The 56,613-nt window shown below is 71.2% G+C and carries 53 protein-coding genes (2 of these 53 cut by a window edge); 26 read left to right on the top strand and 27 right to left on the bottom strand.

Going from position 1 to position 56,613, the window contains the following annotated elements; genetic code table 11:
* A protein-coding gene (locus AMK10_RS33105; protein WP_073752772.1) for a discoidin domain-containing protein crosses the window boundary here: on the top strand, positions 1-926 show its 3' portion. Its footprint begins 841 nt before the window's first position; only the last 926 of its 1,767 coding nucleotides appear in the window; its start codon lies off the left edge, out of view; its stop codon occupies positions 924-926.
* A 135-nt stretch (positions 927-1,061) separates the two neighbouring features.
* On the opposite strand, the gene AMK10_RS33100 is transcribed toward AMK10_RS33105, so the two are convergent.
* The 6 genes from AMK10_RS33100 to AMK10_RS33075 all read right to left on the bottom strand — a co-directional run bounded on the left by AMK10_RS33100 (position 1,062) and on the right by AMK10_RS33075 (position 8,293).
* Positions 1,062-3,068, bottom strand: a complete 2,007-nt coding sequence (locus tag AMK10_RS33100; RefSeq protein WP_073752770.1) for a hypothetical protein — start codon at positions 3,066-3,068, stop codon at positions 1,062-1,064.
* Between the two features lie 135 nt (positions 3,069-3,203).
* Positions 3,204-3,584 (bottom strand): hypothetical protein, encoded by a 381-nt coding sequence (locus tag AMK10_RS33095; RefSeq protein WP_073752767.1) that lies wholly within the window; start codon positions 3,582-3,584, stop codon positions 3,204-3,206.
* Between the two features lie 133 nt (positions 3,585-3,717).
* Entirely contained in the window at positions 3,718-5,076 is a 1,359-nt protein-coding gene (locus AMK10_RS33090; RefSeq protein ID WP_073752765.1) for a GH1 family beta-glucosidase, read from the bottom strand.
* A gap of 20 nt (positions 5,077-5,096) precedes the next feature.
* Entirely contained in the window at positions 5,097-5,936 is an 840-nt protein-coding gene (locus tag AMK10_RS33085; protein ID WP_073752763.1) for a carbohydrate ABC transporter permease, read from the bottom strand.
* 22 nt (positions 5,937-5,958) lie between these two features.
* Complete coding sequence (locus tag AMK10_RS33080; RefSeq protein WP_073752761.1) at positions 5,959-6,969, bottom strand: carbohydrate ABC transporter permease; 1,011 nt, start codon at positions 6,967-6,969, stop codon at positions 5,959-5,961.
* A gap of 10 nt (positions 6,970-6,979) precedes the next feature.
* The gene (locus AMK10_RS33075; protein WP_073752759.1) at positions 6,980-8,293 is read right to left on the bottom strand and encodes an ABC transporter substrate-binding protein; all 1,314 of its coding nucleotides are present in this window, start codon (positions 8,291-8,293) and stop codon (positions 6,980-6,982) included.
* 142 nt (positions 8,294-8,435) lie between these two features.
* Here AMK10_RS33075 and AMK10_RS33070 point away from each other — a divergent pair, with 142 nt between their 5' ends.
* A complete protein-coding gene (locus AMK10_RS33070; protein ID WP_241839747.1) occupies positions 8,436-9,788 on the top strand; it encodes an ROK family transcriptional regulator in 1,353 nt (450 codons plus the stop codon).
* Positions 9,789-10,066: 278 nt separating this feature from the next.
* Positions 10,067-11,158, top strand: coding sequence for a hypothetical protein (locus tag AMK10_RS33065; protein WP_073752757.1), 1,092 nt, complete (start codon positions 10,067-10,069; stop codon positions 11,156-11,158).
* A gap of 264 nt (positions 11,159-11,422) precedes the next feature.
* Here AMK10_RS33065 and AMK10_RS33060 read toward each other — a convergent pair whose 3' ends face one another.
* Positions 11,423-12,493, bottom strand: coding sequence for a LacI family DNA-binding transcriptional regulator (locus AMK10_RS33060; RefSeq protein ID WP_073752755.1), 1,071 nt, complete (start codon positions 12,491-12,493; stop codon positions 11,423-11,425).
* A gap of 210 nt (positions 12,494-12,703) precedes the next feature.
* Here AMK10_RS33060 and AMK10_RS33055 point away from each other — a divergent pair, with 210 nt between their 5' ends.
* A complete protein-coding gene (locus AMK10_RS33055) occupies positions 12,704-13,963 on the top strand; it encodes a peptidoglycan DD-metalloendopeptidase family protein (protein WP_073752753.1) in 1,260 nt (419 codons plus the stop codon).
* A 43-nt stretch (positions 13,964-14,006) separates the two neighbouring features.
* On the opposite strand, the gene AMK10_RS33050 is transcribed toward AMK10_RS33055, so the two are convergent.
* From AMK10_RS33050 to AMK10_RS33025, 6 genes are all read right to left on the bottom strand, one after another.
* The gene (locus tag AMK10_RS33050) at positions 14,007-15,149 is read right to left on the bottom strand and encodes a DMT family transporter (protein ID WP_198959840.1); all 1,143 of its coding nucleotides are present in this window, start codon (positions 15,147-15,149) and stop codon (positions 14,007-14,009) included.
* Positions 15,150-15,387: 238 nt separating this feature from the next.
* Positions 15,388-15,843: an ATP-binding protein gene (locus AMK10_RS33045; RefSeq protein WP_073752751.1), complete on the bottom strand. Its 456-nt coding sequence runs from the start codon at positions 15,841-15,843 to the stop codon at positions 15,388-15,390.
* 97 nt (positions 15,844-15,940) lie between these two features.
* Complete coding sequence (locus AMK10_RS33040) at positions 15,941-16,384, bottom strand: response regulator (RefSeq protein ID WP_073752749.1); 444 nt, start codon at positions 16,382-16,384, stop codon at positions 15,941-15,943.
* Positions 16,381-18,006, bottom strand: coding sequence for a sensor histidine kinase (locus AMK10_RS33035; RefSeq protein WP_073752747.1), 1,626 nt, complete (start codon positions 18,004-18,006; stop codon positions 16,381-16,383). Before AMK10_RS33035 ends, AMK10_RS33040 begins: the two co-directional genes overlap by 4 nt.
* Entirely contained in the window at positions 18,003-19,262 is a 1,260-nt protein-coding gene (locus AMK10_RS33030; protein ID WP_073752745.1) for a PP2C family protein-serine/threonine phosphatase, read from the bottom strand. The genes AMK10_RS33035 and AMK10_RS33030 overlap by 4 nt, the downstream gene beginning before the upstream one ends.
* Positions 19,263-19,379: 117 nt before the next feature.
* A complete protein-coding gene (locus AMK10_RS33025) occupies positions 19,380-20,276 on the bottom strand; it encodes an RNA polymerase sigma factor SigF (RefSeq protein ID WP_073752743.1) in 897 nt (298 codons plus the stop codon).
* 387 nt (positions 20,277-20,663) lie between these two features.
* On the opposite strand from AMK10_RS33025, the gene AMK10_RS33020 reads away from it, so the two are divergent.
* Both AMK10_RS33020 and AMK10_RS37860 read left to right on the top strand, forming a co-directional pair.
* Entirely contained in the window at positions 20,664-22,154 is a 1,491-nt protein-coding gene (locus AMK10_RS33020) for an SDR family NAD(P)-dependent oxidoreductase (protein WP_073752741.1), read from the top strand.
* 418 nt (positions 22,155-22,572) lie between these two features.
* Positions 22,573-22,746: a hypothetical protein gene (locus AMK10_RS37860; RefSeq protein WP_198959850.1), complete on the top strand. Its 174-nt coding sequence runs from the start codon at positions 22,573-22,575 to the stop codon at positions 22,744-22,746.
* A 130-nt stretch (positions 22,747-22,876) separates the two neighbouring features.
* On the opposite strand, the gene AMK10_RS33015 is transcribed toward AMK10_RS37860, so the two are convergent.
* The 3 genes from AMK10_RS33015 to AMK10_RS33005 are packed head-to-tail and all read right to left on the bottom strand — an operon-like array spanning position 22,877 to position 25,690.
* On the bottom strand, positions 22,877-24,319 hold the full coding sequence (locus tag AMK10_RS33015; RefSeq protein ID WP_073752739.1) for a lipase maturation factor family protein: 1,443 nt from the start codon (positions 24,317-24,319) through the stop codon (positions 22,877-22,879).
* Between the two features lie 28 nt (positions 24,320-24,347).
* Positions 24,348-24,857: a DUF1990 family protein gene (locus tag AMK10_RS33010; protein WP_073752737.1), complete on the bottom strand. Its 510-nt coding sequence runs from the start codon at positions 24,855-24,857 to the stop codon at positions 24,348-24,350.
* Entirely contained in the window at positions 24,854-25,690 is an 837-nt protein-coding gene (locus AMK10_RS33005) for a YndJ family protein (RefSeq protein WP_073752963.1), read from the bottom strand. Before AMK10_RS33005 ends, AMK10_RS33010 begins: the two co-directional genes overlap by 4 nt.
* A gap of 147 nt (positions 25,691-25,837) precedes the next feature.
* Between AMK10_RS33005 and AMK10_RS33000 the strand changes: the two genes are divergently transcribed.
* From AMK10_RS33000 to AMK10_RS32980, 5 genes are all read left to right on the top strand, one after another.
* On the top strand, positions 25,838-27,904 hold the full coding sequence (locus AMK10_RS33000) for a SpoIIE family protein phosphatase (RefSeq protein ID WP_073752735.1): 2,067 nt from the start codon (positions 25,838-25,840) through the stop codon (positions 27,902-27,904).
* A gap of 136 nt (positions 27,905-28,040) precedes the next feature.
* A complete protein-coding gene (locus AMK10_RS32995) occupies positions 28,041-29,399 on the top strand; it encodes a wax ester/triacylglycerol synthase family O-acyltransferase (protein WP_073752732.1) in 1,359 nt (452 codons plus the stop codon).
* Between the two features lie 103 nt (positions 29,400-29,502).
* Positions 29,503-30,471, top strand: a complete 969-nt coding sequence (locus AMK10_RS32990) for an aldo/keto reductase (protein ID WP_073752730.1) — start codon at positions 29,503-29,505, stop codon at positions 30,469-30,471.
* 1 nt (position 30,472) lies between these two features.
* On the top strand, positions 30,473-31,342 hold the full coding sequence (locus tag AMK10_RS32985; RefSeq protein ID WP_073752728.1) for an amidohydrolase family protein: 870 nt from the start codon (positions 30,473-30,475) through the stop codon (positions 31,340-31,342).
* Between the two features lie 46 nt (positions 31,343-31,388).
* Positions 31,389-32,249: an Fpg/Nei family DNA glycosylase gene (locus AMK10_RS32980; RefSeq protein WP_073752726.1), complete on the top strand. Its 861-nt coding sequence runs from the start codon at positions 31,389-31,391 to the stop codon at positions 32,247-32,249.
* 9 nt (positions 32,250-32,258) lie between these two features.
* Here AMK10_RS32980 and AMK10_RS38820 read toward each other — a convergent pair whose 3' ends face one another.
* Positions 32,259-32,471, bottom strand: coding sequence for a zf-HC2 domain-containing protein (locus AMK10_RS38820; protein WP_073752724.1), 213 nt, complete (start codon positions 32,469-32,471; stop codon positions 32,259-32,261).
* 72 nt (positions 32,472-32,543) lie between these two features.
* On the opposite strand from AMK10_RS38820, the gene AMK10_RS32970 reads away from it, so the two are divergent.
* The 4 genes from AMK10_RS32970 to AMK10_RS32955 all read left to right on the top strand — a co-directional run bounded on the left by AMK10_RS32970 (position 32,544) and on the right by AMK10_RS32955 (position 36,434).
* Entirely contained in the window at positions 32,544-33,296 is a 753-nt protein-coding gene (locus AMK10_RS32970; RefSeq protein WP_073752722.1) for a LytR/AlgR family response regulator transcription factor, read from the top strand.
* A gap of 62 nt (positions 33,297-33,358) precedes the next feature.
* Positions 33,359-33,721, top strand: coding sequence for a hypothetical protein (locus AMK10_RS32965; protein ID WP_073752720.1), 363 nt, complete (start codon positions 33,359-33,361; stop codon positions 33,719-33,721).
* Positions 33,718-35,208: a sodium/solute symporter gene (locus AMK10_RS32960; protein ID WP_073752718.1), complete on the top strand. Its 1,491-nt coding sequence runs from the start codon at positions 33,718-33,720 to the stop codon at positions 35,206-35,208. Before AMK10_RS32965 ends, AMK10_RS32960 begins: the two co-directional genes overlap by 4 nt.
* Positions 35,205-36,434, top strand: coding sequence for a sensor histidine kinase (locus tag AMK10_RS32955; protein WP_073752716.1), 1,230 nt, complete (start codon positions 35,205-35,207; stop codon positions 36,432-36,434). The genes AMK10_RS32960 and AMK10_RS32955 overlap by 4 nt, the downstream gene beginning before the upstream one ends.
* Positions 36,435-36,473: 39 nt before the next feature.
* Here the strand turns inward: AMK10_RS32955 and AMK10_RS32950 are convergent, their stop codons facing one another.
* Positions 36,474-36,983: a hypothetical protein gene (locus tag AMK10_RS32950; RefSeq protein WP_073752714.1), complete on the bottom strand. Its 510-nt coding sequence runs from the start codon at positions 36,981-36,983 to the stop codon at positions 36,474-36,476.
* 111 nt (positions 36,984-37,094) lie between these two features.
* Here AMK10_RS32950 and AMK10_RS32945 point away from each other — a divergent pair, with 111 nt between their 5' ends.
* The gene (locus AMK10_RS32945; RefSeq protein WP_073752712.1) at positions 37,095-37,292 is read left to right on the top strand and encodes a zf-HC2 domain-containing protein; all 198 of its coding nucleotides are present in this window, start codon (positions 37,095-37,097) and stop codon (positions 37,290-37,292) included.
* Here the strand turns inward: AMK10_RS32945 and AMK10_RS32940 are convergent.
* Positions 37,226-37,795 (bottom strand): sigma-70 family RNA polymerase sigma factor, encoded by a 570-nt coding sequence (locus AMK10_RS32940; protein WP_073752710.1) that lies wholly within the window; start codon positions 37,793-37,795, stop codon positions 37,226-37,228. The genes AMK10_RS32945 and AMK10_RS32940 overlap by 67 nt on opposite strands.
* Before the next feature lie 257 nt (positions 37,796-38,052).
* On the opposite strand from AMK10_RS32940, the gene AMK10_RS32935 reads away from it, so the two are divergent.
* A complete protein-coding gene (locus AMK10_RS32935; protein WP_073752708.1) occupies positions 38,053-39,264 on the top strand; it encodes a CapA family protein in 1,212 nt (403 codons plus the stop codon).
* 118 nt (positions 39,265-39,382) lie between these two features.
* Here the strand turns inward: AMK10_RS32935 and AMK10_RS32930 are convergent, their stop codons facing one another.
* A complete protein-coding gene (locus AMK10_RS32930) occupies positions 39,383-39,844 on the bottom strand; it encodes a universal stress protein (RefSeq protein WP_073752961.1) in 462 nt (153 codons plus the stop codon).
* 164 nt (positions 39,845-40,008) lie between these two features.
* Here AMK10_RS32930 and AMK10_RS32925 point away from each other — a divergent pair, with 164 nt between their 5' ends.
* A complete protein-coding gene (locus AMK10_RS32925) occupies positions 40,009-40,860 on the top strand; it encodes a polysaccharide deacetylase family protein (protein ID WP_073752706.1) in 852 nt (283 codons plus the stop codon).
* Between the two features lie 24 nt (positions 40,861-40,884).
* On the opposite strand, the gene AMK10_RS32920 is transcribed toward AMK10_RS32925, so the two are convergent.
* Entirely contained in the window at positions 40,885-41,547 is a 663-nt protein-coding gene (locus AMK10_RS32920) for a class F sortase (RefSeq protein ID WP_073752704.1), read from the bottom strand.
* Between the two features lie 323 nt (positions 41,548-41,870).
* On the opposite strand from AMK10_RS32920, the gene AMK10_RS38815 reads away from it, so the two are divergent.
* A complete protein-coding gene (locus AMK10_RS38815; RefSeq protein ID WP_073752702.1) occupies positions 41,871-42,584 on the top strand; it encodes a hypothetical protein in 714 nt (237 codons plus the stop codon).
* Positions 42,585-42,684: 100 nt separating this feature from the next.
* Here AMK10_RS38815 and AMK10_RS32910 read toward each other — a convergent pair whose 3' ends face one another.
* The 3 genes from AMK10_RS32910 to AMK10_RS37855 all read right to left on the bottom strand — a co-directional run bounded on the left by AMK10_RS32910 (position 42,685) and on the right by AMK10_RS37855 (position 44,725).
* Complete coding sequence (locus tag AMK10_RS32910) at positions 42,685-43,233, bottom strand: hypothetical protein (protein WP_073752700.1); 549 nt, start codon at positions 43,231-43,233, stop codon at positions 42,685-42,687.
* 189 nt (positions 43,234-43,422) lie between these two features.
* Entirely contained in the window at positions 43,423-44,190 is a 768-nt protein-coding gene (locus AMK10_RS32905) for a bestrophin-like domain (protein WP_073752698.1), read from the bottom strand.
* A 16-nt stretch (positions 44,191-44,206) separates the two neighbouring features.
* Entirely contained in the window at positions 44,207-44,725 is a 519-nt protein-coding gene (locus AMK10_RS37855) for a hypothetical protein (RefSeq protein WP_198959849.1), read from the bottom strand.
* Positions 44,726-44,930: 205 nt separating this feature from the next.
* Here AMK10_RS37855 and AMK10_RS32895 point away from each other — a divergent pair, with 205 nt between their 5' ends.
* The 3 genes from AMK10_RS32895 to AMK10_RS32885 all read left to right on the top strand — a co-directional run bounded on the left by AMK10_RS32895 (position 44,931) and on the right by AMK10_RS32885 (position 49,077).
* The gene (locus tag AMK10_RS32895) at positions 44,931-45,884 is read left to right on the top strand and encodes an SCO0930 family lipoprotein (RefSeq protein ID WP_073752696.1); all 954 of its coding nucleotides are present in this window, start codon (positions 44,931-44,933) and stop codon (positions 45,882-45,884) included.
* Between the two features lie 203 nt (positions 45,885-46,087).
* Complete coding sequence (locus AMK10_RS32890; RefSeq protein WP_073752695.1) at positions 46,088-46,906, top strand: SAM-dependent methyltransferase; 819 nt, start codon at positions 46,088-46,090, stop codon at positions 46,904-46,906.
* The gene (locus AMK10_RS32885; RefSeq protein WP_073752694.1) at positions 46,903-49,077 is read left to right on the top strand and encodes a putative bifunctional diguanylate cyclase/phosphodiesterase; all 2,175 of its coding nucleotides are present in this window, start codon (positions 46,903-46,905) and stop codon (positions 49,075-49,077) included. The genes AMK10_RS32890 and AMK10_RS32885 overlap by 4 nt, the downstream gene beginning before the upstream one ends.
* A gap of 12 nt (positions 49,078-49,089) precedes the next feature.
* Here the strand turns inward: AMK10_RS32885 and AMK10_RS32880 are convergent, their stop codons facing one another.
* On the bottom strand, positions 49,090-50,013 hold the full coding sequence (locus AMK10_RS32880; protein WP_073752959.1) for a LysR family transcriptional regulator: 924 nt from the start codon (positions 50,011-50,013) through the stop codon (positions 49,090-49,092).
* 96 nt (positions 50,014-50,109) lie between these two features.
* On the opposite strand from AMK10_RS32880, the gene AMK10_RS32875 reads away from it, so the two are divergent.
* The 3 genes from AMK10_RS32875 to AMK10_RS32865 are packed head-to-tail and all read left to right on the top strand — an operon-like array spanning position 50,110 to position 53,511.
* Complete coding sequence (locus tag AMK10_RS32875) at positions 50,110-50,817, top strand: succinate dehydrogenase (protein WP_073752693.1); 708 nt, start codon at positions 50,110-50,112, stop codon at positions 50,815-50,817.
* A 1-nt stretch (position 50,818) separates the two neighbouring features.
* Positions 50,819-52,768 carry a fumarate reductase/succinate dehydrogenase flavoprotein subunit gene (locus tag AMK10_RS32870; protein WP_073752692.1) on the top strand — a complete coding sequence of 650 codons (1,950 nt, stop codon included), beginning with the start codon at positions 50,819-50,821 and terminating at the stop codon, positions 52,766-52,768.
* Positions 52,765-53,511 (top strand): succinate dehydrogenase/fumarate reductase iron-sulfur subunit, encoded by a 747-nt coding sequence (locus AMK10_RS32865; RefSeq protein WP_073752691.1) that lies wholly within the window; start codon positions 52,765-52,767, stop codon positions 53,509-53,511. The genes AMK10_RS32870 and AMK10_RS32865 overlap by 4 nt, the downstream gene beginning before the upstream one ends.
* 22 nt (positions 53,512-53,533) lie before the next feature.
* Here the strand turns inward: AMK10_RS32865 and AMK10_RS32860 are convergent, their stop codons facing one another.
* Together AMK10_RS32860 and AMK10_RS32855 are read right to left on the bottom strand one after the other, a co-directional pair.
* Positions 53,534-55,960 (bottom strand): excinuclease ABC subunit UvrA, encoded by a 2,427-nt coding sequence (locus AMK10_RS32860; protein WP_073752690.1) that lies wholly within the window; start codon positions 55,958-55,960, stop codon positions 53,534-53,536.
* A gap of 100 nt (positions 55,961-56,060) precedes the next feature.
* A complete protein-coding gene (locus AMK10_RS32855) occupies positions 56,061-56,252 on the bottom strand; it encodes a DUF6381 family protein (RefSeq protein WP_073752689.1) in 192 nt (63 codons plus the stop codon).
* Positions 56,253-56,439: 187 nt separating this feature from the next.
* Here AMK10_RS32855 and AMK10_RS32850 point away from each other — a divergent pair, with 187 nt between their 5' ends.
* Positions 56,440-56,613: the 5' end (the start) of a phosphatase domain-containing protein gene (locus tag AMK10_RS32850; RefSeq protein ID WP_073752688.1), read on the top strand. Its footprint extends 315 nt past the window's final position; only the first 174 of its 489 coding nucleotides appear in the window; its start codon is at positions 56,440-56,442; its stop codon lies off the right edge, out of view.

Genomic DNA, 56,613 nt, shown 5'->3' with positions numbered 1-56,613 from the left:
AGCCCACCGACGTGGCGAAGGCCGAGGGCTACAGCAGGGCGTGGCAGTGCGTCACGGGCCACACAGGGGTGGCGCTCGGCGCGACGCTGTTCCACTACGGCACCGAGTACGACTTCGGCGGCGTCTGGTTCAACCTGCTCCCGGCGGGCCAGAAGCGGCTCTCGTACTACGCGGTCAAGAAGGCGTACGGTGCGGACACCTCGGGCGACAACACGCCGCCGGTGATCAGCGGCATGACCGTGGACAACGCCTCGGCCGTCCAGGCGGGCAAGCCCTTCACCGTGAAGGCCTCCGTCTCCGACCCCGACGGCGACCCGCTCACCCATCAGGTGCTGCTCGGCGGCAAGTACGTGGACGACAGCGGCCAACTCGTCGACACGCCCTTCACGGACAAGGGCAACGGCACCTTCGAGGTCACCGCCCCCGACCGTCTCGGCGTGTGGAAGGTCTACCTCAAGAGCGCGGACGGCAAGGGCAACGTCGGCATCGAGACCAAGTCCTTCCGGGTCGTGCCGCCGGAGGTCGGTGGCACCAACCTGGCGGCGGGCAGGCCTGCCACCGCGTCCAGCTTCCAGCCGGACAGCGTCGGCTGCCCGTGCCCGGCGGGCAACGCGGTGGACGGTTCGTTCGACACCCGCTGGGCGAGTGCGTGGGCCGACCAGCAGTGGATCCAGGTGGACCTGGGGGCCAGGACGGCGTTCGACCATGTGCAGCTCGCCTGGGAGGCCGCGTACGCCAAGGGGTACACCGTCCAGACCTCGGACGACGGGCAGACCTGGAACACCGTCCGTACCGTCACCGACGGCAACGGAGGGATCGACGACCTCGACGTCTCGGGTGAGGCGCGCTACGTACGGGTGAACGCCACGGCACGCGGCACCGCCTGGGGCTACTCGCTCTACGAATTCGGGGTCTACCGGAGCTGACGGACCGCGGTCAGGGCCTGCCGCACCGTCCCACTCCCCGCTGTCGGTGCGGCCGGAGAGCCCGCGGCGGGCCACGGACATCCGTGGCCCGCCGCGGCCTTCTGTTGCCGCGCGACATCCCCGGCCGGGGGCCCGTCACCGGACCGAGGGCGCACTCCCGCCGTCGTGGAGTTCCCCGGTGACCCGGAAGACGGCGTCCTGCGGTGCGCGGACCGCCAGCGTCGTGCCTGAGGCGGCCCCGCGGACGGCACCCGCCACCTCGACGCGGCGCACGGCGCGGCTGCCCGCCGCGAGCACGTACCAGGCTCCGGCCGGTGACCTCCAGTGCGTGCCGGCGACGACGTGCTGGCCGAACCGGCTGCACAGGGCGGTGTTCCGGCGGTCGGTCACCACCTCGGCCGGCGCGGACGGGGAGGCGGCGGGGGGAGCGAACTGCACCATGACCCGGCCCGGGCCGCGCCATGTGTCCGCCCGCGTGCACAGCCAGTCAGCCGTGGAGCGGGTGCCGGGCAGCGGCTGCACCGCGAACCGCCAGTTGTTGACCGCCCGCACCCCCGACCGCCGCAGGTCCCGCAGCGAACACGCCGTGCGCGCCCAGCCGGTCAGGGCTTCGGCACTCGTCGCCTCGCGCGGCTGACGGGCCGGCGCTCCGGAGCCGGGCGCCGGTGTGTGGGTGAGGTGCACCGGTGCGAGCTCGCCGAGATCGGTCAGGAGGAACGCGTGCTTCTCCACGATCTTCTCCGACGACCGCACCTGCATCGCGGGCCAGGACTCGCATGCGCCGCCCTCCGCAGGAAGGGGCACTGCCGCGGTGATTCCGTCACCGTCCGTCTCCAGCGGCCGCGCCGGGGTGTCGGGTGCCAGGAGGTCCCGCGTCGCCGGTTCCGTCACCCAGGGCGCCAGGAGATACCGCGCCGACGTGGCGGTGCGGCTGACGGTGAGCGCCGCCGCGGTGGTGACGTCCGCCTCGTCGGACCGGGCGAAGTCCAGGGCGGGGGAGGCCGTTCCGGAGAGCGGTTCGGCGTACCGGACGACACGCACCCCGCCGTCGTGGAACAGCACGACGGTCTCACCGTCCACGTCGCCCGCGAACAGCAGCTGAGGGGGCTGGGCGGGCGCCACGACAGCAGTACCGGGGGTGGCGGTGACGGTGGTGCCCGGACCGGGGGCGGCCCAGCTGCCCAGGGCCCGTTCCAGGAGCTCACGGTCGCCGGTCCGGCCGCCGCGTGGCGGCCAGGCGCTGAAGTCCACCCGTGAGGTGTCCGCCCACTGCGCCGGAGAGGTCCGCAGGAGCGCGGCGGGGTCGAGCGCGCCGCCCGGCACCGTCACGCGCCGGGCGGCCGCCCGGGACGGGGCGTCGCCTGAATCCGGTCCGGCCGTCAGGGCGAAGCCCCCGGCCAGCGTGGCGAGCGCCAGGGCAGCCGCGCCCGCCCGTACCCGGTACCGGCGCCGGAGCAGATCGCCGGGGCGCGTCTGCACCGTGCAGGGGTCGAACTCGCCCGACCCCAGCATGCGCCGGACCTGCTCGTGATCGCTCCCGGACACCTGGGCCGCGGCCCGCACGGCGGCGCCCGGATCCGCCACTCCCGCCTCGGAGAGCAGCGCCCGGGCGGCGTCCGGGGACAGCGACTCCAGCAGGCACAGACCCAACGCCGCACGGACGGGCGCCGGTACGTCCGCCAGGGCGCGGTCCAGAGTGAACTCGTCCATGCCGCCGGCGCGCGGGAAGAGCCGGAGCCCCCGTACGACCGGCAGTGAGGGGCGCAGCGCCGCGGGTGGAGGGACCCGCCCCGGCCACCAGCGAGGCCTCCGCCCGTATGCCAGCGCGTGGCGCACGGCACGCAGGCGGACCGCGGCGTAGGCGGGGGTTCGGGTGCCGTCCACCACCCCGGACCCGGACCGCGGAGCGGGGATGCCCTCCGCACCCGGGGCCGGTGCGGGGCGGGCCCGGCCGCGCAGGGCGCGTTGTACGGCGGTGTGCGCCGCGAGCACCCTGCGGTGCCGTCCGAGGCCCGGCGGCAGGGTGAGATAGGCCAGCCGCACGAGGCGCGGATAGTGCTCTACCAGCGCTGCCTCGGCCTCCTTGACGCCGAGGTGCGCGCCGGGGCCGAGCCGGCGGAGCGGCGGGGGATGGAGCGGCATGGGGTGGGTGCCTTCCGAGCCGTGGGCGGAGATCCGTCACACGGCAAACGAACCAATCGTGTGACGGTCACATCGGCCTCGTGGCTCGTACCCTCGCGGGTCGGTCCGTCGCTCCGTCAGGAGCGGGCCTCGCGCCTACAGAGGACCCTCCGGGCCCTCGTCGCCCGCGCTCAGCTCCTCGGCCCGCAGCGCCAGATCCTGGAGCACATCGGCCGAACTCACGTTTTCCTGGCCGGAGTCGTGGACCTGGGCGAGCGCGATGAAGGCCAGGGTGAAGGCTCCGACCAGCTGCTCGACCGCTCCGCCGACCTCGCGCCCCACCAGGACGGCCATCTCCTCGACGGTGGCGTCGGAGGGAATGGCGATGTGCGGCATCGTCTCGTTGAGGAGAGTGGTCACCATGTTGCCGCCCGCGTCGGGGTCGCCCCCGCCCGTGTCCTCCTCGGCATGGCGCTGCATCTCGCCGGCCTCCGTGAGGATGCCGATCACTCGCTTGAGGACTTCGCTCTGCTCCATACGGTGAGCATATGTGCCCCGGAGTCCCGCACCCGTTCGCCGGCCTGCGGTGAGCCGAACAGCGGAACGCCCCCGGACGCCGGCGGGTGGGGCCGCCGGGCCGGGGGCTCGGGCCGTCGCCCGGGGAAGGGGCTCAGGCCGTCGTGCGGGGCCTGTCGCCCGAGAGCCCGCGGATCAGCTCCGCATAGCGCCGTCCGCTGCTCTTGACCGTGCGGCGCTGGGTCGCGTAGTCGACGTGGACGAGACCGAAGCGCTTGTCGTAGCCGTACGCCCACTCGAAGTTGTCGAGCAGCGACCACGCGAAGTAGCCGGCCAGCGGCGCACCCTTGCGGACCGCGCGGGCGCAGGCGGACAGGTGCTCCTCCAGGAAGCGGGTGCGCTCCGGGTCGTGCACCGAGCCGTCGGCCCGCACGGTGTCCTCGTAGGCGGAGCCGTTCTCGGTGACGTGGATCCGCCGGGCGCCGTACTCGTCCGTGAGGCGCAGCAGCAGCTGCTCCAGGCCGTCGGCGTGGACCTCCCAGTCCATGGCGGTGTGCCGCGCGCCGGTCGGCTGGATCTGCCTGGCGTTCGGCACGGGCCCGTCCGGGTCCGCGGTGACGATCTGGCGGAAGTAGTAGTTCAGGCCCAGCCAGTCGAGGGGCGCGGCGATGGTCTCCAGGTCGCCCGGCCGCTGGGGGAGTTCGACGCCGTACAGGTCGAGCATGTCCTGCGGGTAGCCGCGGCCGTGGATCGGGTCCAGCCACCAGCGGTTGATGTGGCCGTCGGCGCGGACGGCGGCGGCGAGGTCCTCCGCACTGTCGCTCGCGGGCTCGATCGGGCTGAGGTTGTTGACGATGCCGACGCGGGCGTCCGCGGACTGCGCGCGGATCGCCCGAACAGCCAGGCCGTGGCCGAGGTGGAGGTGGTACGAGGCGTGGACGGCGGCCGTCAGGTCGGTCAGGCCCGGCGCCATCCGGCCTTCCAGATGCCCGATCCAGGCCGAGCAGAGCGGCTCGTTGAGCGTGGCCCAGTCCTTCACCCGGTCGCCGAGGCGACCGACGACGACGGAGGCGTACTCCGCGAAGTGCTCCGCGGTCTCGCGGACGGTCCAGCCGCCGCGGTCCTGGAGTGCCTGCGGCAGGTCCCAGTGGTACAGCGTGGCGAACGGTGTGATGCCGGCCTTCAGGAGGCCGTCGGTCAGCCGGTCGTAGAAGTCGAGACCGGGCTTGTTCACCGGGCCGTCGCCGCCGGGCACCACGCGCGGCCAGGCCACCGAGAAGCGGTAGGCGTTCGCACCGAGTTCCCCGATCAGGCCGATGTCCTCGGGGACCCGGTGGTAGTGGTCGCAGGCCACGTCCCCCGTGTCACCGTTGTCGACGGCGCCCGGGGTGTGCGAGAAGGTGTCCCAGATCGAGGGCGAGCGGCCGTCCTCCGCCACCGCTCCCTCGATCTGGTACGCGGCGGTGGCCACGCCCCAGGTGAAGTCGGCCGGGAGGCCGGTGAGGTCGTTCACTGACTGCCTTTCTTCGTGGGTCACTTGACGGCTCCCGCGGTGAGGCCGGCGACGAGATAGCGCTGCAGGAGCAGGAATCCCGCGACGACCGGCACACTGACGACCAGCGAGGCCGCCATGACCTGGTTCCAGTAGACGTCGTTCTGGGTTGCGTAGCCCTGAAGCCCGACCGCCAGGGTGCGGGTGGTGTCGTTCGTCATCACGGAGGCGAACATGACCTCGCCCCACGCTGTCATGAACGCGTACACGGACACGGCGACGATCCCGGGCACCGCGGCCGGCACGACGACCCGGAACAGGGCGCGGACCGGGCCGCAGCCGTCGACCATCGCGGCCTCGTCGAGATCCCTCGGGATGGAGTCGAAGTAGCCGATCAGCATCCAGATGGAGAAGGGGAGCGAGAACGTCAGATACGTGAGGATCAGCCCGCCCCGTGAGCCGTACAGGGCCAGGCCGGTGCTGTTGCCGATGTTGACGAAGATGAGGAACAGCGGGAGGAGGAAGAGGATCCCCGGGAACATCTGTGTGGACAGGACCGTGACGGTGAAGACCCGCTTGCCCCGGAAGCTGTACCGGCTCACGGCGTAGGCCGAGAACACCGCGATGACCACCGAGCAGACCGTCGCGGCCCCGGCGACCACCAGCGAGTTCACGAAGTACTTCGCCAGCGGGACGGTCTCCCAGATGTCGAAGTACGGCCGGACGGTCAGCTCGTCGGGTATCCACCGGAACTTCCCCGACACGTCCTGGAGCGGCTTCAGCGAACTGCTGACCATCACGTAGACCGGCAGCAGGACGAAGCCCGCGAGCAGGGTCAGGACGACCCTGCGGGTCCAGAGGAAGGACCGCGGCGCGGCCATGGGGGACCGGACTGCACGGGGGCTAGGCACGGGAACCCTTCCTTCCGCGGGAGGTGAAGAACAGATAGACGGCCGTCACGACCAGGAGGAAGAGCAGCAGGAGCACCGACATCGCGGAGCCGGTGCCGAAGTTCCAGGTGACGAACGACGACTGGTAGATGTGGATCGAGATGAGGTCCGCGCTCGAAGGAGCCGCCTTCCCGAACAGCACGTACGGGGTGTTGAAGTCGTTGAACGTCCACAGGAAGAGGACGAGCACCAGCACCTGGTTGACGGGCCGTAGCGAGGGCAGGGTGATCCTGCGGATCTGCTGCCAGATGCCCGCGCCGTCGATCGACGCGGCCTCGTACAGCTCGCGCGGGATGTTCTGCAGCGCGGCCATCAGCATCAGGAAGGCGAACGGCCAGCCCTTCCAGACCGAGACGATGATCAGCGCGTAGATGCTGTTGTCGCCGATCAGCCAGAACGACGGCTGGTCGGTCAGACCCAGCTGGTCGTGCAGGACGTGGTTCACCAGTCCGTTGTCCCGCTGGAACATGAACGCCCAGGTGATGACCGCCGCGTAGACCGGCAGGGCGTACGGGACGAGGAACACGGCCCGCAACAGGCCGCGGCCCCGGAAGTTCTCCTGGAGCATGATCGCCGCGGCGACCCCGAGCAGCCAGGCGAGACCGACGGCGAAGAAGGTGAAGACGCAGGTGACGAAGAAGGAGCGGAGCAGGGCCTCACCGATCGGGGCGTCGAAGTCGACGGCGATCCTGTAGTTGTCGAGGCCGGTCCAGGGTGCCGCACCCCAGTCCCTGATGAAGAACTGGGTGAGCTGGCGGAAGCTCATCACGATGCCGACGATCATCGGGATCAGATGGATGAGGAGTTCGAGCAGGACGGCCGGGAGGAGCAGGAGATAGGGCAGTCCGCCGCGGCGGATCCGGTCGGGGATGCGCGGCAGTCCGCGCCGCGCATCCCCGCTGCCCCGGCTCGTACCCCTGGCCGGTGTGCCGGCTTCGGGGTCCGTGGTGACGGTGGCGGTCATGAAAGGTGCCTCACTGCTGCATGGTCTGCTGCGCCTTTTCCAGGCGCGCCTTGACCGACTCGGTGGTGACGGGCGTACCTGCCGCGGCGTCCGCGAACAGCTCCTTCACCGCGGTGCCCACGGCCGTCTCGAACTGCGACTCGTTCGGCACCTGGGGGAGCGGTGCGGCGCTGGTGGCGAGCGTGTCGCGCAGGACCTTCAGCTCGGGGGCCGCGAAGGCGGGGTCGGACTGGGCGGCCTTGACGGGCGGGATCGACCCGTAGGTCTTGCAGAGGATCTTCTGCTCCTCGTCGCTCGTCATGAACTTCACGAACTTCTTGGCACCGTCGATGTTCTTGGTGTTCTTGAACACCGCCATGTTGATCCCGGCCACCATGGAGTTGGTCTGCTTGCCCGCGCCCGGCGCACCGGCGGGGACGGGGACGGGAGCCACCCCCCAGTCCTCCGGCTTCATGCCCTGCGCGGCGAAGGTGGTGGCGGCGGCCTGCCAGAGCACCATCGCCGTCCGGCCCTTGGCGAAGTCCGTCAGCGACTGGTTCTGGGCGTACTCCGCGTTGCCCGGAGCGATGATCTTGTCCTTGGCCATGAGGTCGACGTACTGCTTCACGGCCGCGACGGCGCCGTCCGACGTGAAGTCGGCCTTGCCCGCCTCGTCGAAGAAGTCGGCGCCGTGCTGCTGTCCCAGGACGAAGGTCTGGTGGATGTTGTTGGAGAGGTTGGAACCCTCGGCGCCGAGGGCCCACTTGCCGTCCTTGGAGAGCTTCTTGCCGTCCTTGACGAGCTGGTCCCAGGTGGCGGGCGGGGTGGTGATGCCCGCGTCGGCGAACATCTTCTTGTTGTAGTAGAGGGCGTACGCGAGGGAGTAGAGCGGTACCGCCGCGGGCGGCTCGCCCTCCTTGCCGGCCGAGGCCACCGCCGATTCGATGAAGCGGTCCCGGCCGCCGATCGCCTCGAAGTTCTTGTCGTCCCAGGGGAGCAGCGCGCCGGTGGCCTGCAGCGAAGCCGACCAGGTGTTGCCGATGTTCAGTACGTCCGGGCCCTGCCCCGACGTGGCGGCGGCGAGGATGCGGTTCAGCAGGTCGGCCCAGGGCACGACCTCCAGCTTCACCTTGATCCCGGTCTCCTTCTCGAACTTCTTCAGCTCAGGCGTGAGGATCTTCTTGTCGGCCTCGATGCTCGGGCCCTGGTTGGACGCCCAGTAGGTCAGAGTCTTCGGCGACTCGTTGCTGCCGTCGTCCGACGACGTGCCGCCGCCGCAGCCGGTCACTCCGGCGGCTACGGACATGGCGAGGGTGATGGCTGCTGCGGCTCTGAGGTGACGCATGAAAGGTGGCCCCTTTCCGGGGAGGGCGCGGTTCGGGATCCGAACGCCCCTTCGCTCTTAATTTAAGATGTGATTTAAGAGCTGAAGAAAGTGCGCGTCAAGGGCTGGGGCCGGGGTATGTTGCCGGAAGGAAGGGAGCAACATGGCTGAACGCAGCAGACGGACCGTGCGTGACCTGCGACGGGGCAACCGGGCGCGGGTATTGCAACGGTTGTATTTCGACGGTCCGTTGAGCCGTCAGGAGCTCGGGCCCGTCACGGGGCTCAGTTCGGGATCCATCAGCAACGTGGTCGCCGAGCTCGTCTCGGAAGGGCTCGTGGAGGAGGCGGGCATCGTCGACTCCGACGGCGGACGCCCCCGCACGCTGCTGCGGATCTCCTCGGGCGGCGGACTGTTCGTGGGCATCGACATCGGGGAGACCCGGGTGCGCGTCGAGCTGTTCGACCTCTCACTGACGGAGCTCGCCCGCACCGACCGCCTGCTGGCACAGCACGGATACGACGTCGAGCGCATCGTCAGCCATGTCCGTTCGGGCGTTCTGGACGTCCTGCGCGACGCGGGCGCCGACCCCCGCGCGCTGCTCGGCGTCGGCATCGGGGTGCCGGGCATCATCGAACGCGACGCACCGGAAGCCGCCGGAGGTCCGGGCGCGGTCGTGCACGGGCAGACCATCGGTTGGAGCGCCGTGCCCTTCGAACGGCTGCTCCGTGCCGCGGTGGACGTGCCGCCCGAGGTGCCGTTCTTCATCGACAACGGCGCGAAGACGCTGGGCCAGGCCGAGATGTGGTTCGGCGGCGGGCGGGGCGCCGGATCGGCGGCCGTCGCCCTGATCGGCTCCGGCGTGGGCGCGAGCGTCAACCGGGGGGACATCCTCGACGAGGACCTCTCCGACGCCGCGCTGGAATGGGGCCACACGACCGTGCAGCTGCGGGGCCGCCGGTGCCGCTGCGGCTCCATCGGCTGCCTGGAGGCGTACGCCGGAGCGGAAGCGATGCGCGAGCGCTGGCAGGAGGCGGGCGGCCCGCTGCCACCGGACGCCGACGACGAGAGCGCCCTCGCCGCACTCCTCGCGGCCGCCTACCCGGGCCCCGGGGGCGGAGCCCCGGACCCGGTCGCCGTCTCCATCCTGGACGAGACGGCCGAGTGCCTGGGTGCCGCCCTGGCCGACCTGGTCAACCTCTTCCTGCCCGAACGCATCCTGCTCGGCGGCTGGGCGGGGCTGCTCATCGGTCCCCATCTGCTCCCGGACATCCGCCGGTACGCCCAGGACTACGCCCTGCGGCACGCGGCGGCCCGGACCACGATCGACCTGGGGCACCTGGGCCCGGACGCGGTCACGGTCGGCGCCGCGACCCTGCCCCTGGCCGACTTCCTGGCCCGCGGCGGCACGCGCTCCGCACGGATGCCCCTCCCGGTCGTCACCACGGCCAAGGACGTCGTCACCACGGCCAAGGACGGAGGGACGTCGAACCGCAGCCGTAAGGCGAAGGCGTGAGACGCACCGGGGGCAGCTGGGTGGCATGGACGACGGGTGCGGCCGGCCTCCTGCCGCAGGCAGGGCGGAAGCCCTCCTGTCTCATGGTTGCAGGTGCCGCACTTACGTGCAAAGGGTCGGCAGTTCACGGTGCGCGGGGGTTCGGCGGGGGAGCCTTCACCGTGGACGTGCGGAGTGGGGAGTGGCGTGATCCCGTGGAAGTGAAGGCCGCCCGTACTGGGGCGTTGCCACGACCGGGACCCCGGTAACCACCCGGTCGTAACTCCCGGGAGCTTCGCATGGCCATCTTCCCCGAGACCAAACCTGAACTGCTCGACCCGGACCCCGACCTCCAGCAGGCGTTCGACGCCGCGATGTCCTCCTTCGGCGGAGGGCTGGACAGCACGCCGATCATCATCGCCGCACTGAACCAGACCGAACCGCACGACTTCGCGGGCCAGTTGGGGGAGCAGGTCCACTACTCGGCGAGCCTGCTCAAGACCGCGGCGATGTGGGTCGCGTTCGAACTGCGCAGAGCGGTCAACGACTTCGTCGCCACCTTCGGCCCGCCGCGCGACCAGACACTCGCGATCGTGGGCAGCACCTTCGACACCCTGATCAAGGAGGACCGGGTCGCGCAGCTGGCCGGGGTCAACCTCGACGGCTTCCTGCTTCCCCGGTGGAGCGAGGTCTTCCAGCTGCAGCCGGATGGCACGGTCAACTTCACGCAGCACTTCGCCGAGCAACTGTTCGATGCGATCGTCGCCGGCAAGAACAGTGCCGCTGGATCGGTGGTGCACGGACTGGGCTTCGGCTACCTCACCCGGGCCACGGCGTCGGCGGGCTTCTTCGACGAGGACGCCGCCGCTGAGCCACAGACGGCTGACGGAATGTGGCTGTGCGGTGACTTCGGGCACGGGTTCCCGCCTCAGCGTGTTCCCTGCGTCAACGACACACCCGTCGCCCAGGCGACGTCCGCCCTGCAGATGGCGCGCCTTTTCGCGTTCCTGGCGTCCAGTCCCGGCGCCGGTGGCGCACCTGGGGTCGGAACCGGCGCCGACGAGGCCCCCGCCACCGACAACACACCGCTCGTCGACCCGGCGTCCGACCTCGCCATGCTGGTCTACCTCTTCCGCGCGGCCGAAAGGCGGCACGTGTTCCTGAGCCACGACCCCGACGTCCAGTTCATCACCTTCCAGTCGAAGAACGGCCTGGGGCCGGTGAACAACGGCACGACCGTCGCCTCGGAGGCCGCGATCATCAAGGAGCCCACATCCGGACGGCGCTTCGTCGCCGTCTTCCAGAACCAGGTTTTCCCCGATGACGCCGCGACACTGCCGATCTCACAGGTCGTGGACACGACCATCGCCAACTTCCTCTTCCCGAACTAGCGCCGCACCAGCAGCTGTTCACCTCGTCGCCCGAGACGTGCAGAATGACGGTGCGACCGACCCCGTCGAAGCAGCCTGGCGGAGTTTCCTTGCCCTCTCCGACGAACCCGCCCGGCGGGAATCACTCCCCGACCCCGTCGAACTCCGACTCGTCCGGCGAATCCGTGTCCGCCGCGTTCCGGGCGCCGGGTGCGGTGACGTTCCACATGTGGCGACGCTCCACGGGTGGCAGGACAGGCAGCCCGGGCGGCTCAGCTCATGCGGTCAGGCGGAGTCCCGCACCACCAGTACGGGTTCGAAGATCACCGAGGTCACCGGCCGGTCCGGCGCGGCCAGTCGGTCCAGCAGCAGTCCGGCCATCTCCGCCGCCATGTCCTCCACCGGCTGGCGCACCGTCGTGAGCGGTGGCCGGCAGGTCGAAGCTGCGCTGCTGTCGTCGAAGCCGACCACCGCCACGTCGTCGGGCACCCGTCTGCCGTGTTCCCGCAGCACATGGCAGGCGCCCATGGCCATCAGGTCGTTCCCCGCGAACACCCCGTCCAGGTCCGGATGTTCGGCGAGCAGCCGCTCCATGGCGGCCTCGCCGCTCTCCTGGGTGAAGCGGCCCTCGGCGACCGGGACGCCGCAATGCCCGTGCCGCGTCAGCGTGTCCTGGAAGCCCGCGAGCCTCTCCTGCCCCGCCGGCAGGTCCAACGGCCCGCTGATGGTGACGATCCGCCGGCAGCCGCGCGCCAGCAGATGCTCGGCGGCCAATCGGGCGCCGTCCCGGTGCGCCAGATCGACGTAACTGATCCGGGCGGGCCTGGCGGGGCGCGCGTACAGCACGGCGGGCAGCCCGGCGTCCGTGATCAGCGCGGGAAGCGGGTCCTGCGCGTGCGTCGAGACGATCAGCGCCCCGTCGGCGCTGCCCTGCCTCAGGTAGTCCACCACCTCGTCCCGGGCCCGCGAGCTCTCCGCGAACATCAGCACCGGGTGCATGCCGCGCGGGCGCAGATAGTCGACGACTCCCGTCACCACGCGGCCGAAGAACGGATCGGCGAACACCTGGGCGGTGAAGGACCCTTCCGCCGTGGGTTCCGCGCCCTCCTCGGCGACCCCCGCGCCCGACACCACCAGCGCGATGGCGTCCGCGCGCCGGGTCACCAGGGAACGGGCCGCGCGGTTCGGCGCGTAACCGGTGACGGAGACCGCCTGCCGCACGGCCTTCTGGATCGCGGGGTCGACGTTCCGCACGCCGTTGACGACCCGGGAGACCGTGGCGCGTGAGACACCGGCCGCCCTCGCCACGTCCTCCAGGGTGGGGGCCGCGCCGGGCGGTCGGGGAGCATCCGTCATGGGCGCATTTATAGCATCAGCGGGCAGCCCGGATAGAGCGCTCTCCCAAGTCCGCGAGGTGCGGCCCGCCGGGCCGTCGACTGTGCCCCCGGGGGTCGTGCGCCGGGGCGCATGGGCGGCGAGAGCTGATTGTTCACTTGTCACCACCCTCTGTATGCCCATACGTTGGCCGCTTGCGACGTGTCCTACAGCCAGTGGGGGAGCCGAATCATGGCCGCGAACGGACGGCACCGCAGATATCAGCCCAGCCGGATCAACCGTGCTTCGCTCACGGTGACGGCGGGGGGTGCGGGCATCGCGCTCCCGCTCCTCACCGCTGCCTCGGCGGGCGCCGCATCGACCGATGTGTGGGAGAAGGTCGCCGCCTGCGAGTCGACCGGGAACTGGCACATCAACACGGGCAACGGCTATTACGGGGGCCTTCAGTTCAGCGGGTCGACCTGGGCCGCGTACGGGGGCACCGCGTACGCCGCACGGGCCGACCTGGCGACCAAGGACCAGCAGATAGCCGTCGCCGAGAAGGTGCTCGACGGGCAGGGCCCCGGCGCCTGGCCGACCTGCTCCGTGCGGGCGGGCCTGAAGCAGGGCGGGGACGCACCCGACATCGCCCCCCAGCACGAGCGCCAGACCACGGCCGGGACCGGGAAGGGCAAGACGCCCCAGTCCGGTTCCTCGACGAAGACCGCCCGTGACGCCGGGGCGGCGAAGGCATCACCGACCACCGTGCCGGGCAAGCGCGAGTCGTACACCGTGGCGCACGGCGACTCGCTCTCCGGCATCGCGTCCGCCGAGCGGGTGCGGGGTGGCTGGCAGCGGCTGTACGCCGCCAACCGCTCCGTCGTGGGCGCCGACCCCGATCTCATCCTCCCGGGGCAGCGGCTGACCCTGGACGTGGCGGGGAAGCCCGTGACCGCGACGCCGAAGCCCACGACCTCGGCGCCGAAGCAGAAGACGGCCCAGAAGGCGGCCCCGAAGGCCGCGGCGCCCAGGACGGCCGCCCCGAAGACCGCCGCGCCCAAGCAGGCCGCGAAACCCGCCCAGAGCGAGAAGAAGACGGCGAAGTCCCGCACCGGCCTCACCGCCCCCGTCTCGGCCCGTACCGGAACGCCGTACCACCAGGCGGGATCATGGTCCAGCGGCTACCACACGGGCGTCGACTTCCCCGTCCCCACCGGCACATCGGTGAAGGCCGTGGCGTCCGGAAAGGTCGTCTCCGCCGGCTGGGCGGGCGCGTACGGTTACGAGGTCGTCATCCGGCACAGCGACGGCAGGTACAGCCAGTACGCGCATCTCTCGTCGCTCCACGTGCGCGAGGGCCAGCAGGTCGGCAGTGGCCAGCGCATCGCGCGCTCCGGCTCCACGGGGAACAGCACCGGCCCGCACCTGCACTTCGAGATCCGCACCGGCCCCGGCTACGGCTCCGACATCGACCCGCTCGCCTACCTCAGGGCCGGTGGCGTCAGCGTCTGAGCGTTCCGTGTCCGGCGGATCCGGCCACGGACGCGGCCCGGACTCAGTCCGAAGCGATCAGTAAGTCGCACCGCCGCGACGGACCGGCGACGGGCGGCTCGGCACGGGACGTGGGACGCCCGGCGCCGAACTCGACCCGCCCGCCGCCGTGGTCCAGCGGCATCGTCAGCGGCAGCGAGAGCGCCGTCGGCGCGGGAAAGGGGTCCGGCAGGGCCGCCCCCGGCGCGACGGCGGGTCTCGACGGCTCGGGAAGCTTCACCTCGGGCGGTGTCACCGGCCGGACAGGGTCCTCGTCCGGGGCGTCGGCGGTGCCCTCCGGCGTGTCCCGCCCGGCCTCCGGGTGCTCCGGCATGGATCGCTCGGTCGCCACCCGCTCCATGGTCAGGAGCACCAGACCGGCCGCCGCCAGAGCACCGCAGGCGAGCGCGAGCAGGGCTCCCGTCAGGCCGTAGCGGAACTGCTCCCCGAACATGGTGATGCCCACGGCGGCGGCGACCACCGGGTTGACCACCGTGACCGTCGCCAGCGGTGCCGTGAGCCCGGCGCCCCGGTAGGCGGCCTGGGAGAGCAGGAGGCCCGCCGCGGCGAGCGCGGCGATCACCAGCAGCGTCGGCAGCCCCGAACCCACCACGCCGGAGGTCCACTCCACCGCGACGGTCTTGGTGAACACCGACGCCATGCCGAAGGCGACGCCCGCGCCGGTGGCCAGCACCACGCTGCGCAGCATCGGCCGGTGCAGTCCCTTGGCGACGACGAGTACGGCCGCCACGGCGCCGAAGGTCCCCGTCGCCAGGGTCAGCTGCTCCGGGCCCGCCAGCGTGTGCGATCCGGCGCTCCCCGTGAGAGCCAGCAGCCCGGCCAGCCCCACCGTGGCCATCACGGCGCCGCGCCAGGCCGTGCGCCCCGCCCTGCGCCGTACGAAGACCGCCGCCATCGGCAGCGCGAAGACGATCGTCAGCGCACCCAGCGGCTGCACGAGGCTGAGCGGTCCGTACGCCAGAGCCACCACGTGGAGCAGCGCCCCGACGCCGTTGAGCCCGACGGCCACCCACCAGACGCCGTTGCGCAGCGGCGCGTACGGGCGGCTTCCCGCGGCCGACGCCACGCGCTCCTGGACGATCGCGCCGGCCGCGTAGGCGACGGCGGAGACCAGTGACAGCAGCACGGAAAGCGCGAGGGAACTCATGTACACCACGATGTCTCGTCGGAGCGGCCGCGTCGTCGTCCCTGAGGCGGCGATTCGGCGTACTGCTCCAGTTGTACGTACCTCACTCCTGGGTCCTCCTCTCGACGGTAGTCCTCATCGCCCGCGGGCTCAGAAGTTCGTCCAGGAGGTGACGCCGTGCCGTCGTACGGCTGCGGAAAGTGTGCGAAAAGGGGTGAAACGGCCCATTTCTCCGGGCCGGGAGCCGACGAGGGGTGGCTCAGGTGCTGAGCTGGAATTCGGCCCGGATGCGCTTGCCGACGGGCACCCGCTCGGCCGTCAGACGGTCGCAGAGCGCGACGACGATCTCCATGCCGTGGCCGCCGAGACGGGCCGGGTCGGGGGAGTAGAGCACCGGGAGCGCCGTGCTGCTGTCGTAGACCGTGACGCTTATCCGCTGTGCGTCGCCTTCGAGCTCCAGCAGATAGGGCCCGTGGCTGTACCGGTCGGCGTTGGTGACGAGCTCGCTGACCGCCAGCATCAGATCGCTGCGGGTGTGCTCACCCAGAACGGCCAGCCACTCCGCCGTGAGTCGCGCGAGGAAACGGTCGGCCAGGGCGCGAGCCTGCGCGATGCATCCGGGCTCGCCGTCGAACACCTCCGCGGCGAGCAGAACCTCGGTGGACGGAGACCCCTGACAGGGGTCTTCCGGCCGTGAGGTGGCCTGTTCGTTCATGTGCTCCAGCCAGGGCGCGCAGGGGAGGTCGTCAACCTCTTCTCGCCGTTCGTCTACCCGTGTCGAGAGATCTCACTCCGGGAGATGTACCGAGATCTTACGCACGTGGCGGCAGCCGGACCACGCTCACGAAGAAGTCGTCGATCTGGCGCACCGCTCCGATGAACTGCTCGAGGTCGACCGGCTTGGTGACATAGGCGTTGGCGTGCAGTTTGTAGCTGCGCAGGATGTCCTCCTCCGCCGAGGACGTGGTGAGGACCACCACCGGGATCAACGCCAGTTCCGGGTCGGTCTTGATCTTCTCGAGCACCTGCCTGCCGTCGTACTTGGGCAGATTCAGGTCGAGAAGCACCAGGTCGGGGCGCGGGGCGTCGGGGTACTCGCCCTGACGGTAGAGGAAGTCCAGCGCCTCCTGGCCGTCGCGCACCACATGCAGGGTGTTGCGGATCTTGTTGTCCTCGAAGGCCTCACGGGTCATCAGCTCGTCACCGGGATCGTCCTCCACGAGCAGGACCTCGATGGGCTTGACGGCGTCGTTCAAGAGGAGTCTCCCGACCGGGGGGTGAGCGGGGCGGGGGCGAGCAGCTCCGCCGTGGTGTGTGTGGGTGCTTCGGGAAGCACCGGCAGGGTGAAGTGTATGAGTGTGCCCTCGGCGGGTTCCGGGTCCAGCCAGATCCGGCCACCGTGGAACTCGATGATCTTGCGGCAGAGGGAGAGCCCGATGCCCGTTCCCTCGTACTCGTCGCGGGCGTGCAGGCGCTGGAAGATGATGAAGACCTTGTCGGCGAACTCCGGCGCGATCCCGATGCCGTTGTCGGCGACGGTCAGGTGCCAGTCCTCGCCCTCCTGGACACACCCGACCGTGATCCGGCACGGCACATCGGGCTTTCGGAACTTCACCGCGTTACCGATGAGGTTCTGCCAGACCATCGTCAGCGACGTCGAGTCACCGAGCAGCTCGGGGAGCGGATCCTCGCGTACGACCGTCGCCCCGGACTCCTCGACGGCCAGAGTGAGGTTGGACAGCGCCCGGTCCAGGGCTCCGCCGAGGTCGACGGGCTTCCAGCTCTGCTGCACCCGGCCCACCCGGGAGAAGGTCAGCAGGTCGTTGATGAGCACCTGCATCCGCTTGGCACCGTCGACCGCGAAGGCGATGTACTGCCGGCCCCGGTCGTCCAGCTGCGTGCCGTAGCGCTTCTCGAGGAGCTGGCAGAAGGAGGCCACCTTCCGAAGCGGCTCCTGGAGGTCGTGCGAGGCCACGTACGCGAACTGCTCCAGCTCGGAGTTGGACCGGCGCAGCTCCGTGGTCTGCTCGGCCAGCAGCGTCTCGCGGTCCTGCGACTCGGCCAGCTCCGCGACCAGGCGTCGGCGCATGTCCTCGGCCGCCGCGGCCACCGCTCTGACGTCCGAGGGGCCGCGGACCGCGATCCTGGCGTCGAAGGCGCCCGCTCTGACCCTGTCCGAGGCCGCGGTCAGCGCGTTCAGCGGCCGGCCGACCACGCGCTGCAGCAGCAGGCTGAGCGAGACGACGGACAGCACGAAGCCGATCACCAGGGCGATGAGCACCCGGTCGCGCGTGGCGCGCGCGTCGTCGAGCTCGGCGCGGGCCTTGTCACGCGCGTCGTCGAGATGGCTCTGCTGAGTGGTGTAGAGGAGGCGCAGCGCGTCGAAATCCTGCTTGCTCCGGAGGATCGGGGCCGAGGACGCGGCGGTCGGCCCGTTCTCCCGCACCGTGGCGATCAGCGGCTCGGCCCGCAGCACACGCCACTGCTCGGAGGCCCTCGCGATCCGCAGCAGGTCCTCGGCGTACGGCTGCTCGTCCCCCACCAGGGCGCGCACCCGGTCCAGCCGCTCCGCCTCGTTCCGCACGCCGGCCTCGTAGGGCTCCAGGAACGTGCTGTCACCGGTCAGCGCGTACCCCCGGACGCCGGTCTCCTGGTCCAGGAGCGAGTTCTGCAGCTGGAAGGAGGAGGAGCGGGCGGGCTGGATACGGTCCACCAGGTCCGTGGTCCGGTCGGAGATGCGGGAGAGCACCAGCCCGCCCACCACGAGGCATCCGCAGACCACCAGTACGAAACCGGCGAGGATCAGATGGACCCAGTTCTGCACCGACAGCCGGGCTATGGGGCCCGGGCGTGCGTCCGCGGGTTCCTCTGTGCTCATGAGCCGTTCCTCCAGCCGAGATGGAGTACGGCGACGTCGTCGGCCAGCCCTCCGTAAGGGGACGCGCTCTCGGTGGCCTCGGCCACCAGGGCGTCCACGAAGGCGCGCGGCGCCAGTTCCCCGTACTTCCGTGCCATGGCGAGCAGTCCGTCCTCTCCCAGCCGGGAGCTGGGCCCCGTACGCCCCTCGAACAGGCCGTCCGTGAACAGGACCAGCTCGTTGCCCGGGACGAGCTCCAGCTCGGTGATCGTCCAGCGGCCCATGCCCGGCAGCAGCCCGAGGGCCATGCCGGTGTCGGGCTCCACCCAGCTGACGTCCGGGCCGCGCCGTATGAGCAGCCCCGGATGCCCGGCCCGCGCGACGAGCACCCTGTCCCCGCCCGGCGGGAAGACGAGCGTGGTCACGGTGGCGAACACATGGGGATCGGACCGCTCGGCGACGAGTATCTCCTCCAGAAGACCGATCTTCTCCAGCTGCGACACCCCGGTCAGTACGGCCGTGCGCCAGGCCACCCGGAGACACACCCCGAGCGCCGCCTCCGCCGCGCCGTGACCCGAGACGTCACCGATCACCGCGTGCACCGCGCCGTCGGCCGTCTGCACCACGTCGTAGAAGTCGCCGCTCAGCAGTCCGTGGGCGCGCCCCGCCTCGTAGCGGGCGGCCACGTCGAAGGTCTCGTCGAGCAGCAGCGGTATGGGCAGCAGCGCGCGCTCCAGACGGGCGTTCTCCTGGGCGATCAGACGGCTGGTCCGCATCGCCGCCGCCGACCGCTCGGTGTGCTTGCGCTGGAGGGCGTACCGGACCGCGCGGCCCAGCACCTCGGGATCGATCCGGCCCTTGACCAGATAGTCCTGGGCGCCCTGCGCCACCGCGGACAGTCCGGTCTCGGACTCGTCCAGACCGGTCAGCACGATGACGGCGGCATCCGGCGCGGACTGCACGAGCTGGCCGACGGCTTCGAGGCCGTTCACGTCCGGCAGATGCAGATCCAGCAGCACACAGACAGGAGTGCGGCACCCCAGCAGGAACCGCCGGGCCTCCGCCAGCGTCTTGCACCACGTGAGGGGAGCGTCCAGCTCACTGTCGGTGAGCATCTCCTCGACGAGGAGAGCATCCCCCGAGTCGTCCTCGACCAGGAGAAGGGTCGCACCGACAGCCCAGGCGGACGCGTCGGCAGCAGCGAGAACCCCTTGCTGCTCCGGAATCCCGCTGGGCTCCTTCACGCGCGCAGAGGTGTCCAACGGCGTCTCGGTCACTCTCCACCCCCTCCGACGGACGGCACGGGGCACCCGCGGCCGTTTCGGCAGGAAGCATATGCGACCGATGCCCGGCACTCGGCCGGGCATCGGTGATTCAGCGGACGGGTCGGGCGGTCACGCCTCGACGCACATGCCCGTGCGCAGCCGCTGCACGATCCTGCTCAGCAGCCGGGACACGTGCATCTGGGAAACGCCCAGCTCGGCGCCGATCTGAGCCTGCGTCATCTCCTGGCCGAACCGCATCCGGACGATCTTCCGCTCCCGGTCGTCCAGCTGCCGCAGCAGGGGAGCCAGGGCGTGCAGATTCTCGACGGTCTCCATCGCCGGGTCGTCCTCGCCCAGCAGATCGGCGTACGCGCGCTGGTCGCCGCCCGACTCGCTGTCGGCGCTCGGGGTGTCCAGCGAGCCCGCGGAGTAGCCGTTGGCCGCGACGAGACCCTCGATGATCTCCTCCTCGGGGAGATCCAGGTGCTCCGAGAGCTCCGCGACCGTCGGGTCGCGGTCGAGCTTCGCCGACAGCAGCTCCTTGGCCTTGGCCAGCTCGACCCGCAGCTCCTGCAGCCGTCGAGGCACGTGCACGGACCACGTGGTGTCACGGAAGAAGCGCTTGATCTCGCCGACGATGTACGGCACCGCGAAGGTGGCGAACTCGACCTCGCGCGACAGGTCGAACCGGTCGATCGCCTTGATCAGGCCGATCGTCCCCACCTGGATGATGTCCTCGGCGTCGTCACCGCCACGGTTGCGGAACCGCGAGGCGGCGAAGCGGACCAGCGAGAGATTCATCTCGATCAGGGTGTTGCGCGCGTACTGGTACTCGTGCGTCCCCTCCTCCAGGACCTGGAGCCTGTCGAAGAACAGCTTCGACATCGTCCGGGCGTCCTGTGGGGCCACCTTGCCGGCGTCCTCGATCCACGGCAGCGCGCCCGTGTCCGAACCCGTCTCCGCCTCGTCGCACCGCGTCGCCGCCGCGTCGATCGCTTCGTTGGTTCGCACTGACATGGCCGTCATGGTGTCGCCCTCCCTGGGATGTGCTGTGGTGACCAGCGCATGCCCTGCTATCCGGAAGTAATGCCACCGAATTCCAGGAATTTTCGCGGAGGGCGTCGAGCGGGGCCGGACAACGCGACCGAATGTACCGATCTGTTGTGATTGAGACCGATATCTCATCGCAGCCCTGCCCGAGCGGACCGGGCGTCACCGGCGCCCGGGGCACCGGCAGTACCGCCCGGTGGGCGTGAAGGCAGGGGTGCCCGACTCGAACTGAGCTACGTCCGATTCATGGCAGACTTGACCGGGGCGTTCGGCCCGTGCGTGCCTGCCCTCGCCGGCCCCGGCCGGATCACTCCCCACCGAAGCCCGCCAGCGGCATGAGTGACGAGTGACAGAGGAACGGCAATGACGGTGACAGAGGACAGCCCGGAGCTCGCTCCCGGTATCGACGAGTTCGGTCCCGGTATCGACCCGGAGCGGCTGGCCGTCTGCCTGGGCGTGCTCGACGAGCTGAACGGCATCGAGGTCGACCACCCGGACGCCATCGCCGTGCGCCGGGCCACCGCCGGCATCTACCGCACCGTGAAGCAGCGCCGGCGCCAGGAGCGTCGCGCCGCCAAGACCGCGCACGACAAGGCCGTCACCGAAGCCACGGCGACCGGCTCCGCCGAGCGCATCGACGACGAGACGCAGGGCGTCCTCCCCTCCTCCTCGGCGACGGCCGAGATCGCGGGCGTGCTCCAGCGCCCGAGGTCCTGCTACATCTGCAAGACCCGGTACGTCGAGGTGGACGCCTTCTACCACCAGCTCTGCCGGCAGTGCGCCAGGGAGAACCGCGAGCGGCGTGACGCGCGCACCGACCTCACCGGGCGCCGTGCCCTGCTCACCGGCGGCCGGGCCAAGATCGGCATGTACATCGCGCTGCGGCTGCTGCGCGACGGCGCGCACACCACCATCACCACCCGCTTCCCCAACGACGCGATCCGCCGCTTCAAGGCGATGCCGGACAGCGACGAGTGGATCCACCGCCTGAAGATCGTCGGCATCGACCTGCGCGACCCCGCCCAGGTCGTCGCCCTTGCCGACTCGGTCGCGGCGGAGGGCCCGCTCGACATCCTGATCAACAACGCCGCGCAGACCGTCCGCCGCTCCCCGCAGGCCTACAGCGAGCTGCTCGGCGCCGAGTCCGCCCCGCTGCCCGCCGGCGAGCTCCCCGCCGCCGAGGTGATCGGAACGTTCGGCAGCGGCACCGTCGACCGCGTGGCCGCGCTGCCCGCCGCCCGCAAGGAAGGGGAGGGGCTGAGCGCGCAGGACGTCACGGACCTCGCCCTGGTCACCGGGTCCGCCTCGCCGGCCCGTATCGCCGCGGGCACCGCGATCGACGCCGGCGGGCTCGTCCCGGACCTGCACGACACGAACAGCTGGATCCAGACCGTCGACGAGGTCGAGCCGATCGAGCTCCTCGAGGTCCAGCTCTGCAACTCCACGGCGCCCTTCATCCTGATCAGCCGGCTCCGCCCGGCGATGTCGAGGGCCGTGTCCGGGCGGGCCTACGTGGTCAACGTCTCCGCTATGGAGGGCGTTTTCAGCCGCGGCTACAAGGGGGCGGGACACCCCCACACCAACATGGCCAAGGCCGCGCTGAACATGCTGACCCGCACCAGCGCCCAGGAGATGTTCGAGAAGGACCGCATCCTCATGACGGCCGTCGACACGGGCTGGATCACCGACGAGCGTCCCCACCCGGACAAGATCCGTCTCGCCGAGGAGGGATTTCACGCCCCGCTCGATCTGGTCGACGGCGCGGCCCGGGTCTACGACCCGATCGTGCGTGGTGAGGCGGGCGAGGACCTGTACGGCTGCTTCCTGAAGGACTACGCGCCCGCGGGCTGGTGACCTGAGCGCTCCTGGCGCGATCCGAGCCCCTCGGGGACCTTGCGTGACTTCGGCGCGTCCAGCACCTTCTGTATCTTCCGCACCTCCCGTCACCTGCGTAAACAGGTGACACGGCGGCGGCCCCGTGATTCAGGGGCCGCCGCCGTTCTGTTGGCTGAAAGTGACCTAGGCCACACGTTCTGTCGAGCGCAATGACGCTCATTTGGTTAGTCTGAGGTGAACGGACGCCACCAAGGGATCCACGAAACTTCCTCGGCCGTCCCGGGACAGGTCTGTAAGCAGTCCGCCGTCCCGCCCCGTACCCGGCGCCACCGCGACCGAACTGTTTCTGCCCCTGCCCCGCAGAGGGCGGTCGACACGGTTCTCACAGCCGCGACGTCGCCACCGCCCGGGGTTACGCGACACAAAGGAGTCCGCGGTGACACCTGAAATGACCAAGACCGAGACGCGCCCGGCCGAATCGACCGGAGAGCGGGTCCGCCGGCCCGAGAAGCTCCGGAACATCGAGGTCTGGGCCAGGTCGGCCCCGATCAGGCTGGCCGGCTACGAGGACGATCTGGCCGAGCCGCACATCCTGCCCGGCATCGACTGACGGCCACGTCGCACAGCGCCTCGGCTCCGGCCCCCGTTCACGGACGGGGGCCGGAGCTTTTCCCTTCCCCGTACCGCACCGGTGCCCCGGCGCGGTACGGGGGTACGCGGCGCCGGGCCCGGTGCTCCGCCTACTCCGGTGCGCGCCCGCCCGGCCGGAGCGGAACCGGCCGGGCCACGGGCCGCATGAAGTCGCGTACGTAGGTCCGGTGCCACCAGCGGCCGGTGGCCCGCAGTTCCCGCCAGTCCGTGAAGCGGTAATGGAAGACCCTGGCCCGGATGTGGGCGGGCGGGCCCCCGGGGAACGGGTTGTGGCCCAGCAGCCGCAGGGTGTCCCGGTCGCCCCGCAACAGCCTCTCCACGAACGGTTCGAACCAGGAGCGGGCGTACGCGGGGGAGAGGGCCGCGAACCACATCAGCCAGTCCAGCCGCAGGTGGTACGGCGCGAACTGGCGCGGCAGCCGGCGCGGATCGCCCGGCTTGCCCCGGAAGCCGTACTCCAGCCAGCGGGTCCCCTCGTGGATCACCGGCTCGTCGGTGCCCTCGACCACCACCTCCAGCCGCATCCTGCTGATGCTCCCGAAGGCTCCGTACGTATTGACCAGGTGCAGCGGGTCGAAGGACCGGTTCATCACCTGGCGGCGGGAGACGAGATTGCGCGCCGGACGGTAGCTGAGGGCCAGGACCAGCGCGGTGACCGCGATGACCACCACTTCGTACCAGAGCGGCGGCGCGGACCGGGCGGGCGGTGCTCCGGCGATCGGCGACCAGTCGACGGCGGCCAGGGCGAGGGTGATGGTCAGCCAGTTCAGCCAGGCGAAGTTCCCCGACAGCACCAGCCACAGCTGGGTGAGAACCATCAGCCCGGCGGCGACGCTCGCCACCGGCTGCGGGGTGAACAGCAGGAACGGCACCACTAGCTGTGTGACGTGGTTGGCGGCCACCTCCACCCGGTGCACGGGCCTCGGCAGCCGGTGGAAGAACCAGCTCAGCGGTCCCGGCATCGGCTGGGTCTCGTGGTGGAAGTCCAGACAGGTCAGCCGCCGCCAGCACGCGTCCCCCCGGATCTTGATGAGCCCGGCGCCGAACTCGACCCTGAAGAGCAGCCAGCGCAGCAGCCACAGCACCAGCACCGGGGCGGACGTGTCCGCGTTGCCGAGGAACACGGCGAGGAAGCCCGTCTCCAGCAGGAGCGACTCCCAGCCGAAGCCGTACCAGACCTGGCCGACCTGGACGATCGACAGGTACAGCACCCAGGGCACCGCCCACAGCGCCATGGCCGCCCACAGCGGAACCAGGCCGTCCAGCCCCGCGACGAGGGCGAGCGAGACCGCGGCGCCCGCCCATGCGACCAGTGCGAAGAAGCGGTCCGAGTAGTGCAGCCTGAACAGCCCGGGCGCCGCCCGCCACGGGGTGTACCGCAGCAGCTCGGGCACGGGGAGCATGCCCCGGGAGCCGATCAGCGCCCGGAACTGGAGCGCCGCGCCGACGAACGCGACCAGGTAGACGACGGCGAGCGTCCGCTGGAAGATCAGCCTGCTCAGCCAGTAGCCGTCTGCGGTGAACCACTGCATCGCTTCCAGTATCCGGCCCGCCGGGCCCTCAGGCAGCGGTCGCGATCCTCCGCAGCACGGCTGTGAGCCGGCGTGCGTACCAGCGCTGGGCCACCGGCACGAGAGGGCCGGCGAGCCGGGCGTACCAGCAGGCGGGGCGGGAGAACGCCGTGACCGTGAACCACACCGTGCCGTCGTCCGCCAGCTCCACCACGAAGCTCTCCTCGCCGCGCTCCGGATGTCCCCGCCCGGTGCCGTACGCGAATCCGGTGCGGTTCTTCTCGTACGCCGTCCAGACGATCTCGCAGGGGGCGGCGACCCTGAGCCGCCCGATGCCCGCCGACACCTCGACGGTCACCCCCTCTGCCGCCCGTTCGGCGGAGGCTTCCAGCCCGGCCCCGGCGGCGCGGTGCATGCGCCACTCGGTGACGGCGGCGCCCGCCGCCTCGAATCCGGCCCGGCCCCTGCCGATGGCGGCACGGTGGTGCAGGTGGTTGTAGCCGTCGGGGAGCGGTCCGAGCCGGGTGGCTCCTACCTCCGGGTACGTCAGGGTGCTCATGCGGTGCTGCCTTCCGGGTGGGTGAGGTCCTGGAGCCGGCGCAGGGCGAGCAGCGCGCAGAGCGCGAAGCCCAGCGCGTTGCCGAGCCCGTGCGTGGCGGCCATCCAGGTGAGGGTGGGGTGGGGCAGCCCGGTCGCCTCGCCGAGTGCCCAGCTCAGTGCGAGGACCATGGTCACCACGAGTACGGCCGCCGAGACGGTGAGCAGGGTCCGGGTCGCGCGGTCGCGTCCGGAGACGTGGACGGCGCGCCAGGTCAGGAGGGCGACCGTCCACATTCCGGCCGTGAGGACGACCGCCCCGGCCAGCTCGGCCCAGTCCCCGACGAAGTAGCCGGCCAGGACGAGAAGGGTGCCGAGCGGCACGCTCAGGGCGGCGAACCGGCCCCCCGTGCCGTCCTGGGCGCGGCAGACGAGACCGGCGACCAGGGCGGCGGCGAACCCGGCGAAGTGGAAGTGGGGCACGGTCAGGGCCAGGATGCCGAGCCCGAAACCGAACAGTTCGTGCCCGGAGCGCTCGGCGACCAGCGCGAGGGCGGCGACCGAGGGAGTGACCAGCGCGGTGAGCACGGCGGCCTCCGCCGGGCGCACGGTGCGGGTCCGGGCGAGGCGCAGGGGCGCGTGGGCGGCCAGGGCCAGGGTCCCCAGCGCGTAGCAGAGGGCGAGCGCCGTCGCGGCATCCCCGCGCGGAAGCCACAGGGAGACGGCGCCGGGCACCGCGAAGAGCGGCCACAGGCGGCGTACCGGGTCGAGCAGGGGGTCGCCGACGAGCCGCAGCCCCATCGGGACGATCACCAGCATGCCCAGCATCACGATCAGCCCGACCAGTACGGACACCGTGCCCACCCCCGCCTCACGACGTGTCGCGACGAACGAGTTGAACGTGTTCAACTCGTCTCGCGCTGAGCATAGAGGGCGACTTGAACGCGTTCAAGTCGCCCGGTTCGGTCGAGGAATCGGACAAATAATGGCAGAGTGGCGCACATGGATGATCGGGTAGCGGGTGCCCTGTCACTCCCGGACGACTGGCCCGCCCACCCGGACCTCAGCCTCGCCCTGAACCGAATGGGCAGCTTCGACTGGGATCTGGACAGCGGTCTCATGCACATGGATGAGGCCGCCCTCGACGTGTTCGACCTGCGCCCCGACGAATACGACGGCCGGCCTGCGACGCTCGCCCAGCGGGTGCCCGCGGACGAGGGGATCCGCCTCGACGACATGGTCTCGCAGGCGCTGAAGAGCGGCCGCAGCAACTACGGCGCCTACTTCCGCAGGACGCGGCGGGACGGCGGCCTGCGCTGGACGCACACCCAGGGGTTCATCCGCCGCGACGGCACGGGGCGGCCCTGCCGCATCATCGGCATCATCCGTGACGCCACCCAGGAGCTCGCCGAGTCCACCGCCCGCCGCACCGTGGACGAGGAACGACGGCGCCGCACCAGCCTGGTCGAGGGCACCACGGCCGCCCTGGCGCACGCGCGCACCGTGAAGGATGTCACCGAGGTGCTGAAGAGCTCCCGGGGCCTCGCCCATCTCGGTGCCACCAGCCTCGTCATGGGCCTGCTGGAGTCCGGGCGCATCCATCTGGTCGCCGACGGACCCGAAGGGGCCTTCGTCCAGGGCACCCGCTACACGCGGGTCGACGAGCCCTACCCGATGAGCGAGGTGATCCGCACGCTCGCACCCCGCTTCATCGAGAGCGCGGAGGACTTCGCGGCCTCGTACCCCATTCTGTGGCCCCACATCAGCCACCTCGGCATCACCGCCGCCGCCTACATGCCGCTGATCGCCCAGGCGCGCCCGATCGGCGCGCTCGGGCTGCTCTACGGCAACAAGGCGGGCTTCACCAGCGACGAACGCAACCTGCTGGTGGCCCTGGGGAGCTCGATCGCGCAGAGCCTCCAGCGGGCGATGCTCTACGAGCAGGAGCACGATCTCGCCGAGGGGCTCCAGCAGGCGATGCTGCCCCGCCGGATTCCCGAGGTGCCCGGTGCCCAGGTCGCCGTCCGCTACCGCTCGGCGAAGCTCGGCCGGGACATCGGCGGCGACTGGTACGACATCATCGCGCTGCCCGGCGGCCGTGTCGGCGCGGTCATCGGCGACGTACAGGGGCACGACACCCACGCGGCGGCCGTCATGGGCCAGCTCAGGATCGTGCTGCGGGCGTACGCGGCCGAGGGGCACAGTCCGGCCACGGTCATGGCCCGGGCCTCCGTCTTCCTGCACGAGCTCGACACCGACCGCTTCGCGACCTGCACCTACGCCGAGGCCGACCTGACCACCGGAGTAGTGCAGCTGGTCAGGGCGGGGCACGTCGATCCGGCCCTGCGCGACGTCGACGGGAGCTGCCGCAAACTGCCCGTCGACGGCGGGATGCCCCTCGGTCTCTCGGCGGAGTTCGGGCAGCTCGAATACCCGGTCAGCACCGTCGACCTGGACCCCGGCCAGACGCTGATCCTCTACACCGACGGCATGGTGGAGCTGCCGGGCACCGACCTCGACGACGGCATGCGACTGCTGGCCTCGACCGTGCGGGACGGGCCCGAGGACCTCCAGAAGCTCGCCGAGCGGCTCTGCGAGGTCGTCGACGAGCGCGGCGGCGAGGACGACATGGCCGTACTGCTGCTGCGCCGCAACGCCGCCCACGCCCCGCACCCGGGCGGCCGGCTCCAGCAGCACGTCGCGCAGAACGACCCGGAGGCGCTGACCTCCGCCCGCCACATGATCCGGGCGGCGGTGCGCGCCTGGGGGGCCAGGGACCGGGCCGACGAGGTCGAACTCGCCGCCGACGAGCTGATCACCAACGCGCTGATGCACACCGACGGCGGAGCCATCGTCACCATCCGGGTGCTCACCGGACCCGACCGGCGCCTGCGGGTCGATGTCGAGGACCGCTCCAGCGCGCTGCCGCGCCGCAGGGAGGCCGGGGAGTCCGGCGTCTCCGGCCGCGGGCTCATGCTCGTCGACCGACTGGCCGATGTCTGGGGTGTGGAATCCCGGGGGACCGGCAAGTGCGTGTGGTGTGAGTTCTTCATCGCGGAGCGCCGGTAGCGGTTCGGACCGGTAGCGCCCCTTTCGAGACGGCGCGAGACTGTAACAGTACGTAACATGTCCATGCTTGACCGTAACCGGCGCGGAGGGATTGACTTCGATTCCGCCGTTCCGTTGTCGATGACGCGAGGCCCCGTTGAGTACCGAGCTTCTGGCACCTCTTGATCTGGCTTTCTGGCACCTCGAATCCGATGCCCATCCGATGCACCTCGGCGCGCTCGCCGTCTTCGAACCGGCTCCCGGCGTGACCTCGCGCGAACTGCTCGACCTGCTCGGCGCCCGTGCCGCCGCCATTCCCCGGCTGCGGATGCGGGTGCGCGACGTCCTGCTGCCCGTGGGCGGCGCGGCATGGTTCACCGACAAGGACTTCGACGTGCACCGGCACGTCAAGCGGGTCGTGCTCGCCGAGGGCGACTTCATGGCGGAGGCGACCCGGCTCGCCGGAGAACTCATGGAGCAGCCGCTCGGGCGGGGGCTGCCGCCCTGGCAGATGTACCTCCTCGACAGCGCGGGCGGCGGCCCGTTCGCCGTTCTCGTGAAGCTGCACCACGCGCTCGCCGACGGGATGCGGGCCGTCGCCATCGGCGCCGGCATCTTCGACCAGATCGCCTCCGCGGGCGCCGGCCGGGGCCAGGTGCGCCGGCGGGCGCCCGTGCCGCCCCGCTCCTGGCTGCCCGGCCCGTACGAGGCGGCCGGCATGGCCCTCGACCGGCTCGGTGACGTCGGAAGGGCCCTGGGGGTCGGCGCCTCCGTCGTGCGCGCGAGCCGCCTCGACCTGCGCGCCGGCACAGCCCTGACCGCGCGCTCCAGCGGCACCCGCCGGCTGGCCACCGCCGAGCTCGACGCCGAGGCGGTGCAGCGCATCCGGCGTGCCGAGGGCGGCACGGCCAACGACGTCCTCCTCGCCGTGGTCGCCGGTGCCCTGCGCCGCTGGATGCTCGAACGCGGCGAGTCGCTGCCCGGCGCCGATCCGCGCGCCCTCGTCCCCGTGTCCCGGCGCAGGCCCGGTGGCGCCGCCACCGGCAACAAGCTCTCCGGCTACCTCCTCGGGCTCCCCGTCGGTGAACCCGACGCCCGCGAACGGCTCCGCCTGGTGCGCACGGGCATGGACCGCAACAAGGCGGCCGGGCCGCTGCGCGGCGCCGGGGCCGTCGCCGTGCTGGCGGACCAGCTGCCCGCGCTGGCCCACCGGTTCGGAGCGCCGCTGGCAGGGAACGCGGCCCGGATGCTCTTCGACATCCTGGTCACCAGCGTGCCCCTGCCCCGCTCCGCGCTCTCGCTCGGCGGCTGCCCGCTCCGCGCCGTCTACCCCATGGCGCCGCTGGCCCGCGGGCAGGCCCTGGCCGTGGCCCTGTCCACCTACGGCGGGCGCGTACAGGTCGGACTGGTGGCCGACGGCAAGGCGTTGCCCGATCTCGACCAGCTGGCCTCCGCGGTCCACGAAGAACTCCACGAGCTGCACACACTCCTGCCCACGGTCCCCGCTCCCGCGTGACGGTCAATCACCCGGAGAGTGTTGACGGGCCCGATTGATCCGATGAATAGTCCTGTACGGAACAGAGCAGACCATCAGGACGACCGTCGGGAGCGGCAAGGGCATGCGGCGCATCAGGCTCGGACACAGCGCGGTCGAGATCACCGAACTCTCCTTCGGGGCCGCGGCCATCGGCAACCTCTTCTCCGAGGTCGATCCCGGGCAGGCGGCCGCAGCCGTGGACGCCGCGTGGGACGAGGGCGTGCGCTACTTCGACACCGCACCGCACTACGGGCTCGGTCTCTCCGAACGCCGCCTCGGAGAGGCACTGCGCCACCGGCCGCGGGACGAGTACACGGTGTCCACGAAGGCCGGGCGCCTGCTCGACCCCCTCGCTCCCGAGGCGTCGGCCGCCCGGCACGGGCTCTCCGACGGATTCGCCGTACCGCACACCCACCGCCGCCGCTGGGACTTCAGCGCCGACGGCATCCGCCGCAGCGTCGAGGAGAGCCTCGTCCGTCTCGGGCTCGACCGTGTCGACGTCGTCTACCTCCACGACCCCGACGAGCACGGCGAAGCGGCCTTCCGCGAGGGCTATCCGGCGCTGGAGGAGTTGCGCGCCGAAGGCATGGTCGGGGCCATCGGCGCGGGCATGAACCAGACCGCCATGCTCACCCGCTTCCTCCGCGAGACCGATGTCGACGCCGTCCTGTGCGCCGGCCGTTTCACCCTCCTCGACCGGAGCGCCCTCGACGCACTCCTGCCGGAGGCCGCCGCCAGGGGCCGCAGTGTCGTCGTCGGGGGAGTCTTCAACTCCGGGCTGCTCGCCGACCCACGACCCGGCGCGACCTACGACTACGCGGAGGCGCCCGCGGACCTTCTCGACCGCGCCCTGCGCATCCGGGCCGTCGCCGAAGGACACGGCGTCCCGCTGCGCGCGGCCGCCCTGCACTACCCGCTCCGCCACCCCGCCGTCGCCGGGGTCCTGGTCGGCACCCGCTCCCCGGAGGAGGTGCGGGACGCGGCCGCCCGGCTCCGCACGCCCATCCCGGACGCGCTCTGGGACGACCTGCGGTCCGAAGGGCTCCTGTGACATGACACAGCGGCTGCCCGTCATCGACGCCCACCACCATGTGTGGGACCTCGCGGTGCGCGACCAGGAATGGATCACCGGCGAGGAACTCGCCCCCATCCGCCGCACCTTCACCCTCGCCGACCTCGAACCCGAGGCCCGCGCCGCCGGAGTGGTCGCCACCGTCCTCGTCCAGACCGTCACCGTCGCCGAGGAGACCCCCGAATTCCTCGCGCTCGCCGACGGCAGCGCCCTCGTCGCGGGCGTCGTCGGCTGGACCGACCTGACCGCGCCGGACGTCGCGGACACCCTCGCCGCGCTCCGCGCGCTGCCCGGCGGCGACCGGCTCGTCGGAATCCGCCACCAGGTCCAGGGCGAACCCGATCCCGAGTGGCTCCTGCGCCCCGACGTGCGGCGGGGGCTGCGGGCCGTCGCCGACGCCGGCCTCGTCTACGACCTGATCGTCCGGCCGCACCAGCTGCCCGCCGCTGTCCGCGCCGCCGCACTGCTGCCAGGACTCACCTTCGTGCTCGATCACGCGGGCAAACCACCGGTGGCGAGCGGGAGCACGCACCCCTGGGCCGACGGACTGCGGGCGCTCGCGGCGCTGCCCAACACCGTCTGCAAACTCTCCGGACTGGTCACCGAGGCCGACCACCGCTCCTGGACCCTCGACGACCTGCGCCCGTACGCCGAGACGGTCATCGAGGCCTTCGGACCCGGCCGGCTGATGTTCGGCTCCGACTGGCCGGTGTGCGGGCTCGCCGCCCCGTACGCCGACGTCCTCGGCGCGGCACGCGAGCTGACCGGCCGGCTGACGGAGGACGAACAGCGCTCCGTCCTCGCGGCCACCGCGCGGCGCGTCTACGGCCTGCGGGGACCCGCCGTCTGAACACCCGTGCCGCGCGTCCGCCCGGCCGGTGCGGCAGGCTGGAGTCATGCCCGAACTGCCGGAAGTCGAAGCCCTGCGGGACTTCCTCGACGACCACCTGGTCGGCAAGGAGATCGCCCGGGTGCTCCCGCTCGCGATCAGCGTCCTGAAGACGTACGACCCCCCGCTCACGGACCTGGCGGGAACCACCGTGACCGCCGTGGGCAGGCACGGAAAGTTCCTCGACATCACCGCCGGGGAACTCCATCTGCTCATCCACCTCGCGCGGGCCGGCTGGCTGCAGTGGAAGGACAGCTTTCCGGCGACCACCCCGCGGCCGGGCAAGGGGCCGCTCGCCCTGCGGACGGTCCTCGCCGGAGGGGACGGCTTCGATCTGACCGAGATGGGCACCACCAAGCGCCTCGCCGTCCATCTGGTCCATGATCCGGCGGACGTGCCCGGGGTGGCGCGCCTCGGCCCCGACCCGCTCGCCGACTCCTTCGACCGGTACGCCTTCGCCATGCTGCTGGGCGGGGAACGCAGGCAGATCAAGGGCGCCCTGCGCGACCAGTCGCTGATCGCGGGCATCGGCAACGCCTACAGCGACGAGATCCTGCACGTCGCGAAGATGTCCCCGTTCAAGCTCACCACCAGCCTCGGCGACAACGACATCACCCACCTGTACAACGCGATGCGCACCACGCTCCAGGACGCCGTCGAACGCTCGAAGGGCGTCGCGGCGGGCCGCCTCAAAGCGGAGAAGAAGAGCAGCATGCGGGTCCACGGCCGCACCGGGCAGCCCTGCCCGGTGTGCGGCGACACCGTGCTTGAGGTGTCGTTCAGCGACTCCTCGCTCCAGTACTGTCCCACCTGCCAGACCGGGGGCAAGCCGCTCGCCGACCGTCGGATGTCCCGGCTGCTGAAGTAGCGGCCCCGGTCACCGCCGCCACGGGAACGCCCGGTGGGCGCCCCCGGGCGGCAGGAGCCGGACGTACGCCGCCAGATGCTCCACCACCTCGCCGAACTCGCGCACCCGCACCACGCACGCGGAACACTCCGACAGATGCCGCTCGAAACGGCATGCGTCGGCCTGCCCGAGGACCCCGAGCGCATAGGCTCCGGCATCGACGTGAGGTTCGATCGCGCGCATGCACTCAGGTACGCGACGAACCCGTGAATCACTCACGCCATCACCCCGGGAATGCACCTAAACTCCGGCCTCATGCTGCGCGTACTCGCCGTCGACGACGAAGAACCCGCCCTGGAGGAACTCCTCTACCTCCTGCGGGCCGATCCCCGTATCCGCAGCGCCGAGGGAGCCACCGGCGCCACCGAGGCGCTGCGCAGGATAGGCGGTGCCGTCGACGCGGGGCCCGACGACCCTTCGGCGATCGACGTCGTGTTCCTGGACATCCACATGGCGGGGCTGACCGGACTGGACGTCGCCCAGCTGCTGGCCGGGTTCGCGGCACCCCCGCTCATCGTCTTCGTCACCGCCCACGAGGGCTTCGCCGTGCACGCCTTCGACCTCAAGGCCGTCGACTACGTGCTCAAGCCGGTGCGCCGTGAGCGCCTCGCCGAAGCCGTACGCCGGGTCGCCGAACAGGTCGGCGAACGCTCCGCGTCCGTCCACGACGCCGCGGCCGACCAGGTCGCCGTCGAACTGGGTGGCGTGATCCGCTTCGTCCCGGTCGACGACATCGCGTACGCCGAGGCGCAGGGCGACTACGCCCGGCTGCACACCGCGACCGGCAGCCATCTCGTCCGCGTCCCGCTCACCACCCTGGAGGAGCGCTGGCGCTCCCGGGGCTTCGTGCGCATCCACCGCCGCCATCTCGTCGCGCTGAACCGGATCGACGAACTACGGCTCGACGCGGGCAGCATGAGCGTGCGCATCGGGGAGGCGGAGCTGGCCGTGAGCCGCCGCCACACCCGCGCCCTGCGCGACCTCCTGATGCGGCAGACCGGCCGCTGACCTGGCCCTACCGGGGAAGACCCCTTCCCAGCCGGACCCCGCGCCGCCTACACTCCGGGCCCATGTCCGCAGAGAGCACGCCCCGGCGCGAAGTGGTCACGGGCGAGCCCCGGCGGGTGCGTCCACTGCCCCGCTACCGCGCCCAGTCCGAGATCGACGAACAGACCGCGCTCGGCGGCGCGTACGTACGCTCACTGATGCGCAGCCAGCTCCGCGCGGGGCTCACCACCTTCGCCGTGCTCGCACTCGTCGCGGGCACCCTGCCGCTGGTCTTCGAGGCGCTGCACAGCAACACGGTCGTCTGGGCGGTGCTCGGCTTCGCCACCTACCCGCCGCTCACCCTGGCGGCCTGGTGGTACGTCCGCCGCGCCGAACGCAACGAGCGCGACTTCGCCCGGCTCGTGGAAGGCCTCCCGTCACCGTGAGCCTCCCCGGCCACCCGGCAGCGGTGGCGGCGGTCGCCCTCGTCGTCATCGCCACCGTCCTCGTCGGCGGCTTCGGGCTGCGGATTTCCCGTACCACCTCCGACTTCTACGTCGCCTCGCGCACCGTGCGGCCACGGCTCAACGCCGCGGCGATCAGCGGCGAGTACCTCTCCGCCGCGTCCTTCCTCGGCATCGCGGGCCTCGTCCTCGTGCACGGCCCCGACATGCTCTGGTACCCGGTCGGCTACACCGCCGGATACCTCGTGCTGCTGGTGTTCGTCGCCGCCCCGCTGCGCCGCTCGGGGGCGTACACCCTGCCCGACTTCGCGGAGGGGCGCCTCGAATCACGCCAGGTGCGCCGGCTGGTCAGTGTGTTCGTCGTCGGCGCCGGCTGGGTGTACCTCGTGCCGCAGCTCCAGGGAGCCGGCCTCACACTGAAGATCCTCACCGGGGCGCCGGGCTGGCTCGGCGATGTGCTCGTCGCCTCCGTCGTGGTGGTGGCCGTCGCCGCGGGCGGCATGCGCTCGATCACCTTCGTGCAGGTGTTCCAGTACTGGCTGAAGCTCACCGCGCTGCTGGTGCCCGCGATCTTCCTGGTCCTGGCCTGGCAGGGCGACGGGCGCCCCCGCGTCAGCTTCGACGAGCAGATCTCCGTCTTCCGCGCCGACCATCCGCTCTACGCGACGTACGGACTGATCGTGGCGACCTTCCTCGGCACGATGGGCCTGCCCCATGTCGTGGTCCGCTTCTACACGAGCCCCAACGGCCGCGACGCCCGCCGCACCACCGTCGCCGTACTCGCCCTGATCGGCCTGTTCTACCTGCTGCCGCCGGTGTACGGGGCACTGGGGCGGCTGTACGCGCCCGAGCTCATCCACGGCGGGGACGCGGACGCCGCCGTACTGCTGCTGCCGGCCCGGGTGATCGGCGGCCTCGGCGGCGATCTGCTGGGAGCGCTCCTCGCGGGCGGCGCCTTCGCCGCGTTCCTGTCGACGGCGTCCGGGCTCACCATGGCCGTCGCCGGAGTCATCACCCAGGACGTCCTGCCCTCGCGGGGCGTACGCCACTTCCGGCTGGCCACCGTCCTCGCCATCGCGGTGCCGCTGGCCGGCTCGCTGGTCGTCAGCCGGGTGCCCGTCGCCGACGCGGTCGGGATGGCGTTCGCCGTCTCCGCCTCGTCCTTCTGCCCGCTGCTCGTCCTCGGCATCTGGTGGCGCGGGCTCACCCCGCCGGGCGCGATCGCCGGGCTGCTCCTCGGCGGCGGCTCCGCGCTGCTGTCCGTGGCCATCACCGTCAGCGGCGCGGTACGCCCGCCGGGCTGGCCGCACGCCCTGCTGGCCTGGCCCGCCGTCTGGTCCGTGCCGGTCGGCTTCCTCGCCATGATCCTGGTCTCGCTGGCCACCCCGGGGCGGATACCGCCGGGCACCAACGCTGCCATGACCCGCTTCCATCTTCCGGAGGCGCTGACCTCGGGGCGGGGACGATGACCGGGGCCGGGTTCGCCGCCATCGCCGTGCTCGCCCTGCTGCTCCTCGGGACCGGCTTCCTCCTCGGCCGCACCGCCCGCCCCGTACGCACCAGCGATGTGGGCACACCCGTCGAACACGCCACGTTCGAGACGCTGCACACCGCCTCCCTCGCCGCGCCCCCGCTGCGCGCCGGGCTCACCGAGGAGAGCGCGCGCCGGTCGGCACGCGGGCTGCGCTCGCTGCTCGGCACCGACGCCCTGTGCCTCACCGACCGTGAGCGGGTGCTGGTCTGGGACGGCGAGGGCGACCACCACGGCAAGGACGTGATGCACCAGGTCGAGGGCCTCCTGGCCAGCGGCAGGGACACCGCCTTCCACAGCGACTGCGGCGACCTCGACTGCCCGCTGCGCTGGGCCGTCGCCGTGCCGCTGACGGTCGACCACCGGGTGCTCGGCACGCTCGTCGCCTACGCGCCACGGGAGTCGGCGGTGCTGGCCAGGGCGGCGGGGGAGGTGGCCCGCTGGGTCTGCGTACAGCTCGAACTGGCCGAACTCGACCGCTCCCGCACCCAGCTCATCGAGGCCGAGATCAAGGCGCTGCGCGCCCAGATCTCCCCCCACTTCATCTTCAACTCACTCGCGGCCATCGCCTCGTTCGTCCGGACGGACCCGGAGCGGGCTCGTGAACTGCTGCTGGAATTCGCCGACTTCACCCGGTACTCGTTCCGCAGGCACGGCGAGTTCACCACGCTGGCCGACGAACTGCACTCCATCGACCAGTATCTGGCCCTGGTGCGGGCCCGCTTCGGTGAGCGGCTCTCGGTGACGCTCCAGGTCGCCCCGGAGGTACTGCCCGTCGCGCTGCCGTTCCTCTGCCTCCAGCCCCTGGTCGAGAACGCCGTCAAGCACGGCCTGGAGGGGGCCGTCACCCTGGCTCCCCGGGATCTCGGCTCCGTGCGCGCCGGGGAGGCCCCGATCCGCATCACGATCAGCGCCCTGGACGCGGGCGCGGAGGCCGAGGTCGTCATCGAGGACGACGGTGCCGGGATGGAGCCCGAGCGCCTGAGGCAGATCCTGCGCGGCGAGGGAGGTGCCTCCTCCGGCATCGGCCTGCTCAACGTCGACGAGCGGCTGCGCCAGGTGTACGGCGACGACTACGGGCTGGTCATCGAGACGGGCGTCGGCGCGGGCATGAAGATCACCCTGAGGCTGCCCAAGTACCGTGCGGGCGTGCACGGTTCCTGACGGCGCGGGCCATGCGCCCGGTGCCGGGCGGGGGCCGGCTCAGTACAGATGGACCGCCAGGTGCCCCAGCGGCAGCCCCAGCTGCCACGCCGGGGTCCACACCTGCGCCTCGCCCTCCTCCTCGTCGCCCACCGGCTCCCACGGCTGCGGGCCGATCGCGTCGAGGTCCGCCGCCAGCAGTTCGGTCTCCTCCAGCCACCGCCAGGCGGCCCGCGCCAGCGCGAGGTCGGGATCGTCGAGCCCGGCCGGTGTGGTCGGCCGCTCCAGCGCCTCCAGACGTGCGCAGACCCACCGTCTCCAGGGCGCCCCGTACGCCGTGAGGAGGCGCAGCTCGTCCACCCGGGCGGCGGGCAGCTCATCGGCCACCGCCCCGTCGGAGAGGAAGATCGTCAGGGCCAGCGCATCGCGCCCCGCCCGGTACTCCAGGGTCGTCGGCTCCATCAGGTCGCCGGTCACCAGTACTTCGTCGGCGATGTACTCGGAGTACATCCATGCCATCGGGACCAGCAGCCCGCCCCCACCGGTTCCGTCGTGATGTTCGGGACGCATCCCGTCTCGCCTCTTCTCTCGACTCGGTACCGGGCTACACGCAGCATTGAACCGGGGGCACGCGCCCCGCGTGGGCAGAAGGGCAGGATCCGTCGGGAGATTCGAGGTGCGATGAGCGTCGACCGCGGTGACGACCCGCACGTGCGGCAGCTGCTGGGCGCGTACGTGCTCGACGCCCTGGACGCGGACGAGAGCGGTCTCGTCGCTCGGCATCTCCAGCGGTGCGGGGCATGTGCCGCCGCCTACATGGAGGTGGCGGACGCGGTGTCCCTGCTCGCACTGCTGAGCGCGGACGACCTGCTGGAGTAGCCGGGCAGGCTACGCGAGAGCAGCCTCAGGGCGTAGTAGGAACGGGACTTGACGGTCCCGGCGGGTATGCCCAGGGTCCGAGCGGTCTCGCCGACGCTGAGTCCCCGGAAGTAGATCTGCACGAGCACCGCCCGGTGCTCGGGGCTGAGCGTCCTGACGGCCTCGCGCACATCGAGGGCGTGGACGGCCGAGTCCGCGGTGTCCTCGTGGGCCGGGGCGCTCTCCAGGACCACGTCACTGACCTCCGCCGGACGGGCCTGGCGCGACCTGCGCGCGTCGATGGCCAGGCGCCGGGCGACGGTGAAGAGCCACGGCCGCATCGAGTCGTACGGGGCGTCGAACGCCTCCGGGTGGAGCCAGGCGCGCACCAGCGTCTCCTGGAGCAGGTCCTCGGCCCGCTGCCGGTCGCCGAACGTCAGACCCAGCAGGAAGTGGAACAGCGCGGGTCCGTGGTCGCGCTGGAGCTCCGCGAGGGTCCGCTCATCGGTTGTCGCAGTGGTCATCGTGAACGTCCTTTCCCGAAGAGGCATCTGACGCCTCGCTCCCGCCTGGCGTATACGAACGCATCGCGGCGCGGGGGAACAGCCGGTGCACCGAGGTGTGCGTTGAGCGGTCGCACGGAGCGGCGAGTGGTGCGGTGAACGGTCGGCGGACATCGATACGGCCGATTCAGGTACTTGGTCGCTTTTGTTCTTGACTCATCAGTATGAATATATGTGTAGTCGGATGGCCGAAATCATCCGAACTGGGAGTCGTGCCGATGACGCAGCGCATCCGGACGGGCGCGGCGATCGCCGTCGCCGGTCTGCTCGCCACCGCAACAGCCTGTACCGGCCATTCGTCCACGACCCCCGGATTCGCCGGGCGGCAGCTCTCCGCCGAGCAGGGAGTGCACGGGGCGGGCGCCGGGGCGGCGAAGGACAGGCGCACCTTCACCCTGCTGGCATCGGGCGACATCCTGCCCCACGCACCGGTCATCGACCGCGCGGCGGCGGACGCCGACGGCAAGGGCTATGACTTCCGCCCGATGCTCAAGGGCGCGGCCCCGGCGGTGTCGGGTGCGGACCTGGCCATCTGCCACATGGAGACGGTGTACGGGCAGGAGGGCGGCCCCTACACGGGCTATCCGTCCTTCAAGTCGCCGCCGGAGGTGGCGACGGCTCTGCGGGCCACCGGCTTCGACTCCTGCTCGACGGCCTCCAACCACAGCCTGGACGACGGCGCCTCCGGCATCGCCCGCACCCTCGACGCACTGGACCGCGCGGGCGTCGCGCACGCCGGATCGGCCCGCACCGCCGAGGAGGCGTCCCGTCCCACCCTGCTCAAGGCGGGCAAGGGCAAGGACGCGGCCGAGGTCGCCCACCTCGCCTACACCTACGGAACCAACGACCTGCCACTGCCTGCCGGACAGCCCTGGGCGGTCAACCTGATCGACAGGGACCGCATCGTGGCGGATGCCAGGGCCGCCCGCGAGGCGGGAGCCGACGTGGTCGTGGTCTCCCTGCACTGGGGCACCGAATGGCAGGACGCGCCCGACGATGTACAGCTTCGACTGGGCCGCCAACTCACCGCCTCGGGCAACGGCGAACGCCCCGACATCGACCTGATCCTCGGCACCCACGCCCATGTCCCGCAGGCGTACGAGAAGGTCAACGGTACCTGGATCGTCTACGGCATGGGCAACCAGATCGCCGGCTCCATGATCAACCACGACGGGGCCCGGGACCCGCGGGCGAGTGAGAGCTCGATGGGCCGCTTCACCTTCGCTCCGCCCGCGAAACCCGGGCAGCGCTGGACGGTGAAGAAGGCCGAATTCCTTCCGCAGTGGTTCGACACGGAGAAGGGCCGCGTCATCGGCCTCGGCTCCACGAGGGCGGACGGCGACAGCCGCCTGCGCGAGATCCGCGACCGTATCGGCACGGTCGTGCTCAGCCGTGGCGCCGCACAGGACGGCCTGACCGCCGGCAGGTGACGACGGCCGGGCGGCAGTCGGGCCGGGCCGCCCGGCGGGCGGCCGCAGGGCCCCGGGACGACGCCGGGCGGCCGCAGGGCCGGACTGGGGCACCACGGCGGGCGGGGCGGCCGCAGGGCTACGGCACGACGGTGACCGGCCAGCGTCCCGCCTTCACCAGCCGGACCGCCACGGAACCGATGAAGCGGTGCCCGGCGGACTCCGAGGCGCCCACCACCACGGCGTCGGCCTTCAGCTCGTCCGCCGCCGTCACCAGCCCGTTGTACGGATCGCCGTGGAACGTGTGGAACTCCCAGCGGACGTTCCATATGTCCTTGAGCCGCTCCGTCGCCGTCCGGATCTCGTTCACCAGACCCTCGGCCACCTCCCCGGTCGTATCGGCGACCGGGGCTCCCAGAGCGACGCCCGCCGACATCACCGGCTGCACGTAGACCAGGGCGAGCATCGCGTTCTGGCGGCGGGCGAGGCCCGCCGCGTACGCCGCTGCCCGCATCGAGGACTCCGAGCCGTCGATGCCCGCGACGATCACCTTGGGGCCGTCGGTGCCGCGCTCGAACCGGTGGTGTTGCTGGTCAGTCACGGCCATGAGGGTAGCCGCTCCTGCGGGCCGCCCCCCTGGCGCCCTCCCCGCCGCCGTCGATCTCCCCTCCGGATCGGCGCCGGCACTCGTTCCATCGGGTGCAAAACGTCCCGTCCGCGGTGTCGGCGGCGGGTGCGGCCGGAAGTCCGTGCGAGCAGTTGGTCATGAAGCATGATCAGATTCCGATGGACCGACGCACCCTGCTGCGGGTCGGCCTCGCGCTGGGGGCCGCCGCCACCGTGCACATGATCGCGGCGGATCCGGCCGGCACTCCCGTGCGTCCCGGCGGAGAGCCGCCGGAGCCGGCGCCCGCCGCCGGTCCTCAGGCGGCGGCCCAGGCCGGTCCCGGCTCCTACCGGCTGCGTCCCATGACCTCGACGACCCCGCCCCGCTTCAGCCCCGCCCCGCCCCCCGTCCGCACCAGGCCCTTCGAGGAGCTCCCCGAACTGGGCGACGACGCCATGGTGCTCACCTTCGACGACGGACCCGACCCGCGGTACACCCCGGACATCCTGGCCACGCTGCGTGAGTACGACGTCCGGGCGATGTTCTTCGTTTGCGGCGAGATGGTGGCGGACAACCGTGACCTGCTGCGCGAGATGGCGGACGACGGCCACGTGGTCGGCAACCACTCCTGGTCGCATCCCCTGATCCCGAAGCTCTCCCGGGGCGGGATCCGCGACGAACTGGGCAGTACCAGCGAGGTGATCGAGAAGACGCTGGGTTCCCCGCCGCTCTGGTACAGGGCCCCGTACGGCGCCTGGAACCGCAACTCCTTCGAGATCGGTGCCGCGATGGGCATGGAGCCGATGGCCTGGACCGTCGACACCCTCGACTGGACCACGCCGGGCACCGACACCATCGTCCGCCGGGTCAAGAAGGGCGCGGCGCCCGGCGTCGTGGTGCTGTCGCACGATGCGGGCGGCGACCGCTCCCAGAGCGTGGCCGCCCTGCGGCGGTATCTGCCCGCGCTCATCAAGAAGGGCTACCGCCCGACCGTGCCGTTCCGCGGCTGACGCCGCGCGAGGTGTTCGTACCGGCTATCGCGTCTCGATCAGCCGGGCGAAGACCACGACGTTGCCGTCGTAGCCGTTGGCCTTCGAGTAGCCCCCGCCGCAGGTGATGACCCGCAGTTCGGCGTGGCCCGTGTCGCCGTACACCAGGGCGCCGGGGAAGTCGTTCTTGGAGAAGACCTCGACGCCGTAGACCTCGAACACGGCGGTCCGGTTGTCGTAGCGGGACACCTCGATCTGCTGGCCCTTGGTCAGGGAGCCCAGTCCGTAGAACACCGCGGGACCGGACAGGTTGTCCACGTGGCCGACCACCACGGCGGTGCCGCGCTGGCCGGGGGCGATGCCGTTCTGGTACCAGCCGGCGAGGTTCGGATCCTGGGCGGGCGGCGCCTCGATCCAGCCCGCCGGGTCCAGGTTCACGTCGATGACGGGCGCGTCGACCTGGATCGAGGGGATCTGGACGCGCGACGCGGGGGCGTACGCGAGCGGCTGCACCGGCTCCGCGTCGGCCGGCGCGGAAACCGCCATGTCGCGCGGGCCGGCCACCGAGGCCGCGGCGGCCGGCTGCGGCGGCCCGGGGGAGGTCTCCACGCCGTTGCGCATGAGCGCGAGCCCCGTGAGCATCACCAGGGCGATCGCGCCCCATGGTGTGCGTCTGCTCCGCTGCGCGCCCCACTGGTCCCGGCCCATGGTTCTCCCTTCGTCGCGACATCGCCACGCTAGGCGCGGCTCCGGGCGGCGGCGATCAGGGAAGAGCGAACGGGTGGCGGCCGACCGGGCGCCGAGGGCGCCGAGTTCTCTTCGGAGTAATGAGCGGATAAAAGTTCTGACGGTCCGTGACCTGCGGGTCCGTCAGATCCGTGTATCGCCTGACGGCGTGTCGGCTCACCGGGGTGGAGCAGTGTCGAAGTGCGACAATCGGCATATCTGGTGAGGGTTCGTCATGGGATGCGTACTCGTCGAATGATCCCGGGGAACAGGACTCCGGGGCGCTTCCCGCTGGAGGTTCAACGATGCGTGCTTCACGCACTCTCGCGGTGACCGCGACCGCGTTCGCGGCGGTCGGCCTCGCTGCGCCGCTCGCGGTCGCCGGTGGCGGCCCGGGCAGCAACCCGAGCAACGTACCGACGAATGTCACCGTCAACCCGTCCTCGGTCCACCAGGGCGCCACGATGCAGGTCAGCGCAGAGGGCTGCGGCCGCTCCGGCGGCAAGGTGTGGTCGAACGCCTTCCCGACGGTGAACCTCTCGCCGGGCCGGGTCGGCTACGCCACGGCGCACATCAGGGACGACGCGACGCCCGGGCAGTACAGCCTGTCCGTGCGGTGCAACGACAGCGACAACAACTTCGGTGGCGGCAACGGCGGTGACGGCGGCCAGGGCGGCAACGGCGGCGACCGCGGTCAGGGCGGCAACGGCGGCGACCGGGGCCAGGGCGGCCAGGGCGGTAACGGCGGCCAGGGTGGCAACGGCGGCCAGGGTGGCAACGGTGGCGGCCAGGGTGGCCAGGGCGGCAACGGTGGTCAGGGTGGCAACGGTGGCAACGGCGACCCGGTCGCCACGGCCCGCTTCACCGTGCTCCCCTCCCGCGGCGCGCAGGGCGGCCTCGGCGGTTCGATGGGCCCCAGCTCCGTCGAGATGCAGGTCGGTGGCGGCCTCGTCGCAGCCGCTGCTGTCGGTGGCGCCGTCTTCATCGTCCGTCGCCGGATGAGCAATGCGGCGATCTGACGCGTCCAGCCTCCCGTCCGGCCCGATACGCCCGTCGCCCCGAGTCCTGTGGATCAGGACCCGGGGCGACTGCCGTGTGCCGGAACGTGGTGGCCGGTTCTCAGTGCTGACGGCTGGTGCGCCTCTTGCGCAGGGCGTAGAAGGCTCCGGCCGCCGCGACCGTCACGAGTGCTGAACCCGCCGCGATCTCCGCGGGGTCCATGGTGTCCACGCTGCCGCCGAGGCCACCCAGCACACCGCTGGGGGAAGCCGTGGAGCTGGTGGTGGGCGCGGTGGTGGGAGTGGCCGTGGGCGAACTGGTGGCAGCGCTGGTGATGGTCAGGTTCGCCGACCGGGTGGTGGTGCCGCAGCGGAAGGTGACCTCGTAGACGGCACCCCGTCGGGCGTCCGAGTCGACGGTGGCCGTGGCCGACCTGCCGCTCGGGATGGTGGTGGTGTCGAACACGCCCGAGAACGCGGTCGCGTCGGTGGTGCACCCCACGGCGCCGAGGGTGACCTGTCCTCCCGGGGCGACCGTCGACGGGGTGATGGTCGGCGTGAACGAGGTGGACGTGCCGCCGTCGGGCGCGAGGGCCGATGCGGTGGGGGCCATCAGAAGGCAGGCGGTGGCGCCCAGCAGGGCGACGGGTGCGACACGTATCGCGCGCATGGTGAATCCTCCGGGTCCCGAGGAGCAGCCGCGGAACGGATTTCCGCTAGGGGTAGGACATGCACCTCGATGACCGAAACGCTAGAAGTGCCGCATATCACCCGCGATCGGGGTCAGGCGAATGGGGCAGCCATGTCCCCCGGCCGGCGCACCGGCCGGGGGAGAGGCAGGGGGCCGTGGCCGTGCCCCCTACCCCCCTGTGGCGTGCGGGAACAGATCGACGAACGGGGCCGTCGTCGCCGAGATGCCCCGGCCGAAAGGAGCGTCGAAGTCCCAGATCAGGAAGAGCAGGAACGCGATCAGCACGCTGAAGAGGCCCGCCAGCAGCAGTTCGCGGAACGTTCTGCGGATCTGGAGCGTGAAGATCAGCCCGACCGTGACCACGGCGCCCGTGATCAGTCCGAACCAGACCACCCCGGGCATCGTCGCGCCCGCGTTCTGCCCGCGTGACCCGCGTGCGTCGTCGACGGCGGCCACCTGGTCCACCAGCGGCTGATAGGCCTGCCCCTCGTGGTCCGTCTTCGGTACGTACTGCGTGACGTCGGCCCGCACCTTGTCGAGCAGTCTGGTGCCCTCCTCGGTGAGGCTGCCGTGGTCCGTCATCGACCTCCACTCGTCGCCCACGACATGGGCCACGTACGCGTCGACGTCAGCGCGGATCCGGTCGCGGACCTCGACGGGATAGACGGCCGACCGCGCGCTCACCTCGTGCAGTGCCTGCGCCTCCAGGCGTACGGACTCCTGGGCTGCGCTGCGCCCCTCCCAGACGCCCGCGATGGCCAGGCCGAGCACGATCGCGTACACCACGCCGATCATCATCGTCATGTACTCGATGACGTCGGGTGTCTCGGAGGGATCGTCGTCCTCTGCGATCCGGCGGTTGCTGAGGACGGCGATCGTCAGGACGACGGCGCATGCCGACGCCATGGCAATGGTGAGTACAAGCCATTCGGACATGGGTTCCCTTCATGGGTCAGCGGGAGGAGCGGGGTCGCAGCACGGCCACGGCGAACACGGCGGGCGCGGTGATCAGAAGGGTGAGCGAGACCAGGGACGGTCCCGACCGGGGTGCCTTGCGGGGCGGCTTCCGATAGGCCGGGAGCGCCACGGGTGACGGGGCGGGTGGAGTGGGACGCGCCGTGGTCCGCGTCGGCGAGGGCTTCGGTTCGGGTGGTGCGGGGGCGGGCGGCGGAGGAGGAGGCGGGATGGAGGGCGGCGGAGGGGGCGGAGGCGGTGGCGGGGGAGGCGGTGGAGGAGGCGGGGGTGGTGGAGGCGGCGGGGGCGGAGGAGGTGGTGGCGGCTCCGGCTCCGGTTCGGGCTCGGCGATGACCGCACCGCACCGCCCCTCGCCCGCCACGGCGATGGACGAGCCGCCGTCCCCCTGCCCGATGGAGGCGACCGCGCAGTCGTCACCGCCCGCCGCCGGAAGAGGGACGGCGAGCAGCAGGAGCAGGGTGGCGGCCGTCAGCCGCCAGATGCGTGATCCGTACACGCCGGGGAGCATGTTCCCCCCGGCCGCCGGACACGCGGACGGCGGAGCTGATTCCCCTGATGGTGGGGACATCGGGCGATTCGCGTTTGCGCCCGCCGAAACTTTTCGGCGTCATGTTGAACATCCGGACCCATGCCGCCCGTACCTAGGGCCGACAGCGACGCGGGCCCGCGTCACGAACGGCAGCAGGACGACGGGAGTCGACATGAATACCTGGCGCAACGCCTCGCTCGCGGTGACGGCGCTGGCCCTGGTGGCACTGACGACGGCGTGCGGTCAGGAGAAGGGCAGCGCGTCCCCCAACGGCCAGGCCGTGGGCAACGCGGCCCCCGCGCAGCAGCCGGCCGACAGCGGTTACGGCTCGGACGGTGCCTACGGATCCGGTGCGAGCACCGCCCCGAAGGAGGCCGGACAGCTCGCGGTGTGGGACAGCAAGGAGCTGGGCAAGGTGCTCACCGACGGCGAGGGCTTCACGCTCTACCGCTTCGACAAGGACACCGCGGACCCACCCGCGTCGAATTGCGAGGGCGACTGCGCGAAGACCTGGCCCGTGGTGTCCGCGGGGAACGCGAAGGCCGCCGCGGGGACCGACGCCTCCCTGCTCTCCAAGGTGACCAGGGACGACGGCACGGAACAGCTGACCGTCGGTGGCTGGCCTGTCTACCGCTATGCCCAGGACACCGAACCGGGTGAGGCCAAGGGGCAGGGCGTCGGCGGGACATGGTTCGCCGCCGCTCCGGACGGAAAGAAAGCCGCGGTGAACGCGGACGAGCCCTCGGGCGGTGAGCAGGCCGAAGCCGCCGGACTTTCGGTCCGCAAGGATCCGGAACTCGGAGACATCGTCGTCGACAAGCGCGGCATGACGGTTTACCGCTTCAAGAAGGACTCGGCCTGGCCGATGAAGTCGGCGTGCACGGGAGACTGTCTCAAGAAGTGGCCCGTCGTCAGCCCCGTGCAGAAGAATGACGTCGAGGGCGTCACCACGAAGGGATTTGTCACCTTCAGCCGGCCCGACGGGATCAAGCAGCAGTCGCTCGACTGCTGGCCCCTCTACACCTTCTCCGGCGACACGCGGCCGGGAGACACCAACGGCCAAGGCGTCGGGGGGACATGGTACGCGGTCACACCCGACGCGAAGCTTGCCGGAGCCTCCAAGTAGAGCCGGGAAACGCCCGCGGTACCGGTCCGTCGCCGCATGTTCACACGCAGCGACGGACCTGCCGCGCATGCCTCCGGTGTGTGACCAATAACGGATCTCTAATTTCCGTTTCCACTCGCTCTCCTGGCGGTCGATCAGTAGCCTCTGGTCAACACTGACCATGAACATGGCCGGACCGCCGTGGCGACTTGTTGGAGACATCGATGGAGCGTCCCGCCTGGGCACCGAAGGGCATCGACATCTCGATGCCGAGCGTGTCTCGTATGTATGACTTCTATCTGGGCGGATCGCACAATTTCGAGGTGGACCGGGAAGCGGCCCGCAAGGCCATGGAGTTCATGCCGGGCCTGCCGAAGGTCATGCAGGCCAATCGGGCCTTTATGCGGCGGGCGGTGCAGTACGCCACCACTTCGGGCGTCAATCAGTTCCTGGACATAGGCTCCGGCATACCGACCTTCGGCAATGTCCACGAAGTCGCCCAGGCGGCCGATCCGGAGGCGAGGATCGCCTACGTCGACCACGACCCGGTCGCGGTCGCACACAGTCAGGCGGTCCTCGAAGGCAACGAACGGGCCGTCATCGCCGCCGCCGACCTCCGCAAGCCGCGCGAGATCCTGGACCACCCCGAGATCACGGGCCTCCTCGATCTGGACAAGCCGGTGGCGCTGCTCCTGGTGGCGGTGCTCCACTTCCTCGAGGACGCGGACGATCCGTACGGGGCGGTCACCGAGCTCCGCGAGGCGCTGGCCCCCGGCAGCCTGCTGATCCTGACCCACGCCTCGTACGAGGGCATTCCGCTTCCCCAGGAGGAGGCGGGCGGGACGGTCGGCGTCTACCGCGACATCCGCAGTCCGCTGATCATGCGTTCGCGCGCGGAGATCAGCCGCTTCTTCGAGGGGTACGAGATGGTCGAGCCCGGCCTCGTCGCGATGCCCGAGTGGCGTCCCGAGTCGCCGGAGACACTCGCGCAGGAGGACCCCTTCACCTACTCGGGCTTCGCCGGGGTTGGGCGCACGGCGTGAGCATTCCCGCCCAGTCGTCCGGCGCGCCGGACGCGGAACCCGACGGCCCCGAGGGCCGGCTCCGGAGATTCGCCACCATCTGGAGCCGGGCGATCTTCCCCTCCACGGCCACCTCCATGACCCGCCCCGAGTTCGAGGAGCATCTGCTCCCGCTGGCCCGTGAACTCAGCACCATCCTGCACGCCCGGGTCTTCGACGCGGCGCCCGCGCACCGCGTCGGCTCCGCGCTCGTCGCGGCACACTGCACCGATCCCGACGCCCTGAGCTCCACACTCGGCGTCGTCGACTCCTATCTGGTGCTCTACTGCGGTGGCAACGGACCGGTGGAGCTGCCGACCGAGGACAGCAGGGCGCGCTGCGCGCGGATCCAGCACTCGCTCGCCGGGGGCTTCACCCAGGCACTGCGCGAGCGCACGCTCGCCGAGCAGGAGGCCATCGCCCGCTCGGCGCTGACCGCCCGTTCGAACGCGGAGCAGGCGCTGCACGCGACCGAGGCGCGCTTCCGTGCCGTGTTCAAGGACGCCGCCATCGGCATCGGGATCGCCGACCTCGACGGCAACATCCTGGAGATCAACGACACCCTCACCCGGATGTTCGGCGGCCTGGAGCACCACGTCCGCAGCCACAAGGTGAACGAATGGGTCCACCCCGAGGACTCACCGAACGTCTGGAAGTACTACGACGAGCTGGTACGCGGCGACCGCGAGCACTACAGCGTCGAGAAGCCGTACTACCGCAACGACGGAACAGTGCTCTGGACCAACCTCACCGTGTCACTGCTGCGGGACTCGGAGGGCCGTCCCGAGTACCAGCTGGCGCTCATGGAGGACACCACCGAGCGGCGGCTGCTCAACCTGCGGCTGCGCTACGAGGCCACCCACGACGCGCTCACGGGCCTGCCCAACAGGACGCTGTTCTTCGAGCGCCTGGAGAAGGCCCTCGCGCCGAGGGACGGCATGCGCTTCGGGCTCTGCTACCTCGACCTGGACGGCTTCAAGGCGATCAACGACAGCCTGGGCCACGCGGCGGGGGACAGGCTCCTGGTGGAGGTCGCCGACCGCCTGCAGAGCTGCGCCACCGCGCCCGGCGAGATGGTCGCCCGGCTCGGCGGCGACGAGTTCGTGGCCCTGACGACCGGGCCCGGCACCCAGGAGGAGGTCCACGAACTGGCCGGGCGCATCCTCTCGGCGCTCGCCACCCCGGTGCGCCTCGACGGCCGGGAGCTGACCGTGCGCGGATCGGTCGGCGTCGTCGAAGGGCCCTCGGGCGAGCGCACCGCCGCCGAGGTGCTGCGCAGCGCCGACATCACGATGTACCGGGCCAAGGCGGCGGGCGGGAACCGCTTCGCCCTCGCCGACGCCGAGGCCGACGCCCGCGCCATCACCCGCCACGGGCTGACCACGGCGCTGCCCGCGGCGCTGGACCGGGGCGAGTTCTTCATCGAGTACCAGCCGCTCGTGCACCTCGGAGACGGCAGCGTGCACGGAGCGGAGGCGCTGGTGCGCTGGTGCCACCCGCAGCACGGTGTGCTGGGCCCCGACCGGTTCATCCCCCTCGCGGAGCACACCGGGCTGATCGTGCCGCTCGGCCGCTGGGTGCTGGAGGAGTCCGTACGGCAGGCGAACTTCTGGCAGGAGCGTCACACCGACGGTGGCCCGCTGCGGATCAACGTCAACCTCTCGCCGACCCAGCTGCACCACCCGAACCTGGTCGCGGAGACCGTGGACGTGCTGGAGCGCTCCGGCCTGGAACCGGGCGCGCTCTGCCTGGAGGTCACCGAGTCCGCGCTGATCGGCGCCGACGACGATCTGCTGAAGCCGTTGCGCCAGCTTGCCGAGATGGGCGTCGACATCGCGCTCGACGACTTCGGCACCGGCTACTCGAACCTGGCGAACCTGCGCCGTCTGCCGGTGAGCGTGCTCAAGCTGGATCGTTCTTTCACCCAGGGCATGCAGCACCACCCGGCCGACCCGGTCGACCTGAAGATCGTCGAGGGCATCGTCTCGCTCGCCCACAGCCTGGACCTCGCGGTCACGGTGGAGGGAGTGGAGACCGGCGCCCAGGCCGAGCAGCTGAGGCAGCTCGGCTGCGACACCGCCCAGGGCTGGTACTACGCCCGGCCGGGCGCCCCGGACCGCATCCACGCGCTGGTCCTGGCGGACGCGGTCTGACGGCTCGTGCCCTCAGTCGCCGGCTCCTCCGGCGGCCGGGGGCACGACCTGAGGCCCCGCCCCCAGGAGCATGCGCTGCAGTTCCCGCGCCGCGCGCGGCGGTTCGACGTCGCTGCGGTGCGCGAGTGCGATCGTACGGCGAAGTCCCGGTGAGGCCAGCGGAGTCGTGCGCAGATCCTGACCGGCCCGTACGGCGACCATGCGCGGCACCACGGCGATTCCGAGGCCCGCCCGCACGAAGCCGAGGACGGCGTCCATCTCGCCGCCCTCCACCGTGAACGACGGCTCGAAGCCCTCCGCGCGGCACGCGGCGACGGTCAGTTCCCGCAGGTCGTAGCCGTGCCGGAACATCACCAGGGGCTCGTTCTCCAGATCGGCCACGCGCACGGAGCCCTTGCGCCCGGGAGCGGGCCGCGACGCCGACGACACCACCACCAGGTCCTCGTGCAGCAGCTCCACGGTGGTCAGGGCGGGGGAGGCCGCGGGCAGCGGAAGCACCAGCAGCGCGAGGTCCAGCGCGCCCCGGGCGAGCTGCCGTACGAGGTCGTGGGAGCCGCCCTCCTCGATCAGGAGCTGGATGCCCGGGTGTGCGCCGTGGAAGGCGCGCAGCACGTCGGGCAGCAGGCCGGTGCAGACGCTCGGGGTGGCGCCGAGCCTGACCCTGCCCCGGCGCAGCTGCACCAGCTCCTGCACCTCGTGCCGTGCGGTGTCCGCGTCCGCCAGGATCCTGCGGGCCAGCGGCAGCAGTGCCTCGCCCGCGTCGGTGAGCGCGATGTTGCCGCGCGCCCGGCTGAAGAGCTCGGCCCCCAGCTCGTTCTCCAGGGCCTTGATCTGCTGGGAGAGGGAGGGCTGCGACACATGCACCTCCTCGGCGGCCCGGGTGAAGTGTCTGGCCTCGGCCACGGCCACGAAGTAGGCGAGCTGCTGGAAGTGCATGGAGTCCAGGATAGCGAAGTCCATAGCGGCTGCCTATGGAGATGAGTCGTTTCATGTCTTGGACTGATGGTGCCCCTCGCCTCTAGCGTCGTGTCCATGGCATTGGCAACGCGGACGGACCGACGGCCGTCCATGACGCGTACGCTCTGGGACTCGTCCGTCGGCAAGAAGACGATCATGGCTGTGAGCGGCCTGATCATGCTCGGTTATCTGGTGGTCCACATGCTGGGCAACCTGAAGATCTTCTTCGGATCAGACGAGTTCAACCACTACGCGCACTGGCTCAGGACCATCGGCGAGCCCTTCCTGCACTACGAGTGGGCGCTGTGGATCATCCGCGTGGTCCTCGTCGCGGCGGTCGTCCTGCACGCCGTCTCCGCGTACCAGCTGAGCCGCCGTGACCTCAGGGCGCGCCCGACGGCGTACGTCCACAAGAAGGCGCGCTCCAGCTACGCCACCCGCACCATGCGCTACGGCGGCATCATCCTCGCGCTGTTCATCGTCTGGCACATCCTGGACCTGACGACCGGCACCGTGCACACCGGCGGATTCCAGTCGGGCCACCCCTACCAGAACGTGCTGGACACCTTCTCGACCTGGTACGGCAACGTCATCTACATCGTCGCCGTGCTCGCCCTCGGCCTGCACGTCCAGCACGGTTTCTGGAGTGCGGCGCAGACCCTCGGCGTGGGCAGCGCGACCCGGGACCGCGTCCTGAAGGCCCTCGCCAATGTCCTCGCAGTGGTGCTGACGGCCGGCTTCGTCTCCGTGCCCGTCGCCGTGATGACCGGAGTGGTGAGCTGACATGAGCGACTACACGAACTACCGCACCGGCGAGCCCGTCGTCGACACCAAGGCCCCCGAGGGCCCCGTCGCCGACCGCTGGGACACCCGCCGCTTCCAGGCGAAGCTCGTCAACCCCGCCAACCGCCGCAAGCACACGGTCATCGTCGTGGGCACCGGCCTGGCCGGCGGATCGGCCGGTGCGACTCTCGCCGAACAGGGCTACCACGTCGTCCAGTTCTGCTTCCAGGACTCGCCGAGGCGCGCACACTCCGTCGCCGCCCAGGGCGGCATCAACGCGGCCAAGAACTACCGCAACGACGGCGACTCGGTCCACCGTCTCTTCTACGACACCGTCAAGGGCGGCGACTTCCGCGCTCGCGAGTCCAACGTCCACCGCCTGGCAGAGATCTCCGTGGAGATCATCGACCAGTGCGTCGCCCAGGGCGTCCCCTTCGCCCGCGAGTACGGAGGCCTCCTGGACAACCGCTCCTTCGGCGGCGTCCAGGTCTCCCGCACCTTCTACGCCCGCGGCCAGACGGGGCAGCAGCTCCTCCTCGGCGCCTACCAGGCCCTCTCCCGGCAGATCGCGGCGGGCAACGTCGAACTGCACGCGCGCACCGAGATGCTCGACCTGATCGTCGTCGACGGCAAGGCCCGCGGCATCGTGGCCCGTGACCTCGTCACCGGGAAGATCGACACGTACTTCGCCGACGCGGTCGTCCTGGCCAGCGGCGGCTACGGCAACGTCTTCTACCTGTCGACGAACGCCATGAACTCCAACGCCACCGCCATCTGGCGTGCGCACAGGCGTGGCGCGTACTTCGCCAACCCCTGCTTCACGCAGATCCACCCCACCTGCATCCCGCGCACCGGTGACCACCAGTCCAAGCTGACGCTGATGAGTGAGTCCCTGCGCAACGACGGACGCATCTGGGTCCCGAAGGCCAAGGGCGACGACCGCCCCGCGAACCAGATCCCCGAGGACGAGCGGGACTACTACCTGGAACGCATCTACCCCGCCTTCGGCAACCTCGTGCCGCGCGACATCGCCTCCCGCGCCGCGAAGAACGTCTGCGACGAGGGCCGCGGCGTCGGCCCCGGCGGCCAGGGCGTCTACCTCGACTTCGCCGAGGCCATCGGGCGCATGGGCAGGAAGAAGGTCGAGGAGAAGTACGGCAACCTCTTCGACATGTACGCCCGCATCACCGCGGAGAACCCGTACGAGACGCCGATGCGCATCTACCCCGCCGTGCACTACACGATGGGCGGCCTCTGGGTCGACTACGACCTCCAGACCACGATCCCCGGGCTCTTCGCCATCGGTGAGGCCAACTTCTCCGACCACGGGGCCAACCGGCTCGGCGCCTCCGCGCTGATGCAGGGCCTCGCCGACGGCTACTTCGTCCTGCCGTCGACCATCAACGACTACCTCGCCCGCAACCCGCACACCGAGGCGGTCGACGCCGGACACCCGGCGGTCACGGAAGCCGTCGCCGAGACCGAGGACCGGCTCAACCTGCTCCTCGCGGTCGACGGCGACCGCACACCCGACTCCTTCCACCGCGAGATCGGTGAACTCATGTGGGAGTTCTGCGGGATGGGCCGCACCGAGGAGGGGCTCCGCAAGGCCCTCGACCGCCTCCCGCAGATCCGCGAGGAGTTCTGGCGCCGCATCAAGGTGCCCGGTACCGGCGAGCAGTTCAACCAGTCGCTGGAGAAGGCCAACCGCGTCGTCGACTACCTGGAGCTCGCCGAGCTCATGTGCCTCGACGCCCTGCACCGGGCCGAGTCCTGCGGAGGCCACTTCCGCGAGGAGTCCCAGACCCCGGACGGCGAAGCCGCCCGCAGGGACGAGGAGTTCTCCTACGCCGCCGCCTGGGAGTTCAGCGCCACCGGCGACGCCCCCGTCCTGCACAAGGAAGACCTCGTCTTCGAGTACGTCCACCCCACTCAGCGGAGCTACGCATGAAGCTCACCCTGCGCGTCTGGCGCCAGCAGAACGCCGAGGCGCCCGGCGCCATGGCCACCTACGAAGTCGACGGCATCTCGCAGGACATGTCGTTCCTGGAGATGCTCGACACCCTCAACGAGGAACTCATCCTCAGCGGGGACGAGCCCGTCGCCTTCGACCACGACTGCCGCGAGGGCATCTGCGGCGCGTGCAGCCTCGTCATCAACGGCGACGCCCACGGCCCGGAGCGGACCACCACCTGTCAGCTCCACATGCGGTCCTTCGACGACGGCGACACGATCGACATCGAGCCGTGGCGCGCCTCTGCCTTCCCGGTCGTCAAGGACCTCGTCGTCGACCGCTCCTCCTTCGACCGGATCATCCAGTCCGGCGGCTACATCTCCGCGCCCACCGGCACGGCGCCCGACGCACACGCCACCCCGGTACCCAAGCCCGACGCGGACTCCGCCTTCGAGCACGCCGAGTGCATCGGCTGCGGCGCCTGTGTCGCCGCCTGCCCCAACGGCTCGGCGATGCTCTTCACCTCCGCCAAGATCAACCACCTCAACGTGCTCCCGCAGGGTGCGCCCGAGCGCGAGACCCGGGTCCTCGACATGGTGGCCACCATGGACGACGAGGGCTTCGGCGGCTGCACCCTCACCGGCGAATGCGCCACGGCCTGCCCCAAGGGCATCCCGCTGCCGTCGATCACCGCAATGAACAAGGAGTGGCTGCGCGCCACCCGCAAGGTGCGCCGCTGACCACCCTCCCTCCGGCGGGGAGTCAGTCCGACCGCAACGCCTTCGCCAGGTACGCGGCCGTACGGCTCCCCGCCGCGCGTGCGACCTCCCGCGGCGTTCCGGTGGCGACGATCCGCCCGCCCCGGTCACCGCCGCCGGGACCCAGGTCGATCACGTGGTCCGCGCCCGCCACCACCGTCATGTCGTGCTCCACGACCACCACGGTGCCGCCCGCGTCCACCAGGCCGTGCAACTGCCGCATCAGCACCTCCACATCGGCCGGATGCAGCCCCGTCGTCGGCTCGTCCAGCAGATACAGCGTGTGGCCGCGCCGGGCCCGCTGCAGCTCCGTGGCCAGCTTGATCCGCTGCGCCTCACCGCCCGAGAGCTCCGTCGCGGGCTGGCCCAGACGCAGATAGCCGAGCCCCACGTCCAGCAGGGCCCGCAGACTGCGCTCCGCCGCCGGCGTCCCGGCGAGGAACCCCGCAGCCGCCTCCACCGTCAGGTCCAGCACCTCGGCGATCGTGAGACCGCCCAGGGTGACCTCCAATGTCTCCGGGTTGTAGCGCGCGCCGTGACAGTCGGGGCAGGGGGCGTACGTACTGGGCAGGAAGAGCAGCTCGACCGAGACGAACCCCTCGCCCTGGCAGGTCTCGCACCGCCCGCCCGCCACATTGAACGAGAACCGGCCCGCCCTGTACCCCCGGGCCCTCGCCGTCTCCGTCCCCGCGAAGAGTTTCCGTACGACGTCGAACAGCCCCGTGTACGTGGCCAGGTTGGACCTGGGCGTACGGCCGATGGGCCGCTGGTCGACCTGTACGAGCCGGTCCACCGCCTCCAGCCCCCGCGCCGACGCGCAGCCCCGGGCCACCGGAGCCGCCGGTTCCTCCGTGCTCTGTGCGGCGCGCCGGTCGGCCAGCACGCCCGCCAGGACCTGGCCGACGAGCGTCGACTTGCCCGACCCCGACACACCGGTCACCGCCGTCAGCACCCCCAGCGGGAACGCGGCGTCCACACCCCGCACATTGTGCAGGTCCACCCCGCGAAGCCTGATCCACCCGGTCGGGGTGCGGGGTTCGCGTGCCGGTGCCGGGTCCTCGTCGAAGAGGAAGCGCCGGGTCGCGGAACCGGCCACACCAGCGAGCTCAGCGGGAGGGCCGCTGTGCAGCACCCGGCCCCCGTGCTCTCCCGCCAGCGGACCCACGTCCACCAGCCAGTCGGCCTGCCGCACCACGTCCATCTGGTGCTCCACCACGAACACCGAGTTCCCGGCGTCCTTGAGCCTGCCGAGCACACCGAGCAGCGACTCGGTGTCGGCGGGATGCAGTCCCGCCGACGGCTCGTCCAGCACATAGACGACACCGAAGAGCCCCGACCGCAGCTGGGTCGCCAGCCGCAGCCGCTGCAGCTCGCCCGAGGACAGGGTCGGCGCCGTCCGGTCGAGGCCGAGATAGCCGAGCCCCAGCTCCGTGACCGTCTCGATCCGGGCCAGCAGATCCGCCGTCAGCACCCGCGCGGTGTCGCTCCCGCCGCCCGCCTCCAGCAGCACCTCGGTCAGCGCCGTGAGGGGGAGCGCGACGAGGTCCGCGATCGTGCGGCCGGCGAAGGTGACCGCCATGGCCTCCGGGCGCAGCCGGCTGCCGGCGCACACCGGACACGGCGAACTGGTCAGGAAACGCTCGGCCTTGGCCCGCAGCGTGCGGCTCCTGGAGTCGGCGAAGGTGTGCATCACATAGCGCCGGGCGCTCATGTACGTGCCTTGGTAGGGGCGTTGGATGCGGCCCGCGTCCCGCACCGGATGGACCGTCACCACCGGCTGCTCGTCGGTGAAGAGGATCCAGTCCCGGTCGCCCTGAGCCAGCTCCCGCCACGGGCGCTCGATGTCGTACCCCAGGGCATCGAGCACATCGCGGAGGTTCTTGCCCTGCCAGGCACCCGGCCAGGCGGCGATCGCGCCCTCCCTGATCGACAACGAAGGGTCCGGTACGAGCAGTTCCTCCGACGTGCCGTGGACGCGGCCCAGGCCGTGGCACTCGGGGCAGGCCCCGGCCGCCGTGTTCGGCGAGAACGCGTCGGAGTCCAGCCGCTCTGCCCCCGGCGGATAGTCGCCGGCGCGCGAGAACAGCATGCGCAGCGAGTTGGACAGCGTGGTGACCGTACCGACCGAGGAGCGCGCTCCCGGCGCCGACCGGCGCTGTTCGAGGGAGACCGCGGGCGGCAGGCCGGTGATCTCACCGACATCGGGAGCCCCGACCTGGTGGATCAGCCGGCGGGCGTAGGGCGCCACCGACTCGAAGTAGCGCCGCTGGGCCTCCGCGTAGATCGTCCCGAAGGCCAGCGAGGACTTACCCGAGCCCGAGACTCCCGTGAAGACGGCGAGGGTGTCGCGCGGGATGTCGACGTCCACGTCACGGAGATTGTGCTCGCGCGCTCCGCGCACCCGGACGTACGGATCATGGGGGGTGGACATCGGTGGTACGGCTCCGTCGCGTCGGTGTACAGGGGTCTGCCGGTGATCCTCGCGCACCTGCGCGCACGAGTGGACCACCGGCAGGGCGGGACCGGCGGAGCTACACCATCGGGTCCATTCCGCGGTCGCGCATCGAGCTCTCCTGCTCGCTCTGCTCCCGCAGGCGGCGGGCCTTGTCCTGGAGCCGCTGACGCTGCTCCGGATCGGTGGCGCGCTCGGCCGCCTCGTTCAGTTCCTGCGCCTTGTCACGCAGCTGCCGGGCTCGGCCGCCGGACTCACCTGGAACACTCATGATCACTCCTGGATCTGTGGGGGAGCGGACAGGCTCAGCGAAGCAGCGCACCGGCCCGCATGCATCTCGAACGCGCCCAGGAGATCGCGGCGCGCACGGAGCGGCTGTGCAAGGTGTTCGGGCGCTGAGGGCGGGAGGACCGGCCGTTCCGGCGTGAGCGTGGGCGCGTTCTCCTAGGCTGGGCGCCGTGAGTGACGACACCCGGCCGCTGGCCGTATTCGATCTGGACGGGACGCTCGCCGACAGCGGCCACCGGCAGCACTTCCTCGAAGGCCGGCGGCGCGACTGGGCGGGGTTCTTCGCCGCGGCGCCCGACGACCCTCCGCTGGAGGAGGGGGTGGACCTGGCCCTCGCGAGCGCC

It is taken from the genome of Streptomyces sp. CB02058, assembly GCF_001905505.1.
Taxonomy (GTDB): Bacteria; Actinomycetota; Actinomycetes; order Streptomycetales; family Streptomycetaceae; genus Streptomyces.
Note: the sequence above shows the minus strand (reverse complement) of the source record. Positions and strands in the feature narration are given on the sequence as shown.

Coding starts and splice junctions, on each gene's coding strand:
- AMK10_RS33055 (WP_073752753.1), top strand. CDS start 12,704: ATGGCCGCGAACGGACGGCACCGCAGATATCAGCCCAGCCGGATCAAC.
- AMK10_RS32920 (WP_073752704.1), bottom strand. CDS start 41,547: ATGGGCCGGGACCAGTGGGGCGCGCAGCGGAGCAGACGCACACCATGG.
- AMK10_RS32895 (WP_073752696.1), top strand. CDS start 44,931: ATGAATACCTGGCGCAACGCCTCGCTCGCGGTGACGGCGCTGGCCCTG.
- AMK10_RS32985 (WP_073752728.1), top strand. CDS start 30,473: ATGACACAGCGGCTGCCCGTCATCGACGCCCACCACCATGTGTGGGAC.
- AMK10_RS33065 (WP_073752757.1), top strand. CDS start 10,067: ATGGCCATCTTCCCCGAGACCAAACCTGAACTGCTCGACCCGGACCCC.
- AMK10_RS32880 (WP_073752959.1), bottom strand. CDS start 50,013: ATGCACTTCCAGCAGCTCGCCTACTTCGTGGCCGTGGCCGAGGCCAGA.
- AMK10_RS33080 (WP_073752761.1), bottom strand. CDS start 6,969: ATGACCGCCACCGTCACCACGGACCCCGAAGCCGGCACACCGGCCAGG.
- AMK10_RS32910 (WP_073752700.1), bottom strand. CDS start 43,233: ATGCGCGCGATACGTGTCGCACCCGTCGCCCTGCTGGGCGCCACCGCC.
- AMK10_RS32950 (WP_073752714.1), bottom strand. CDS start 36,983: ATGCGTCCCGAACATCACGACGGAACCGGTGGGGGCGGGCTGCTGGTC.
- AMK10_RS32925 (WP_073752706.1), top strand. CDS start 40,009: ATGAAGCATGATCAGATTCCGATGGACCGACGCACCCTGCTGCGGGTC.
- AMK10_RS32990 (WP_073752730.1), top strand. CDS start 29,503: ATGCGGCGCATCAGGCTCGGACACAGCGCGGTCGAGATCACCGAACTC.
- AMK10_RS32940 (WP_073752710.1), bottom strand. CDS start 37,795: ATGACCACTGCGACAACCGATGAGCGGACCCTCGCGGAGCTCCAGCGC.
- AMK10_RS33025 (WP_073752743.1), bottom strand. CDS start 20,276: ATGACGGCCATGTCAGTGCGAACCAACGAAGCGATCGACGCGGCGGCG.
- AMK10_RS33045 (WP_073752751.1), bottom strand. CDS start 15,843: ATGAACGAACAGGCCACCTCACGGCCGGAAGACCCCTGTCAGGGGTCT.
- AMK10_RS32945 (WP_073752712.1), top strand. CDS start 37,095: ATGAGCGTCGACCGCGGTGACGACCCGCACGTGCGGCAGCTGCTGGGC.
- AMK10_RS33070 (WP_241839747.1), top strand. CDS start 8,436: ATGGCTGAACGCAGCAGACGGACCGTGCGTGACCTGCGACGGGGCAAC.
- AMK10_RS32935 (WP_073752708.1), top strand. CDS start 38,053: ATGACGCAGCGCATCCGGACGGGCGCGGCGATCGCCGTCGCCGGTCTG.
- AMK10_RS33095 (WP_073752767.1), bottom strand. CDS start 3,584: ATGGAGCAGAGCGAAGTCCTCAAGCGAGTGATCGGCATCCTCACGGAG.
- AMK10_RS32890 (WP_073752695.1), top strand. CDS start 46,088: ATGGAGCGTCCCGCCTGGGCACCGAAGGGCATCGACATCTCGATGCCG.
- AMK10_RS32970 (WP_073752722.1), top strand. CDS start 32,544: ATGCTGCGCGTACTCGCCGTCGACGACGAAGAACCCGCCCTGGAGGAA.
- AMK10_RS32965 (WP_073752720.1), top strand. CDS start 33,359: ATGTCCGCAGAGAGCACGCCCCGGCGCGAAGTGGTCACGGGCGAGCCC.
- AMK10_RS33000 (WP_073752735.1), top strand. CDS start 25,838: ATGGATGATCGGGTAGCGGGTGCCCTGTCACTCCCGGACGACTGGCCC.
- AMK10_RS33020 (WP_073752741.1), top strand. CDS start 20,664: ATGACGGTGACAGAGGACAGCCCGGAGCTCGCTCCCGGTATCGACGAG.
- AMK10_RS38820 (WP_073752724.1), bottom strand. CDS start 32,471: ATGCGCGCGATCGAACCTCACGTCGATGCCGGAGCCTATGCGCTCGGG.
- AMK10_RS32870 (WP_073752692.1), top strand. CDS start 50,819: ATGAGCGACTACACGAACTACCGCACCGGCGAGCCCGTCGTCGACACC.
- AMK10_RS38815 (WP_073752702.1), top strand. CDS start 41,871: ATGCGTGCTTCACGCACTCTCGCGGTGACCGCGACCGCGTTCGCGGCG.
- AMK10_RS32875 (WP_073752693.1), top strand. CDS start 50,110: ATGGCATTGGCAACGCGGACGGACCGACGGCCGTCCATGACGCGTACG.
- AMK10_RS33015 (WP_073752739.1), bottom strand. CDS start 24,319: ATGCAGTGGTTCACCGCAGACGGCTACTGGCTGAGCAGGCTGATCTTC.
- AMK10_RS32955 (WP_073752716.1), top strand. CDS start 35,205: ATGACCGGGGCCGGGTTCGCCGCCATCGCCGTGCTCGCCCTGCTGCTC.
- AMK10_RS33035 (WP_073752747.1), bottom strand. CDS start 18,006: ATGAGCACAGAGGAACCCGCGGACGCACGCCCGGGCCCCATAGCCCGG.
- AMK10_RS33060 (WP_073752755.1), bottom strand. CDS start 12,493: ATGACGGATGCTCCCCGACCGCCCGGCGCGGCCCCCACCCTGGAGGAC.
- AMK10_RS32980 (WP_073752726.1), top strand. CDS start 31,389: ATGCCCGAACTGCCGGAAGTCGAAGCCCTGCGGGACTTCCTCGACGAC.
- AMK10_RS33050 (WP_198959840.1), bottom strand. CDS start 15,149: ATGAGTTCCCTCGCGCTTTCCGTGCTGCTGTCACTGGTCTCCGCCGTC.
- AMK10_RS33010 (WP_073752737.1), bottom strand. CDS start 24,857: ATGAGCACCCTGACGTACCCGGAGGTAGGAGCCACCCGGCTCGGACCG.
- AMK10_RS33075 (WP_073752759.1), bottom strand. CDS start 8,293: ATGCGTCACCTCAGAGCCGCAGCAGCCATCACCCTCGCCATGTCCGTA.
- AMK10_RS32905 (WP_073752698.1), bottom strand. CDS start 44,190: ATGTCCGAATGGCTTGTACTCACCATTGCCATGGCGTCGGCATGCGCC.
- AMK10_RS32855 (WP_073752689.1), bottom strand. CDS start 56,252: ATGAGTGTTCCAGGTGAGTCCGGCGGCCGAGCCCGGCAGCTGCGTGAC.
- AMK10_RS33100 (WP_073752770.1), bottom strand. CDS start 3,068: ATGCCGCTCCATCCCCCGCCGCTCCGCCGGCTCGGCCCCGGCGCGCAC.
- AMK10_RS32860 (WP_073752690.1), bottom strand. CDS start 55,960: ATGTCCACCCCCCATGATCCGTACGTCCGGGTGCGCGGAGCGCGCGAG.
- AMK10_RS33085 (WP_073752763.1), bottom strand. CDS start 5,936: ATGGCCGCGCCGCGGTCCTTCCTCTGGACCCGCAGGGTCGTCCTGACC.
- AMK10_RS32865 (WP_073752691.1), top strand. CDS start 52,765: ATGAAGCTCACCCTGCGCGTCTGGCGCCAGCAGAACGCCGAGGCGCCC.